This window comes from Pandoraea sputorum, assembly GCF_000814845.2.
Taxonomy (GTDB): Bacteria; Pseudomonadota; Gammaproteobacteria; order Burkholderiales; family Burkholderiaceae; genus Pandoraea; species Pandoraea sputorum.
Window position 1 is genome coordinate 5,518,329 of record NZ_CP010431.2, and the last position, 57,671, is coordinate 5,575,999.

The window sequence follows — 57,671 nt, forward strand, 5'->3', positions numbered from 1 at the left end:
CGGTACGGCGCAGCCACGCCGCCGACGTGATGTCGCGTGGGGTGCTCACCCGTGCGCTATGTTGCGCCTCTAGCATCTGACTCTCCTCTTTTTGTGGGTTGTCCGGCGCACCACGGGCAGACACGAATCGCCTTCCCGCGAGCGCCACCGCACAGCTTCCCGGCATCGCCGCTCAGGCGACGGTCGCCTCGTCGGTACGCGAGTCGCCCTTGTTGTCGGTCCACGTCACCGCGACCTTGTCGCCCTTCTTGCCGCCCTTGAACTTGAACGACATGAACGGATCCTTCGACACGGCCGGACCCCATTGGGCCGTCAGCACCGTCTTGCCGTTGCAGGTGACCGTGACCGTCTGGATGAAGTGTGCGGGGACGATGTTACCGGAAGCGTCCTTGCGCTGGCCGGTTTCCATGATGTGGCTCATCAGCGCCTTCACTTCGACGACACCGCCGGCCTCGGTTGCGCGAATGCGCATCGGATTACCCATGTTGTGCTCCTCTAGCCTTATACGATGCGTCGCTCAACCGCCGCAGCCACCCAGCGTGACCTTGATTTCCTTCTCGGCCACGAGGTACTTGTTGTCTGCCTTGACCAGCGCGTAGACCTTCGACGTCTGGCCCATCTTCACGCGCGTAGTGACCGACGGCTCGGTGCCGTCGGGAATATCGAACGACGCGGCGAGCGTGTTCGGATTCTTCTCGATCAGGATGGCGATCGATTGCGTATTCGGGGCCTTGCTCGTGACTGCCACCGGCACGACCGCGCCGTTTTCGGCGATGTCGGGAGCCGTCAGCACGACCAGGTCGCTGGGGCTTGCGCTCGTGCCGCCGAGCGCCTTGACCGTATCGGCCACGCTCTTGGTGGCAAACGCCGCCTTGTTCCATTCCACCTGTGCCGCGCGGGCCTCTTCGGGCTTGATCAGCCCGGCGGCCACCGCCAGTCCCATTACCGCGGAAAACCGCAGCATGTCGCGTCGCTGTTGGTTCATCTCTGTGTGTTTCCTCTTTGAAGGCCGCCGGCGCACGTCTGAACACTTCATGCGTGACGCCGGCCGCCGTTCGCTCGTCCGATGTCCCGGCGAGCCCCCTGCCCCTGCTTACTTCGCCGGGGCGCCAGCCAGAACCCAATCCACCAGGATCTTGGCGTCAGCATCCGACATGCTCGGGTGTGCCGGCATCGGGATCGGACCCCAGACACCCGAACCACCGCCCTTCACCTTCTTGACCAGCTTGGCCACGGCATCCTTGTCGCCCTTGTACTTGGCAGCGACGTCCTGATACGACGGGCCCACGAGCTTTTTGTCGACCGCGTGGCAACCCATACAGGCGTTGGCTTGCGCGAGCTTGGTCGCGGCGGCGACATCGACACCTGCATGAGCCAGCGTAGTACCGGCGAGCATGGCCGCAGCGATGAGCATCTTCTTCATTCTTACTCCTTCGGTTTGTGTTGGGGACGGGGTCCTGCGGCGGCCTGGAGAGTCGGCGCATCCGTCGGACACCCTGCCCGCTCAATGTGCACCACGAAGAATCCAGTCGACCATCGTACGGATATCGGCTTCTGCAACCTGTGATTGCGGCGGCATAGGCATGCTGCCCCAATTACCGGCACCTCCGGCACGTATCTTCGCCACCAGTACTTCAGTCGTATTCGACTGCCCATGGTACTTGGCGGCGACCTCCGAGAAGGCGGGCCCGATCTTCTTGTCGGTAACGCCGTGACAGGCCAGACAACCGTTCTTATCCGCAAGCGTTGCTGCCGGTGACGTCGCAGCGGCGGTTTGGGCCGGCGCGTCCGGACTCGCCATACCGAGCGTGGCGAGAGCCGCAGTCCTGCGCACCGACGCATTTTGCGCGGCGGTACCCGACAGCGGCGGCAGCTTCGTATCGACACCACGCACCGGGCCGATGACCCGGTTTTGCGCGGCCAGATCTCCATGTGCGTCGCGGGCGTACGCAGGGAGTGCGGACGTCACGATACCAGCCTCAGGGCAATCCTGCATACACGCCTTGTTATGGGTATCCGGTTTGTCGCCCACGCGCCACATGCCGTGCGCGCGCGTCATGCCGTTGCGATTGGGCATCAGTTTCTGCACGTCGCCGATGTTCTTGTCCGACAGTACGAAGTCCGCCGGCACGATCTCGCCGAGGTTCAGGATGTAGGCCGTCACCGCATACACCTCGTCGGGCGTGAGCGAGCGCGGCGCGTTCCACGGCATGGCGCGACGGATGTAGTCCCACATCGTGGAGACCGTGTCGACCTTCATGAGCGTAGTGCGTACCGGCTGATTGTTCGCGCGCAGCGAGGCGACATGGCCCGTCTTGATGTCGTCAGCCGTCGTGCCGCCCACCAGTGGATTGAAGACCTCGTTGCTCTCGCCGAACGTGCCGTGACACGACGCGCAGCGCGCGTCGAACAACTTCTGCCCGTCGGCCACCGATCCTTGCCCCTTGGGTAGACCCTTGAAATCGGGACGCACGTCGATGTCCCACGCGCCGAGTTCGGCGGGTGTGGCGTCACGGCCGATACCGCCCGGGGCTTTAGTGGGGGATGCAGGCGTAGCAGACGATACGGATCCAGCCTGCGACGCCTGCGTTGCCTTCGCTGCGTGTGCAGGCGTTGCAAACCACGTCACGACGGTCAATCCCGCGACGGCCAGCGCACCGGCCCAGAGCGCGGCAATCGCAGTGGATTGCGCGCGACGGCGCAGCGTTCTCATGGATACGCGCGTGGGCATACGCTCAGTCGACGTGAACATTGGTCACCTCCCCGTTCGCTGCCACTTGCCACGTCTGGATCGCGTTGTTGTGATAGATCGACTTCGTGCCGCGCACTTCGCGCAGTTGTCGGTAGCGCGGCTGCACAAAGCCGGTCTCGTCGACGGCACGGCTTTGCAGCAAAGCGGGCGAGCCGTCCCACTGCCAGTCGAAGTTAAAACGTGTGAGGCATTTCGGGAGCACAGGCGATTCGAGCCGCGCGGCGCGCCACGACTTGCCGCCGTCAGTGGAGACGTCCACGCGTTTGATTCGCCCTCTGCCCGACCAGGCAAGGCCCGTCACGTTGAAGTAGCCCCGGTCGAGCAGGGCCTGTCCGCCCGAGGGCGAAGTGATGACGGATTTGCACTCCTGAATCGACGTGTACTGACGGTGCTGGCCGTCCGGCATCAGATCGACGTAGTGACTCGTTTCATCCTTGGTATTCCACGGCGCATCGCCGACTTTGATGCGACGCAGCCATTTCACCCACGACACGCCCTGCACGCCTGGCACCACCAGACGCAGCGGATAGCCGTTCTCCGGACGCAGCATTTCACCGTTCATGCCCCAGGCGACGAGCACGTCCGAGAGCGCCGCCTCCATGGAGATGGTGCGCGTCATGCCGGAGCCGTCGCCCCCTTCTGCGAGCACGAACTGGCCCTTCTTCGTGTCTGCGCCCACGTCGTCGAGCAACACGGACAGCGGCACACCGGTGAACTCGCAGCACGACAGCATGCCGTGCGTGTACTGAACGGTCGGCACGGCGGCGTTGCCCCACTCCATGCCGGTGTTCGCACCGCATTCAATGAAGTGCATGCGCGAGACGGACGGCAGACGCATGATGTCGTCCATCGTGTACACCTTCGCCTCACGCACGAGGCCGTGCACCATCAGCCGGTGCTGCGTAGGATCGATCTCCTGCCAGCCCTGATGATGACGCTCGAAGTGCAGGCCACTGGGCGTGATGATGCCGAACAGGCCCTGAAGCGGCGTGAAGGCGACAGAGGCCTGTGCCGTCTGCGTAAGCCCCGGCGACTGACGCCGTTGCAGGTTCGCCTCGAACTTCGACGGCATGCCATAGGGACGTGCCGCGACCGCCTGGCCGAGTGTCGTGGCCCACGGGCGTGGTTCGAGAATCATCGGGTCACCGGCACCCGGCACGCCTTTGGGCGCGTCGGCGGCAAACGCCGCACCGCCCGCGAGTGCCGCGCCTGCGGCGAGGAAACTGCGTTGCAAAAAGCCACGTCGCGAGGGATTCAACCCGTCGCGCGTGACGTCGGCAGCGAACGTGCCGTCGATGAAATTCTCCGGAGCCCGGCGCAAACGGCCGGCTCGCGATGCACCATCGCTTGTCTTGCTCACCCCTGTCTCCTCGCGTTTTGTGGCGTCCGCCAGCGTCGCGAGGACAGTGGCGGATTACGGCTTATGTATTAGTTTGCGCGTGGCATGAAGCCATCGACGGCACGCTCTGGCAGCGCTTCCTCCTCGATTCGGCCAGCCACCTGCACGCACACGGCGCGACAGATCTCGACCACCCCGGTATCCGCAATCGTGTAGTACACCTGGTTCCCGTCGCGACGCCGCGAGAGCACCCCCGCCTGATACATTGCGCCGAGATGCCGGGACACGTTGGTCTGCGACGAACCCACTTCCGTCACCACCTCGTTCACCGAGCGCTCGCCCCCGCACAGCGCGTGCAGGATCTTCAGCCGCGTCGGCTCCGACAACAGGCTGAAGTAGTGCGACACCTTTTCGAATACGCGATCGAGTTCTTCCATGACGGTCAGTCTTCAAGTTCGTGCGAAGGCACACAGAATTTCGTATATGCCTACATACGCATATACGGATAATCAAAATAACGGGCGAAGGAAGCAAGCTGCACTGCAACATATCGGACACCGATCTATCGACTGCGCGATGATCGAGCGCCCCCGAAAATACGAAGTTTCCGTGTATACCACTGGATATAGCGCGCGACGCTGCAATCGACTGCGAGACGCACGTCGCCAGCGGCGTCGGGAGACGCGTCGGAACACACGAAGACAGAGAGAGCGTCGACATCAGGGAAAAACCTGATAAGAAAATGGATGAGGGACGACACAAACCACCGGGGCGACGCTCATGCAGCTATTGCACGAGCGTCGCCCCGCAGCATGCTACCGGACCTGACGGTCCACCGCTTATTCGAACTGATACGACCAGTTCGCGTTGAAGCGCAGCGGACGGTTCGGCGAGTTGGTCGGCGCGTCCGCCATCGGCTTGGCGACCGACAGGTCGAGCGTGTAGTACTTGCTGTCGGAGATGCGCACACCGAGGCCCACGGACGCCAGTTGGTTGTGGAACAGCTGACCGGCGTTCAGATAGACGCGGGCGGTGTCGAGCAGCAGATACGGCTGAATTGTCTTCAGATATCTGAAATCGGTGCGGAACATGCGGTTCAGCTCGATGGACGCCCCCCAGCCCTTGTCGGCCGCAATTTCACCCGCCGGATAGCCCAGACCGTAACGCTGTCCGCCGAACGTGGCCTGCTCGGACGTCGGCAGCGTGTTGCTGCTGTACTGCGCGCCCGCCGAGACGACCACGCCGAAGTCCCACGGCAACACCACCCCTTGCTTGGCGTCGAGGTTGAAGCGCCAGAAGGCGAGATCGTACGGCCCGAGAATCTGCTGGATGCCGGCGGGCTGCGTCGTGTACGACTGGCTCGCCCCCATCCCGTTAAAGCCCTTGAACACGCCCAGCGTGGCGCTGCGCGTTTGCTTCTCGGTCACCTCGTTGTACGCCAGTTGCACTTGCCCGGCGCGGACGTTCGTCTGTGAGTTGATGTTGTTCGGCGAGTTCGGCACTTCGTAGCGGTCGCGTGAGTTCACACCATACATGCCGCCGCTGACCGTCAGGCTGCGCTGGTTGTTGAGCAGGATCGGGTACGACAGACTCACCGCGACGCGCTTGGTGTCGAGATGACGCGTAAGGCCCGCGAGCGCCTGATCGTCCGGCTGGCCGCGATAGTGCGATGCGTCGACCCGCGCCTGAAGCCCGTTCGAGCCCAGCGGTTGCACGTACGATGCCGCGTAGAACTCTTCGTCGTTGTGTCCCTTCGGGGCGATGGCCGTCAACTGGATCTGTTCGCCCAGCGGCGTGAGCGCGTTGCTGGTGACGGTGAAAACACCGCGAATGCCCGGGTTGTTGTACGAGAGCGATGTGCCCAGCGCGACGGGCTGACGCTGAACGTCCAGCGACAGTTCGGTCGCGCCATCGGTCTGCGTGGGCGGCTGCACGTCGGCCTTGATCTTCATGCCGGGCACGAGCGTGAGCAGATTCAGATAGCGCTCGAACGTTGCGCGCTTGAGCGGGCGCTCCGCCTCGATGTGCGCTGCAATGTCGCGCAGCCGCTGCTCCGACGGCCCGGGCTTGCCGCTGATCTTCGTGCTGGAGATATACCCTTCGACGATGGTCACGCGCACGAAGCCATCGTTGAAATCCTGCGCAGGGACGAAGGCGAACGACAGCAGGTAGCCGGCGTCCTGATACATCTTCGTGACCTGATTGGCCTTCTCGACCAGATCGCCGATGGTGACTTCCCTGCCAGCCATCGGCGAGAACAGCGCCGCGATCTGTTCGAACGGCAGCGACTTCACGCCTTCGATACCGAAACGCTGCGGGGTGATCTTGCGCGCGAGCAACGACTTGAGCGCGTCTTCCTGCGTCGGCGGCTGAATGTGGATGGTGGCAGGTGCGGCCTTGGGCGCTTCGATCTTCGGCAGACTCTGCATCGGATCGCCGCGCACCGGACTGGCGTCGGCCCAGGCATATTGGGTGCCGAGCAGACTCAGGGAGCAAAGCGATATGGCGACGATCTCGGCAATGCGTACGGTACTTCGGCGTACGGAATGGCGATGTACAGAATAGAGATGTACGACATGACGATTGCTAACAGACTTGACCGAGTCCCCACGCGCGACGCGTGACGCAAGACGGGACTCTCCCTGGCGATACGCCATCCCAATGCCCCCCAATGCTTATTTTTTCGTGGAGCCAGTGTAACCGCGAGGGGTGAGGCCCCGTCAACGGGGGAAACCGGGGGATTGCAGCGCGCCGACAACACGTGCGTCGGGCGCGTCGCAAGGACGTAGGTTGCGCCGCTTAGAGACTATCCTCCAAACGCGATTCGACGGCGTCGAACGTCACCGAAATCCGCCCGAACACCGCATCAGGCCAGCATGTCGGCCCAGATACCCTGCGCCCATGCGAGTCCCAGCGCGAATTCTTCTCGCGTGGCCCGTGGCGACGCGCCGCCCGTGCCTTGCACCGGCATCATGGTGTGCTGCGCTGCGTCATAGCGATGCACGCTCGCGACGTGCATCGCTTCGGTGGACGAAACGAACGTATAGCAAGTGTTGCTGTAAAGCGGCTCGGGATTGACCGGACGGCCGGACAGCGTCGCGACGATGGCGGCCGCGCAGACCTTGCCGTGCTGATTGGCCATGTGACCCGATTTGGGCATCTGGGGCGCGATCTGGATAGCGTCGCCGAGGATATGGATGTCGGGCTGCGCAGCGGAGGCAAAGGTCAGGAAGTCGACGTCGCACCAGCGGCCGTTGGCCGTCGCCAGTCCGCTTTGCACGGCGATGTCGCCCGCGCGCATCGGCGGAATGACGTTCAGCACGTCGGCGCGGACTTCCTCGCCCAGTTCGAAGCGGGCCAGCGGCGTCGCGCCGTCGGCCACGACCTCTGTGCAGTTGAACTGCGGGTGGTACTCGAGCATGCCTGCGAATTGCGTTCGCCAGACGTCGTGGAACTGCTCCGCTTCGGCCAGCACCTCGTCATTGGCGTCGAAGATCAGCACTTTGGCGCGCGGATTGTGTTGTCGCAGCCATGCCGCCGCCTGACACGCGCGTTCGTAGGGCGCAGGCGGGCAGCGGAACGGCGCTTCGGGAATCGTGATCGCGAACACACCACCGTCGGGCATCGCCTTGAGCCGCGCGTGCAGCGTGGCGCTCTCGCGCGCGTCCGTCCAGCCGACGGGCAGCGCCTCGCGCATTGCGGCATCGTTCAGACCAGCGATGGCGTCGCGACGAAGCGAGACGCCGGGCGCGACGATCAGTTTGTCGTAGGCGAGGCTTGCGCCGTCTGCCAGCCTGACCTGCTTGCGTGCCGCGTCGATAGCCGTGGCACGTGTGCGTCTCCAGGCCACGCCATGCTGCGACACGAGCCGGTCGTACGACACCGTAAGGTCGCTCACGCGCAGGTTGCCGCCGACGACGAGATTCGATAACGGAGACGAAACGAAGGCGGGATTCGGTTCCACGAGCGTGACGTCGATCGTGTTGCCAGAGAGCACGCGCAGCGCCTTGGCCGCAGTCGCCCCGCCGAACCCGCCGCCGACGACAACCACGCGGGCACGGCCTTTGACAGGCGTCGGCCAGAGTGGCGCGGCGAGTGCGGCGCGAGGGCTGGACATGCCGACCGTTCCGGCGAGCACGGCCGTCGAACTCAGGCCGAGAAGGAATTGGCGGCGGTGCATGCGCGGGCGGCCTATCGGGACGAAGCAGAGGGTTTGGGCTGCGCGGCGAAGTACGCGGCGATGCGCTGCAATTCGTCCTCGCGATAGCCCTTGAGCAGTTGCGGCATCAGTGTCGCGGGACGCTTTGCGTCACGCATGGATCGGAGAGCGTCCATCAGCGCTGCCGCCGGACGTCCGTCCAGCACGGACAGCGTCGCCTTTCCCGCACTGACCGGGGCCGACGCGTTGTGGCAACTCATACAAGCCATCGCCCAATCGCGCGCCTGCCAGTCCGGTTCGGTGCGCGAAGACGGCGGCGCAGAAGGCGCGAGGTACGCCGATGACGCCGCGTGTACGCCCGAAGCGGGCGACACCTCGGAAGCCGAAGCCACATCCGTTACGGCAAACCCAAGGCTCGCCGTCAAAACGAACGCCGCCGCCATCGTCTGGCTCGCCTTGCGGCGAAAGGGACGATGACGGCGGCGTGTGTCCGGGTAATTCCCGGTGAGCATGCGCAAGGAGAAGCTCCGCAGCGCTGCGTCGATCAGTTGCCGGTCTTGTTCGACGGCCCCGGCTTAACCGGTCCTTCGCTGATCGGCGCGGGCGACGAGAGCGGCTTGGACGTCACCGTGTCGTTGCCGATCGGCGTAGTCGTGACCGTCGCCGCATTAGGGTCCTCCTGCACCGGCGCCGGGTTCTTCTCGGCCTCGGTCGACAGGCGCTGCGCTTCTTCCGGCTTCACGTATTCATACAGCTTGACGACCTTCTGCACGCCGTCGATGCGGCTCGCCACGTTCGCGCCGATGGTGCCTTCTTCCTGCGACACCAGACCCATCAGATAGACGTCGCCACGCTCCGTCACGACCTTGAAGACGTTGGCCGAGATTTCCTTCGTGTTGATCAGGTTGGCCTTGACCTTGCTGGTGATCCACGCGTCGTTCGAGCGCGAACCGAACGAACTCTTCGGACCGATGGCCAGTTCGTCGACGATGCCGCGCACGTTGCTGATCTGCTTGACGATGTTCACGGCGGCTTGCTTGGTCGCGTCGTTCGGCACTTCGCCGGTGAGCAACACGCGACGGTTGAAAACGGTCACGTTCACATGCACGGCGTCGTCGGTCAGCGTATTGGCGATGTTGGCCTCGGCCTTGACCTGAATCTCACGGTCTTCCGTCTGGGCGCCGACCGAGCGACGGTCGGTAGCAACGAGTGCGCCTGTCGCGGCGCCGCCGAGGATGATGGGGGCACAACCGGCGAGGGTTGCGGTGATCAGGGCTGCCGCGATCAGCGGCTTGATCAGACTTTGCACACGTTGAACGCTTTGGACGCGTCGGAAACTCATCGGGCTTTCTCCTTCCAGGATGTTTGGACGGGACGGCCCCCGCCGCGCCCGGTCGGCACCGCTCGCCCCCGCGACCCGGTGCCCGTCACATGATCTTGACGCCTTAAGATGACAATAGGTTCACTCGTCGCCAAGCAGCATCGAGTCGATCAGGTCGCACAGGCAGTGAATCGTGAGCAAGTGCACTTCCTGAATACGGGCCGTGCGCTGGGCCGGCACGCAGATGTGCACGTCCAGTTCGCCCAGCACGTCGTTGGTCTTGCCGCCCCCCTTGCCCGTGAGTGCGATCACGTGCATGCCGCGCTCGTGCGCTGCCTCGATCGCCTTGAGCACGTTGCCGGAGTTGCCCGACGTGGTGATGGCCAGCAGCACGTCGCCTTCCTGGCCGAGCGCGCGCACCTGCTTGGAGAAGATGACGTCGAAGTTGTAGTCGTTGCCGACGGCCGTCAGGATCGACGAGTCCGTGGTCAGGGCGATGGCCGGCAGTTCGGGGCGTTCGCGCTCGAAGCGGCCGACGAGTTCGGCGGCGAAGTGCTGGCAGTCGGCGGCCGAGCCACCGTTACCGCATGCGAGAATCTTGTTGCCGTTGGCGAGGGCCTCGACCATGACGTCCGCAGCGGCGGCGATATGGTGAGCGAGTTCGTCGCGCGCGGCCAGCTTGGTCTCGACGCTATCCGTGAAGTGTTGCTGAATTCGTTCGATCGACATGGTCGTTTGCCAGGGTGTCGCAAAAGCTGCCAGCCTTGCGTGGGCTGGCGTTCAGATGCCGCCAGTGTTGAAAAGCGGCAATTTCGCAAGTGTAACAGGGCCAGCGGGCAAGGGGCCGGGCACGGCTTCGCTCAGAGATCGTCAGTCCGAAAGGCGTCAGGCAGCCAGTGCACCACGGGCGGACGCCCGTCGAACGTCACCACATCGAAGCGGCATCGCGCGGCCGGACGCCGCAGCAAGTAGTGCCGGGCGGCCAGTGTGAGGCGTCGCCGTTTCGCGAGCGTAATGCTTTGCGCCGCGTCCCCGAAGTCGCTGCGCGCGCGGGCGCGCACCTCGATGAATACCAGCACGCCGGTTTGATCCCGCATAATGAGGTCGATTTCGCCGCCCCGGCACTGATAATTGCGGGCGACGAGCCGCCAGCCGCGCCGCTCCAATAGCGCCTGCGCGCGCCCCTCGAACGAAACTCCTAGCTGATTCGACATGGTTGTTCCGATGTTTTCCGTGACCGGCAAAGCCGGCACTGTCCGAATTCCGATGCACGTCATGCCCCACATGCCGGTGCCCGCACGTATGGGACGTATGGGGCATATGGGAGACCGATGCAATGGATGAGCGTCTGATGTCGCTGGCCGAGGGTCAGCACTACCCCGCAGGCACCCTGTATGTGGTGGCCACCCCGTTGGGCAACACTGCCGACATCACCGTGCGGGCCCTGCACATCCTTGGGATGGTCGACGCCATCGCCTGTGAAGATACGCGCAACAGCGCGTTGTTGTTGCAGCGTTACGGCATCGATAAGCCGCTGATTGCGGCCCATCAGCACAACGAAAACGAAGCCGCGACGCGACTCGTAGAGCGCCTGCGCGGCGGCGAGCGCATCGCCTACATTTCGGACGCTGGCACGCCGGGCATCTCGGACCCGGGGGCCCGACTGGTCGATGCGGTGCGTGCAGCAGGCCTCGGCGTGGTGCCGGTACCAGGCGCGAGCGCGGTGATCACGTTGCTGTCGGCGGCGGGCGCGTGGGTGGAGACGTTCACGTTCGTGGGCTTCCTGCCGTCGAAGTCACAGCAACGCGCTCAGGCGATTGCGGGCCTCTGCGGGTCGACGGCCGCGCAGGTGTTTTACGAAGCTCCACACCGGATCGTGGAGACGGTGGCGGCACTGGCCGAGGGGCTGGGCGGCGAACGCCGTCTGCTGATCGGACGCGAGTTGACCAAGCGCTTCGAAGACATTCACGAGTGCGCGTTGCGCGATGGCGTCGCGTGGCTGAAGGCGGACCCGAACCGTCAGCGCGGCGAATTCGTGCTGGCGGTCTCGGGTGCAGCAGCCAGCGAGAGCGACGATGGCGTGGATGCCGAGGCGCAGCGCGTCCTCGCATTGCTGGTCGCAGAGCTACCGACGAAGAGTGCCGCCAAGCTCGCAGCCGCCATTACGGGAGCACCGAAGAACGCGCTGTACGAGCGGGCGCTAGCGCTGAAAAACGGCTGATCGCGCGACGTTCAGCCACCGCATTCAAGCGCGAAAAAAATCGGATATTTCTGGTGGGATTCTCGGCCATCCCCCAAAAGCCCGACGTCGGCAAACGACCTGTGATCGGCTCGTTCCCCGGCGCTCGGCCAATGCACGCAAGCGGGTTGCGTCACCTCCCCGAGGCCTGAATTGCGTAGACGAAAAAAACCCCCGGCTCGACCGGGGGTTTTCTCTCGTCTCAGACGCCGCTCAACTCAGCAGCAGCGCATCGTCGTCGAGTTGTTCGCCGCGCGTGCGCTCGAACATCTGGAGCAGATCCGGCACGTCCAATCCCTTGCGTTCTTCGCCCGAGACATCGAGAACGACCTTGCCCTGATGCAGCATCACGGTCCGCTCGCCGTAGTCGAGGGCCTGACGCATGCTGTGCGTGACCATCATCGCCGTAAGCTTGCTCTCCTGCACGATGCGCGCCGTCAGTTCCAGCACGAACGCCGCCGTCTTCGGATCGAGTGCGGCCGTGTGCTCGTCGAGCAGCAGAATGCGCGACGGTTGCAACGACGCCATCAACAGACTCACCGCCTGACGCTGACCACCCGAGAGCAGCCCGATTCGGTCGGACAAGCGATTCTCCAGCCCGAGGTTCAGCAGGCTGAGCTTTTCGCGGAAGCGCTCGCGCAGATCCTTGTTCAGAGCGATACGAAAGCCGCGACGCTCGCCGCGCTTCACCGCCAGCGCCATGTTTTCCTCGATGGTCAACGCTTCGCACGTGCCCGCCATAGGATCCTGGAACACACGCGCCACCTGATTCGCGCGCTGATACGCCGTCTTCTTCGTGACGTCGCCGCCATCGATGGAAATCGTGCCCGAATCCACCGACAGGTCACCGCTGATCGCGTTCAGGAAAGTCGACTTGCCTGCACCGTTCGAGCCGATCACGGTGACGAACTGGCCCGTCGGAATATCGAGCGACATGCCGCGCAGTGCGCGATTTTCGATGGGCGTACCCGGGTTGAAAGTGATCTTGAGGTCTTTTGCGCTCAGCATGATCAGGCACCTCCGTTCTTGCGCGGGAACAGCTTGCGACGCGTCGCAGGCAGCACGAGTGCCACCGCCACGAGCAAGGCCGTCACCAGGTTGAGGTCCTGCGCCTTCAGACCGATGAAATCGCTATTCAGGGCCAGAGCGATGAAGAAGCGGTACAGCACGGCCCCGACGACCACAGCCAGCGTGGTGAGGATGAGGCGTCGTGCCGGCAGAATCGTCTCGCCGATGATCACGGCCGCCAGGCCGATCACGATGGTACCGATCCCCATCGAGATGTCAGCGCCGCCCTGCGACTGCGCGAACAACGCGCCCGCGAGTGCCACGAGAGAGTTCGACAGCGCCATGCCCGCCAGAATCTCGCGCCCGGTGTTCACACCCTGCGCACGCGCCATGCGCGGGTTCGCGCCGGTCGAACGCATCGCGAGACCTTGCTGCGACGAGAAGAAGTAATCCAGACCGAGCTTCACCACGGCCACGACCACCAGCAGCAGCAGCGGACGCAGCACATAGTCCGGCAGCCAGTCGGGGGCGTTCTCCGGCAGCAGCATCGTGAACACCGTCGGCGACGTGATCAGCGGCACGTTCGGCGCACCCATTACACGCAGGTTGACCGAGTACAGCGCGATCATCATCAGAATACTGGCGAGCAGATCCATGATTTTCAGGCGCACGTTCAGCCAGCCGGTGATGAAGCCCGCCACAGCGCCGGCCACCATGGCGACGAGCGTTGCGACAAACGGATTGGCCCCGCCCGCGATCAGAATGGCCGCCGTTGCGCCGCCAAGCGCAAAGCTACCGTCTACGGTCAGGTCGGGGAAATTGAGGATGCGGAAGGAGATCAGCACCCCGAGCGCCACGAGGCTGAAGATCAGACCGATCTCCAGAGCGCCCATCATCGAGAAAAAGGACATGTTCGTAATTCCACTGCGCAAGACGGCCCATGCCGGGTCTCGGCATCGGCGCCCGCACGGCCGAGTCGGCCAGTTCAGGTCATAGCCGGTCGTTGTGCGACCGCGTTTCGGGGGGAGCCATCTCGCCCGTTCGATAGGAAAAGAGCGGCGGGGACAGATCGTGTCCGGACGCCGCCCTGTCGCTCGCCGATGCTACGGGCGTCAGCCCGCAGCACCGGTGTCACGCATACACCACCACAGCGGGATAACCGTCGCGGTGCGCGTGAGTCGCGGGTGAGTCGCTTACTGCTTGATGACCGTCTTGGCTTCCTTCACCAGATCGTCCGACAGCTTCACGCCTTGCTTCTCGGCGGCCGCCGTGTTGACGAACAGTTCCAGATTCGAGCTGGTCTGCGAGGCAATCGCGCCCGGCTTTTCGCCCTTCAGGATACGGCCCACGACCTTGCCCGTCTGACGGCCGAGGTCATAGTAGTTGATGCCCAGTGCCGCAATGGCGCCACGCTTCACGCTGTCCGTGTCCGAAGCCACCAGCGGGATCTTGCGGTCGTTGGCCACCTTCACCAGCGACTCGTATGCCGACACGACGTTGTTATCCGTGTTGGTGTAGATCACGTCGACCTTGCCGACCAGGCTGTTCGCGGCCGAGCTGATGTCCACGGTACGCGGGGCAGCCGCTTCGACCAGCGTCAAGCCGGCAGCCGGCAGCAGCTTCTTCAGCTCGTTGACGACCACGACCGAGTTGGCTTCGCCCGGGTTGTACACCATGCCGACCTTCTTCGCGTTCGGCACGACACGCTTGATCAGCGCGACCTGCTTGTCCAGCGGCAACTTGTCCGACACGCCGGTCACGTTGGTGCCCGAAGCATCCCAGCTCTTGACCAGCTGTGCGGCGACCGGATCGGTCACGCCCGAGTAGACGAGCGGCACCGACTTGGTGGCAGCGGCCACGGCCTGAGCCGTCGGCGTTGCAATGCCGATGATCGCATCCGGCTTGTCGCCCACGAACTTGCGGGCGATCTGTGCTGCCGTACCCGTGTTGCCTTGTGCGCTCTGGTATTCCCACTTGAGGTTCTTGCCAACCTCGTAACCTTCGGCCTTGAGTTCGTCGCGCGCGCCATCACGGATGGCGTCGAGTGCCGGGTGTTCCACGATCGCCACGACGGCCACCGACTTCGTCTCCGCCGCGAATGCCGCGCCGGTCGTCCCCAACAACGTTGCGGCCACCGCGCACAGCACGGTGCGCTTGGCGTATTTGCCCATCGTCGACATCAAAACTCCTCCAGGAATGCTTCTTGATAGGTGCGCCGTGCCCGGGTCTCGGCGGGCCTCTTTCGGATGCACACAAAGCGTGCACCTGCGCGTGGGGCACAGTCTACCCACATCCCCGGCAGCGAACAACGGTTGCCAACGCAACTTCCCGGGACGCCCGTGGAACATCGGATTGCGCCCAAACACTGGCATTTTTATGCGGCAATCGGAAAAAAATTAGCCGATTCGGTCGTGCACAATTCGATGCGCGCACGTTCGTGCGAGGCGTTCAGCCAATGGGATGCAATGAAAATAGAAAGAATGCGGCGCATTTCACCCGCAATGTGCGTCGTTCGCACAACAAACGCCGGGCAGACGTCCCGCTTTTTAAGACACATCCGAAGGGAATTCGGAATGACGTTCGGGATTGGTGACGATGGAGACGATGCGCATGCTGCCGATCGATGTGTCGGCCAAAGGAATTACTGCGTGTTGCTCGGGGTGTTGTTCTGCGCGCTGCTGGCGTCGTCGAGGCCGAGTGCGGCGACTTCGCTGCGCGAGAGGCGGCGAATTTCGACCTTGGCGTGTCCCGCGCGAATGAAGTCGAGTTGGTTCGCCGCGCCGAATGACAGATCGATGATGCGATTGCGGGTGTACGGCCCCCGGTCGTTGATCTTCACGACCACCGTCTTGTTATTGGCGATGTTGCGCACCAGCGCGAAGCTGCCCAGCGGCAATGTCGGATGCGCGGCGGTCGGTTCGTTCATGTCGAACGCTTCGCCGGTTGCGGTGCGGCGGCCGTGAAACTTCTTGCCGTACCACGATGCCATGCCCGTCTGGAAAAAGGTGCCTGCGTCGGCACGCAGACGCGCTTCGCCATCACGCTCGGGGGCATCGGGATCGCCGGGGTTGAGACCCTCGTTGCGATACGACCGGCCCGGCCATTGCAAATCGAAACTGGACCCGACGGGTGCATTGGCTTCGCGCGCACGGGCGCGCGCGCCTGTCGCCGAAGTGGCGGCAGCCGTCTGGCTGGGGGGTTCGAGCGGCGTTGTGCAGGCTGTCAACGTCAGGGCGAGGGCGCAGCAGACCGCGAACCGTGTGAGCATGTCGCGTGTTCGCATAGCCCGCAAGTCTAACACGTCACATAATTCAACCTAACAGCGAGCGTTCACTTACGCGTTGAGACTTGTTTACAAAGCGTTACCTCGAATTGGGCGTTCACGTCCGATGCGCCTATTCCGAAGCCTTTCCAGCAAGACGCTGCGGCCCCGCGCACCGGCCCGTCACGCGTATTGCGTGACGTACAGAGCGACATATGGCGCAGCTCACGGGACAGCGCTGCGGGCGACGGCACGCGTGGCCGAATACAATAGACAAAAATTGCGTCCCCCGAATTGCGTCCCCGATAACCCAATGAACGTCACCCTGATACCCGTCACGCCCTTCCAGCAAAACTGCACCCTGCTCGTCTGCGACGCCACGAAGCGCGCTGCCGTGGTCGATCCCGGCGGCGACATCGACCGGATCGTGGGTGAGATCGAACGTCAGGGTGTGACGCTCGAAAAGATTTTCCTGACGCACGGCCATCTCGATCACTGTGGTGGCACCGGCGCACTGGCTGCCAAATACAACGTGCCCATCGAAGGTCCGCATCCGGACGACGCCTTCTGGATCGACCAGCTTGAGGCGCAAAGCGCGCGTTTCGGTTTTCCGGAGCCGGAGCCGTTCACGCCCGATCGCTGGCTGGGCGACGGCGACACCGTCACGTTCGGTGAGGTCACGCTCGACGTTTTCCATTGCCCGGGCCACACGCCGGGTCACGTGGTTTTCTTCTCGAAGGACGAACGGCTGGCCAGCGTGGGCGACGTGCTGTTTGCCGGGTCCATCGGGCGCACCGACTTTCCGCGCGGCAACCACGCCGACCTGATCGCGTCGATTCGCGACAAGCTCTGGCCGCTGGGCGACGACGTCACGTTCATTCCGGGTCATGGGCCGGTGTCGACGTTCGGTCAGGAGCGTCAGACGAACCCATATGTCGCGGATGCCGTGCTCGCCCGGAGCGCTTCATGAGCGAGGCGATGTCCCGTACCCCATCGCGCATCATTCCTGTGGACGAGGAGATTTTCGTCAGTACCGACGTCGAGGCCGATGGCCCGATCCCGGGTCCGCATTCGATGCTCAGCTTTGCGTCGGCTGCGTACACGGCCGATAAGGAACTGATCGGCACGTTCAGCGCCAACCTGGAATGTCTGCCCGACGCCAACGGGCACCCGCTCACGATGAAGTGGTGGAAGACCGAGCCGGAAGCGTGGGCGGCCTGTCGCGTGGATCCGGAAGACCCGGCCAAGGCGCTCAAGGCGTACGTGAAGTGGGTGGAGAAGTTGCCCGGCAAGCCGGTATTCGTGGCCTATCCTGCGGGCTTCGATTTCACGTTCATGTTCTGGTACATGATGCGATTCGTCGGCCGTTGCCCGTTCTCGTGGTCGGCGCTGGATATCAAGACGCTCGCATTTGCGATGACGGGCATGCCGTACCGCAAGTGCATCAAGCCGCGTCTGCCGCAGGTCTGGCTCGACCCGCTGCCGCACACGCACGTGGCGCTGGACGACGCGCTGGAGCAAGGCGCGCTCTTCTGCAACATGCTCGCGGAGTTGCGCGAACAGCAAAAGACGCTCGCGGAGTTACCCGGCTGGCGTGGCGCGGGCCTGACGGCCAATGCCGATGCACCGGTGTTCGGTTCGGCCGCGGCGAAAGCGGCGGCGCAAGCCGAAGGCGCCGAGTCAGCGGAATCCGCCGCGGACGACGCCGAATCCCCGGCCACCGGCCCCGGCAAGGACAGCACGGCGCATCGCTAATCCCACGCGCAGGGCGGGCATCAAGTCCCTGCCCTACCGCCCCTGCCGTTCCTCCACTCGTTTACAGCACGCGGCTGACCAGCTCCGGCGGCCGTGCGATCACCGCCTTGTTGCCGTTCACGACGATGGGGCGCTGCAACAGCTTCGGATGCTTAGCCACCGCAGCCAGCAGTGCGTCGTCGCTCAGCGCCGTATCGGCGAGTCCCAGCTCCGCGAATTCCGTCTCGTTGCTGCGAATCATCTCGCGCACGGGCACGCCCAGCAATTGATGCAGACGCTTGAGATCGGCAAGCGTCGGCGGCGTCTTCAGATACTCGACGATTTGCAGGTCGTGGCCCGCCGGGGAGCCTTCAACGAGAGCCAGCGCTTCGCGCGACTTCGAGCAGCGCGGGTTGTGGTAGACGGTAATCATGGTCACTCCAATGCGTTCGAAAAGCGTCCGGCACGACGCTGCAACGGGCAGTAAACCGCAGCAGGTCACGCCTGGAACGTGCGCTCCGAGTATGCATGGTATCGTCGGAAGCCGCTACTCACGGACACCTGAGCGCGCAGCGCCGGTCCCGAAGCTAGCCCGATTTCATTGCCTGACTCCCCACAGCATTCCCATGACTTACAGGAGAAGACGACATGGCAGGACGTTTCATCAGCATCAAGTCACGCGACGGCAAGACCTTTCAGGCCTATCTGGCAACGCCCGACAACAAGGGGGCTAGCGCAGGCAAAGGTCCAGGACTGGTGTTGTGTCAGGAAATCTTCGGGGTGAACGCCTACATCCGCGAACTCGCCGATCGTTACGCCGAAGAGGGTTATGTCGTGCTGGCCCCCGATCTGTTCTGGCGCATCGAGCCGGGCATCGAGCTTGGGTATTCGTCCAGTGACTGGCAGCGCGCGTTCGCGTTGTTCCAGAGCTTCGACGTCGATCTCGGGATGGAGGACGTGGGTGCCACCGTCGACACGCTGCGGGCACTGCCCGAATGCGTCGGCGGCGTGGGCGTGGTCGGGTACTGTCTGGGGGGCAAGCTCGCCGCACTGTCCGTGACGCGAACGAGTGCGGATGTCGCGGTCGGGTACTACGGCGTGGGGCTGGAGCAGCATGTCGAAGAGCTCGCGGGCGAGCATCCGCCCCTCGTATTGCACATCGCCGAACTCGACAAATACGCGCCCGCAGAAGTGCGCGACGCGCTGACCGAACGTCTCGGCAAGCATCCCAACGTCACCCTTTACAGCTATCCGGACGCCGATCACGCGTTCGCGCGTCCCGGCGACCACTTCAACCGTCCGGCCACGCAACTTGCGCACCAACGCACCATCGCCGCGATCCGCAACGTCGTTGGACCGCACTTCGACTTCGCGGCGCTCTGGGAAACGCATTGCGCGTATGAGTTCGCCATTCGCGAGATCGACCCGCTCATGAAGACGATGGTGGCGGAGCCTTACGTCAATCACATTCCGACGATGACCGGCGGCGTGGGTCACCAGCAACTGGCGCACTTCTACCGGAATCACTTCGTCAACAGCAATCCGCCAGATACCAGATTGATTCCGATCTCACGGACCATCGGCGCGACGCAACTGGTCGACGAACTGCTGTTTTGCTTCACGCATACGACGCCGGTTGACTGGATGCTGCCGGGGGTCGAGCCGACGGGACGCCGTGTCGAGATTCCGTTGGTCGCCATAGTGAGATTCCGGGGCGACAAACTGGAGCACGAACACATATATTGGGATCAGGCGAGCGTGCTGGTGCAGATCGGTCTGCTCGACCCGAAGGGGTTGCCCGTCGCGGGCGTGGAGACTGCACGCAAATTGCAGGACGAGAATCTGGCGTCCAACGCCCTGATGCCGAACTGGTCGTTCGGCACACGCGCCGGGTAAGCTCGGTAATTCTGGACGGTGTCTCGCCCGCGCCATGCGCCGGGCGCAGATACCGTTCGTGCAACACCGGTAGCCAAAACAAGAAATAGTGTCGCGATCGTTGCGGGAGACAAGTCATGAATACGCAACTTTCCCGGTGCGGGCATTTGCCGCGTACCGCTTGCATTACTCGCATCGCTCGCATCCCTTGCACCGCCGTTCTCGTCGGGTCCGTCGCCGTTGCCTGCACGCTTCTGGTGACCGGCTGCGCCAATCCGGACTTCGAGCCCAAGAAGCCGCTCATCCTGAACTTTCCGACGGGTCAGGCCCCGCTCACGGGTCTCGATCAATACAAGATCGCCGCGGCCCGACGCATCGCCGAAGTCAACGCGCGCGAAATCACGCCCGGCAACCCACAGCCGATGTTGCGCTCCGTGGTGTCACTCGAATATTGGGTGGATCGCAATGGCAACGTGACCGGCGTGGCGCTCTATCGCAGCAACGACGATCACGAGGCCGAGCGCATCGCCATCGCGAGCCTGCGACGAGCGAGTCCGCTCCCGGCACCGAGCCGGGCGCTGGTCGACAGCAGTGGACGTGTCCGTGCTGTCGAGACGTGGCTGTTCAATAACGACGGACGGTTCCAGTTGCGCAGCGTGGCAGCGCCCCAGATCGACGGGCAGTGATATCGTGAGGGGCATCCGCCCACCTTGCCCCGCCCGTAGTCGGCGACGGAGACTGCCATGCCGCGATTTGCTGCGAACCTCACCCTGCTCTATCAGGAAGTGCCGTTTCTCGACCGTTTTCGCGAAGCGGCGAGCGATGGCTTCCGGGGCGTCGAATTTCTGTTTCCGTACGAGCATCCGGCGCAGGAAATCCGGAACCGTCTGAACGACACCGACCTTACGCAGGTGTTGTTCAATGCACCGGCGGGCGACTGGGCCAGTGGTGAGCGCGGCCTCGCTGCGCTGCCCGGACGCGAGGCGCAGTTTCGCGACGGCATCGAACTCGCCCTCGACTATGCCGACGCCCTCGGCTGCCGTCAGTTGCACGTCATGGCAGGCTGCCCCGATGCCACCGAGTCACCCGAGCGTTGCCGGGCCACGTTTGTCGAGAACCTCGCGTATGCGACGGGGCAGGCGGCGGCGCACGGCGTTACTGTCATGATTGAACCGATCAATCCGCGCGACTTTCCGCGCTATTTCCTGACGCGTCAGGATCAGGCGCATGCCATCCGCTCGGAAGTCGGCGCTGGCAATCTCAAAGTCCAGTTCGACGCTTACCACTGTCAGATCGTCGAAGGCGATCTGGCGATGAAGCTGCGTCAGTACATCGGCCACATCGGGCATGTGCAGGTCGCCGGGGTGCCTGCACGGCACGAACCCGACACAGGCGAAGTGAACTACCCGTTCCTGTTCCGGTTGCTGGACGAGTTGGGATATGCGGGATGGGTGGGGTGCGAGTACCGTCCGCAGGGCGAGACCCGTGCAGGACTGGGCTGGCTCAAGCCATGGCTCAGAGCGACGGCGTCGCGCTGATGCGACTACGCGACGACGTTTTACGCAGGCGTGAATCGATTTCCGAAAAATAAATCGGACGTCGAAACAATCGTCGGGGGAACGTCTGGAAACGTCGGAGAAAGTCTTAGGAAAGATGTAGGACGAAGCAGGCAAAAAAAATGGCGGGACACACGGGCCCGCCAAAACCACACGCTACGGGGTTAGCGCGAGGAGACCAGATTCGGAGCACTGCATCGAACCACTTGCAATTCGCGCCGGGGGACGCCTCTTGCCGATACAGTCGCGCTGCTGTGTTACCGGGGGATAAGCACTTCAGCGTTGAGATGCATTGTGGTGGAAAGGTTTGGCCGGAGGGGTAACAAAGTGTTTCAGGTTGTAACACCTTGAGCGTTCCATCGTCGCAACGGCACGCCTGAGAGCCTTGTCCAACAAGGACTTCGGAAGAGACACAAACTACCCATATTTGTTGGTCATCCTAAATAACTCACCGGATAAAGCATCTCGTCGTCACCTTGTCGACATCTCGGAATTCATCTGCGGTCAAGCCCGACAACCATCCGCTATTCCCCTGCCCGGGCTTACCTCCGTGAGGTTTCGCGACTTGCACGTCGTCGGTTGCAATGTGCTACTTTCGGTCTTTGTGCGTGGCAACAAATTGACCAATGGAAACCATTGAACGACTGGGGCAGATTCTGGCGCGGGATCGGGTGATCGCTGTCGTGGGATTGTCGCCGCGGCCGGACCGGCCGAGTTTCACCACATCGCGCTATATGCAGCAGCACGGCTACCGGATCGTGCCGGTCAATCCGCAGGCGGCGGATTCGGGCGAAACGATACTGGGCGAAACCGTTTACGCGAGCTTGAGCGAGGCCGCGGACGCCTTGCGGGCCGAAGGTGTGCGCATCCAGATGGTCGACTGTTTTCGACGCAGTGCGGACATTCCGCCCATCGCGCAGGAAGCCGTGGACATCGGCGCGACAAGTCTGTGGATGCAGTTGGGCATCGAGAACGACGAAGCCGCTGCTGTAGCGCTGGCGGCGGGTCTGGATGTCGTGATGGACCGCTGCGTGAAGATCGAACATCAACGTTGGCTGATGCAGGGCGGTGGTTAGCCGAGTCAGCCAAAGCAGGTCGGTGACCGACAAACCGTCGCATCGCCACGTCCCGAAAAACAAGAAATTCCGACGTCTTTCGCTCCACCTAAAACGCCAACCTTTTGCTGCCATGACCATCGATGCCGATTTGCTCGCGTACTACGACCTGATGGCGCGTAAGTACCCCACCCCTGAAAACGCGCCCGCACCGACGCCGCAGGAAGTCCGGGCCAAATTCGCGACCGTCGCGGTCGAGGCCTTGCGTCCGTTACCGGCGGGTTTGCGCAGCGAGACGTTCGACATTCCTTTGCCGGGCCGTAACCTGCGGGCGCGCCTGTATCGCCCCGTGGGTCGCAGCGTCCCGCTGGTCGTGTACTTCCATGGGGGTGGCTGGGTGGTCGGCGACGTCGACACGCATGGCACCGTGGCGGCCCTGCTCGCACAGGATGCGGACGTGGCGGTCTTGAGCGTCGACTACCGTCTGGCGCCGGAGCACCCGTTCCCGACGCCGGTTGACGATGCGCGGGAAGCGCTTGCCTGGGCGGCGGAGCAGCGCGCGCGGCTGGGCGTGAGTCTTGACCGTCTGGCGGTCGCAGGCGACAGTGCGGGCGGTCATCTGGCGGCGCAGGCGGCGGCGTGGTTCAACGACAAGCATCCTGGAATGGTGGGTGCTCAGTTGCTCATTTACCCGGTGGTGCAGTATCGGTTCGACACGCCGAGTTATGAGCGCCTGGCGGACGGAGTGGGATTAACGCGTGACGAGATGCGTTGGTACTGGAAGGAATTTCTGGGTGACGTAGAACCGGCGCAGGACGATGTCCGGGTGAATTTGATGGCGCAAGCGCCGCGTCATCCGTTGCCGAACAGTTTGGTGATTGCGGCGGAGTATGACCCGTTGCATGACGAGGCGGTGGAATATGCGCAGTTCGTCGCACGGACGGGCGCAAGGGCGGAGATCATCGAAGCGGCGGGCCTCACACACAGTTTTGCGAGATTGCAGCCGTTTGTACCGCAGGCGAGGATGGTGATGCACGACGCGGCCCAGCGCCTGAGAGAGTGGTTGGGATAAAGGAAAAAAGAAAAAAGAGCGACAGGCCCAGAAGACCGAGGGGGTTTCTGGCCCTGGGCAAGGCAGGCCGAAGCAAGGGGGGCGCTCACCGCAGTGACTTAAAGGTAGTGGAACGGAGGTGAGCGCCCCCCTTGCTTCGGTGTCGCTGTGATGTGGGGAGGGAGAGGCGTTGGCCTTACCGACTCACTTCAGCCATTTATCGACAACAGCCTGATACTCACCGGTTTTCTGAGCGAGGTTGAGCCACTGATCGACGTAGTGTTTAAAGACGTCATCGCCACGCGGCAGCAGGTAGGCTTTCTCGCCAAACTGAAGCGGCTTATCGGGATTGACAGGGCACAGAGCGGGATTGAGCTTGTGCTGGAGCAGCGTCTCGGAGGAGTCCGTGACCATGACATCGGCTTTCCCGTCGGCGATCTGTTGGAAGATCGTGACGTTATCCGGGTAGATGGTGAGGGTGGCGTTGGGGAGGTACTGACGAGCGAAGCGTTCGTTGGTGCCGCCGGGGTTGGCGATGGCCCGCGTGCTGGGTTTATTCAGATCGGCGAGCGTCTGGTACTTCGCCACGTCGGCACAGCGAACGATGGGTGATTTCCCGTCGATCATGACCACCTTGCTGTAATAGGCGCGTGCGGCGCGGTCGAGCGTCACCGAAATCCCGCCGACGGCGATATCGCACTTTCCGGCGGTGAAATCGTCCATCAGCGCCTTCCAGGTCGTGGGAACGATCACCGGCTTCACGCCGAGCGACTTCGCCAGCGAGGCGACCAGATCCACGTCGATGCCTTCGAACTGACCGTCCGGACGGCGAAACGAATAGGGCTTGTAGTCGCCCGTCGCGCACGCACGCAGGGTGCCCGACTTCACGATGTCGTCGAGCCGGGAGTGGACGGCGGAAGGCTGGAGTGTTGCGGACTGTGCCTGAGCGAGGGTGGCTGTCGTGATACCGGCGGCGAGAGTGACGGCGAGCGCCGTCCCCGCCATGAAGGCCGCGCGGGCGGCCGTCTTCATGACTGTCATGCTTGTCTCCGTATTGTTTTACTGGCGTTGTGACGCACAAGTTTCCCGCGCCGTCTGCGGCGGCGCGTGGGCCTCCCATACTACGGGTTCGGGCGCGACGCCGCCAACCCGCGCAAAAAAATCGACGCCAGAGCGCACGTCACTCCCAGGCGCTTATCTGCGGCATAACAGCCCGGCCCGCGACCAGCCCCCGGATACCCGAGTAAAATGGCCGCTTGCCCAAAACCAACCGACCCTCCCTGCGACGTGTCCCAAGCTCTGCAAAACGATACTTTCCTGCGCGCCCTGCTGCGCCAGCCGACCGAGTACACGCCGATCTGGCTGATGCGTCAGGCGGGCCGGTACCTGCCCGAATACAACGCGACCCGCGCCAAGGCCGGCAGCTTCCTGGCGCTAGCCAAGAACCCTGCTTACGCCACCGAAGTCACGCTTCAGCCGCTTGAGCGATTCCCGCTCGATGCTGCGATCCTGTTCTCGGACATTCTCACGATCCCCGACGCCATGGGCCTCGGCCTGTCGTTCGAAGCGGGCGAAGGCCCGCGCTTCGCGCATCCGCTGCGCACCGAAGACGACGTGCGCCGCCTTCAGGCCCCGGATCTGGACAGTCTGCGCTACGTGTTCGACGCGGTCAGCGAAATCCGCCGCGCGCTGAACGGCCGCGTGCCGCTCATCGGCTTCTCGGGCAGCCCGTGGACCCTCGCGTGCTACATGGTCGAAGGGCAAGGCTCCGCTGACTTCCGCACCGTCAAGACGATGATGTACGAGCGTCCCGATCTGATGACGCACATCCTCGAGACCAACGCACGCGCCGTCGCCGCCTACCTCAACGCCCAGATCGAAGCGGGCGCGCAAGCCATCATGGTGTTCGACACCTGGGGCGGCGCACTGGCCGACGGCCTGTATCAACGCTTCTCGCTCGCCTATATGAAGAAGGCGCTCGAAGGCGTGCACCGCGAATGGAACGGCGCGCGCATTCCGCACATCGTCTTCACCAAGGGCGGTGGTCAGTGGCTCGAAGCCATCGCCGACACCGGCCCGGATGCCATCGGTCTGGACTGGACCGTCGATCTGGCGGCGGCCCGTCGTCGCGTGGGCGAGCGTTGTGCACTGCAAGGCAATTTCGACCCCACCGCCCTGTTTGCCGCACCCGACGCCATCCGCACCGAGGTGCGCCGACTGCTCGACGCGTACGGCAATGCGCCAGGCCATGTCTTCAACCTCGGACACGGCATCTCGCAATTCACCAACCCCGAGCACGTGGCAGCGCTCGTGGACGAGGTACACAGCTATAGCCGAAAGGTGCGTCAGACCGCGTGATCAAAAATCCGCGCAAGCGAGGACGCGGGTTCGCGGGGTATTTCGCCCTGCAAACCCAACCGCCGTTTCAAGTGGGGAATGTCAAGGGATAAGCAGTCGAAGAACCCCTCCAATTTGCGGAGTTGTCCCGAAGACTTATGCACAAATTCTCGCTGCGCCGCGGCAAGTGAGAGACCTCGACAAGGCACCGTCGACGCCGTTCATAAGCTATTGATCAAAAAGCGATTTTGATTCAAGCAAAGTCGGGGGTCCAAGCGACGCGAGGGCCGTGCAGCGAGGCTGGCGAGCCATAATCCCCACAGTTCTCAACATAGTTATCCACAAGCGTTTCGAAGCTGCCGGAAAGCCGACTCAAATCCGGGGTTTACCGAGACTTCTCAGGATTCACTTTAAGTTTGACCCGCGCCGACGACCTCTCCGAACCGAGCGACGCATCGCACGACGATGCACTTGCTCCGGCGGCCCCGCCCCGTGCGGGTACGCCTGCCATCGCTCGCGTTGCGCTCGATACGCCGCTGATCACGCTGTTCGATTACCGTCTGGATCAGGCCGCGAGCCCCGGTCAGCTGGTGCAGGTTCCGTTCGGACGACGACAGGTTGTGGGCGTTGTCTGGGAATTGACGCAGCGCAGCGAAGTTGCGCCCGCGAAGCTGCGCGAAGTGACATCTGTCTGGCACGAATTGCCGCCGCTCGGTGACGATTGGCGCGACCTGATGCAGTTCGCGTCGCGTTACTACCAGCGCGGTGTTGGGGAAGTCGCACTGCCCGCGATCCCCGGCCACCTGCGCACGCCGATGCGCTGGCCGCGTCTGCTTGCGCAGCGCGGCGTGCAACGGTTTCGCATCGCCGACGGTGCGCTGTCCACACTGATGGAAAACGTCCCGGCGCGACTGCGTGCACAACGACGACTCGCCGAAGGGCTTGCGCAGGCGGGCACGCTCGATGCCGACGAAGCAAAGGCATTGTGTTCGAAGGCAGCGGACGTGCTCAAACAATGGGCCGCCGCCGGATGGGTCGTCGTCGAGACCGTGCCGTTGCATGAAACGGTGCGCGATGTCGGGGACGCAAGCGAGGTAGAGGATACAGAGCACGCAGAGGGCGCAGAGGGCGACGAAGCTACCGACGTCGGCGACGCGTCGTGCGCCGCTCTCGCCGAAGTGCTGGACGACGACACCGGCAGCGCCAGCCCGCTCGGCACGAAGACGCTTACCGTCGGACAGGCGGACGCCGTAGGTGCCATTCACGACGCCCTGATCGCCGCTGGCGCGCAGCGTCTGGATCAGACGACGAACGCCGACGACGCCCCCGCGTGCCCGCCCTTTCTGCTCTACGGCGTCACCGGCAGCGGCAAGACCGAAGTCTATTTGCGCGCGGTCGCCGAAGCGTTGCATACGCGGGACGTGCGCGATGCTCAGGTGCTCGTTCTCGTCCCGGAAATCAACCTGACGCCGCAGCTCGAAGGCGTGTTCCGCGCGCGCTTCCCCGACGAGACGCTCGTCACCCTGCACAGCGGACTGGCCGAGGGCGAGCGCGCCCGGCACTGGCTCGCCGCCCATCGTGGCGAAGCGCGCATCGTGCTCGGCACACGTCTGGCGGTGATGGCCTCGCTGCCCCACCTGCGGCTGATCGTCGTCGACGAAGAACACGATCCGTCCTACAAACAGCAGGAAGGCCTTCGGTACTCCGCGCGCGACCTCGCCATCTGGCGAGCTAACCGCCTGCGTATCCCTGTGGTGCTCGGCTCGGCCACACCATCGCTCGACAGCTGGAACCGTGCAGAGCAAGGTCGTTACGTGCGTCTGGCCATGCCCGAGCGCGCCACCCCCGACGCTGTGCTGCCGCGCGTGTCGCTCATCGACATGGAGATCGAGCGCAAGCGTCAGCGCGTCGTCCACGAAGGGCTGTCGCAGCCGCTCCTCGCGGCCATCCGTGCGCGACTGGAAGCGGGCGAGCAAAGCCTGCTGTTCCTCAATCGTCGCGGTTACGCGCCCGTGCTCAACTGCGATGCCTGCGGATGGATCAGCGACTGCCGCCGATGCAGCGCGCACATGGTCCTGCACAAACCTGAGCGTCGCCTGCGTTGCCACCATTGCGGAGCCGAATCGCGTATTCCTCATGCGTGCCCCGACTGCGGCAATCTCGATCTGGCGCCGCTCGGACGGGGCACGCAACGGATCGAAGAAGCGCTCGCCGAACACTTCCCCGACGCGCGGCTCGCGCGAATCGACGCCGACAGCACGCGTCGCAAAGGCAGCGCACAGGCCCTGTTCGCGCAGGTGCATGCGGGCGAGGTCGACATCCTGATCGGCACCCAGATGGTGGCCAAAGGGCACGATTTCCGTAACGTCACGCTGGTGGGGGTGGTCAACGCCGACAGCGCCCTCTTTTCCCATGACTTCCGGGCGGCCGAGCGGCTCTTCGCGCAACTGATGCAGGTGTCGGGCCGCGCCGGACGCGCCGCGCGGGCCGACGGCCCCGGCGACGTGCTGATTCAGACGCGCTATGCGTCGCATCCGCTCTTCGCGTCGCTCATGCGCCACGACTACGCGGGCTTTGCCGCGCAGCAACTCGAAGAGCGCCGCGTCGCACTCTTGCCGCCGTACACCCATCAGGCCCTCCTGCGCGCCGAAGCCCGCAAGCTCGACGACGCCATGGCGTTCCTGAAGCAAGCCCGCGAAATCGCCGCCACCCCGGCGCTGAACGACCCGCGCATCTCTTTGTGGGACCCCGTCCCCATGACGATGGTCCGCATCGCAGGCACCGACCGGGCGCAGCTGGTGGTCGAGAGCCCCCACCGGGGCGCGCTCCAGCGCTTCCTCACCCACTGGATGAGCGAGTTACGCGCGTTGAAAGCGCCCGTTCGCTGGCATCTCGAAGTCGACCCTCTCGAAATATAAATCGGTATACAGCGTTCCGGAAATTTGACAACATTGAAAGAATCTCCGACGATGCGGCCATAAGAACGCTGCACGTCGAACGGTTCACGTCATCTGCACTGCATTTGAACGACAAGAAGTCCCTACAGGAGACATCCGATGAAGTCGCACGACCGGAGCGCCGCCCCCACGGCGCCGCAAGCCGCATCCTCTCTCGTTCCTCCCGAATACGCCTTCTCCGAGTCACCGGCCGAGTCCGTTGTGGCCGAGGTGTCGCGCCGTCGATTTCTGCGACGTGCCGGTGCGCTCGGTGTCGGGGCGAGCCTCGCGGGCCGCGCACTCGATGTACTCGCCGCCACGACTGCGCCGCAGACGGTGACGCTGCCGTTCGCGAACGGCGAGCGCGAACTTGTCGCGTATCCGCAGAAGCGTCCGCTGATCCGGCTGACCGCACGTCCACCGCAACTGGAAACGCCGTTCGAAGTGTTCAACGACGGTCTGATCACGCCGAACGACGCCTTCTTCGTGCGCTATCACCTGGCCGGCATTCCGACCGACATCGATCCGGCGAAGCATCGGATTCGCGTCGGCGGCAGCGTCGCGAAGCCGCTCGACATCTCACTGGCATCGCTCAAGAAGGACTTCGGCGCGCCGGTCGAACTCGTCGCCGTGCATCAGTGCTCGGGCAACAGCCGGGGATTCTTCGAGCCTCGCGTGGGTGGCGGCCAGATCGCCAACGGTGCGATGGGCAACGCACGCTGGCGCGGCATTCCGCTCAAGCGCATTCTTGAGCGCGCGGGTGTTTCCGCCAGCGCGAAACAAGTGACGTTCGAAGGCCTCGACCGCCCGATCGTCCCGGCGACGCCCGAATTCGTGAAAGCGCTCGACCTCGATCACGCGATGGACGGCGAAGTCATGGTCGCATTCGCGATGAACGGCAAAGACCTGCCGATGCTTAACGGCTTTCCGGTGCGACTCGTCGTGCCGGGCTACTACGGCACGTACTGGGTCAAGCATCTGGCGGACATCAACGTCGTGGACAAGGTGTTCGACGGCTTCTGGATGGCCACCGCGTACCGCATTCCCGACAACGACTGCAACTGTGTCGAACCGGGCAAAGCACCGGAGAAGACCAAACCGATCGGACGTTTCACCGTGCGCTCCTTCGTCACCAGTCACAGCGACGGCCAGCAAGTGGCGGCGGGCAAGCCGATGCGGGTGCGCGGCATTGCGTTCGACGGCGGCGAAGGCATTCGCGACGTACAGTTCTCTACCGACGGCGGCCAGACATGGCAGGCCGCAAAGCTCGGCAACGAGCTGTCGAAGTACTCCTTTCGCGAATGGACGGCGTCGTTCACCCCGCCGCAAGCCGGTGAGTATGTTCTGAAAGTTCGGGCGACGAATCGCGCAGGGGTCACGCAACCGCTGCAGTCGTTGTGGAATCCGGCTGGCTATCTGCGCAACGGGGTGGAAACCGTGCGCGTGGTCGCGGCTTAAGGCGGGGGACAATCATGAACTTCTCGAAATTGACGCGCAGCACCGCCCTCCTGTCCGGCCTTTGCGGCCTGCTCGGTGTTGTCGGCCTGACGGCCACAGTCCCCGCCCATGCGCTCGACATCAAGCTGCCGCAGGAAACGTCGCAACTCAAGGCGTCGACGCTGGCAGGTCATCAAGCCGCCAGCGCATGGTGCGTGATGTGCCACTCCATCGACTACATCAACTCGCAGCCGCCCATGCCGTCCGCGTTCTGGCACGCCGAAGTGACCAAGATGGTGAAAGTCTACGGCGCACCGATTCCCGAAGATCAGGTCAAGCTGATCTCCGAGTATCTGGGCACGACATACGGCACTGACCATAAGTAACGCGCCGTTGGTTAACCTGTGAGCAGTACTGGGGTGCAACCCTAATTTTGACTCTGGTTGCACCTCTTTCGAAACCCGGTTACGATGCCGCCATTCACCCGCTATGGGTGTCACGCATTTTTGCGTTTTCGCGTCATCAGGGTCCCTTCTCATGGCTAATACCACTCTCGGCGTCAAGGTCGACGATATCCTGCGCACTCGTCTCAAGACGGCCGCCCAGCAAATCGAGCGCACCCCTCACTGGCTCATCAAACAGGCGATCTTCGCTTATCTGGAGCGCATCGAAAGCGGCGCGCTGCCGCCCGAGCTAAGCGGTGCAACCCAGTCGGGCACCGAGGTGATCGACGGCCATGCCGGCGACGACACCGTGCCGCATCCGTTCCTGGAGTTCGCGCAGAACGTGCAACCGCAATCGGTGCTGCGTGCGGCCATCACGGCCGCGTACCGTCGCCCGGAACCTGAGTGCGTGCCTGTGCTCGTCGGTCAGGCCAAGCTTGCACCGGCCACGGCCACGCTGGCGTCCGATCTCGCCCGCAAGCTCGTCGTCGCCCTGCGCGGCAAGAGCACCGGCGGGGGCGTCGAAGGCCTGATCCACGAATTCTCGCTGTCGAGCCAGGAAGGCGTGGCGCTGATGTGTCTGGCAGAAGCGCTGCTGCGCATTCCCGACAAGGCCACGCGCGACGCGCTGATTCGCGACAAGATCAGCAAGGGTGACTGGCACGCCCACATGGGCAATTCGCCGTCGATGTTCGTCAACGCCGCAACCTGGGGCCTGATGATCACGGGCAAGCTCGTCACCACGACAAGCGAGGCGGGTCTGACCAAGGCCCTCACGCGCCTGATCGGCCGTGGCGGCGAACCACTCATCCGCAAGGGCGTCGACATCGCCATGCGTCTGATGGGCGAGCAGTTCGTCACTGGCGAGACCATCTCCGAAGCCCTCGCGAACAGCCGTAAGTACGAAGCCCAAGGTTTCCGCTATTCGTACGACATGCTCGGCGAAGCCGCGACGACGGAAGAAGACGCACAGCGTTACTACGCCAGCTACGAGCAGGCGATTCACGCCATCGGCAAGGCGTCGGCCGGACGCGGAATCTACGAAGGCCCGGGAATCTCGATCAAGCTTTCGGCACTGCATCCGCGCTACTCGCGCAGCCAGCACGAGCGCACGGTCACCGAGCTGCTGCCGCGCGTGCAGGCGTTGGCCAAGCTGGCCCGCTCTTACGACATCGGCCTGAACATCGACGCCGAAGAAGCCGACCGCCTCGAAATCTCGCTCGATCTGCTCGAAGCGCTGTGCTTCGATCCGGAATTGGCGGGCTGGAACGGCATCGGCTTCGTGGTGCAGGCGTATCAGAAGCGCTGCCCGTTCGTGATCGACTTCATCATCGATCTGGCACGCCGCAGCCGTCACCGCATCATGGTGCGTCTGGTCAAGGGTGCTTACTGGGACACCGAAATCAAGCGCGCGCAGGTCGACGGCCTCGAAGGCTACCCGGTCTACACCCGCAAGATCTATACGGACGTGTCGTACCTCGCCTGCGCGAAGAAGCTGCTCGCGGTGCCGGATGCCATCTATCCGCAATTCGCCACGCACAACGCTTACACGCTGTCGGCGATCTATCACCTTGCGGGCAACAACTACTACCCCGGCCAGTACGAGTTCCAGTGCCTGCACGGCATGGGTGAGCCGCTGTACGAGGAAGTCGTCGGCGCCATCGCCGCAGGCAAACTGGCGCGACCGTGCCGCGTGTATGCCCCTGTCGGCACGCACGAAACGCTGCTCGCTTACCTCGTGCGCCGTCTGCTGGAAAACGGTGCGAACACGTCGTTCGTCAACCGAATTGCGGACGAAACCGTCAGCGTCGACGAACTGATCGCCGACCCGATCACCGAAGCCGAGAAGGTGCAACCGCTTGGCGCACCGCATGCCAAGATTCCGCTGCCGCGCGATCTGTACGGCACGTCGCGCGCCAACTCGTCGGGCTTCGATCTTTCGAACGAACACCGTCTGGCCTCGTTGTCGTCGGCCCTGCTCGCCAGTGCTGGCACCCCGTGGCGCGCCGCGCCGATGCTGGGCGACGGCGAGCGCACGGCAGGCACGCCGCGCGCTGTACGTAACCCGGCAGACCTGCGCGACATCGTGGGTCAGGTGATCGAAGCGACGTCCGCCGATGTGGAAGCGGCGCTGACGCACGCCGTCGCGGCGGCGCCGATCTGGCAAGCCACGCCGGTCGAAGAACGCGCCGACTGCCTGATGCGCTCGGCCGACCTGCTCGAAGCCCACATGCCCACGCTCATGGGCTTGTGCGTGCGTGAAGCGGGCAAGTCGCTTCCGAACGCCGTGGCCGAAGTCCGCGAGGCCGTCGACTTCCTGCGTTACTACGCCGCACAGATCCGCCAGGGTTTCTCGAACGACACGCACCGTCCGCTGGGTCCGGTCCTGTGTATCAGCCCGTGGAACTTCCCGCTCGCCATCTTCGTCGGTCAGGTCGCTGCGGCGCTCGCGGCCGGTAACCCGGTCATCGCCAAACCGGCCGAGCAAACGCCGCTCATCGCCGCCGAAGCCGTGCGCCTCATGCAAGCCGCTGGCGTGCCTTCCGGTGCACTGCAACTGCTGCCGGGTACGGGCGAGACCGTCGGTGCTGCGCTCGTTGCCGACGCTCGCACCAAGGCTGTGATGTTCACCGGCTCGACCGAAGTCGCCCGCATCATCGCGCGCACGCTGGCCGATCGTCTGGACGCCAATGGCCGTCCGATCCCGCTGATCGCCGAGACCGGCGGTCAGAACGCCATGATCGTCGACTCGTCGGCACTGCCCGAACAGGTCGTGTACGACGTGCTCGCCTCGGCCTTCGACTCGGCCGGTCAGCGCTGCTCGGCCCTGCGCGTGCTGTGCTTGCAGGACGACATCGCCGACAAGACGCTGCATATGCTCAAGGGCGCGATGCAGGAGCTTGCCATCGGCAACCCGGATCGTCTGTCCATCGACGTCGGCCCGGTGATCGACGCCGAAGCGCAGAACGGCATCACCCGTCACATCGAACAGATGCGCGGCAAGGGCTTCCCGGTCGAACAACTGACGCTGCCGGACGCCGCTCGTCACGGCACCTTCGTGCCGCCGACGCTCATCGAGCTGACCGACCTGAAGGCGCTGCAACGCGAAGTCTTCGGCCCGGTGCTGCACGTGATTCGCTTCAAGCGCGCGCAACTCGACAAGCTGCTCGACCAGATCAACGGCACGGGTTACGGCCTGACGTTCGGTGTGCATACGCGGATCGACGAGACCATCGCTTACGTGACGGAGCGTGCGCACGTCGGCAACGTCTATGTGAACCGTAACGTGATCGGCGCTGTGGTCGGTGTGCAGCCGTTCGGCGGCGAAGGTTTGTCTGGGACGGGTCCGAAAGCGGGCGGTCCGATGTATCTGCCGCGACTGTTGGCGACGCGTCCTGCCGCCCTCGCACCGGAGCTGAACCGCAACGAAGCCGCGCTCTCGCCGCTGGTGAACTACCGCGACTGGCTGCGTCAGCAAGCGGACAGCGCCCCCGCCATCGATCGCGTCGACCGTTATCTGGCGACGTCCGCACTCGACGCCACTGCCGTGCTGCCGGGTCCGACCGGCGAGCGCAATACGTACGGCCTGGAACCGCGCGGCCCGGTGCTGTGCGTGGCGGCGACGACACTCGGTGCACGCACGCAACTCGCGGCCGTGCTGGCGACGGGTAACAACGCAGTCTTCACCGACAGCGCCGCCGCCCGTGAACTCGTGGGTGCGCTGCCTGCGACGCTCAAGGGGCGTGCATCGGTGTTGGCCGCTGGCGCGGACGCCGCGAGCGAAGCGGCGCTGGCTGCGGTGCTGTTCGAGGGTGACAGCGACGAGTTGCGCACCCTGAACCGCCGCATCGCCACACGCAACGGTCCGATTCTGTCGATGCAGGGCCTCGCCCCCGAGGCACTGGCGGCTGGCGACGACTACGCGCTGGAACGTCTGTTGTGCGAACGCTCGGTGTCGGTCAACACGGCCGCCGCTGGCGGTAACGCCAACCTCATGACCATCGGCTGATCTTTCGATTCATCGATGTCATCCCGCCGGATTTAGCGACGTCTCCTCCCGGATTCGTCCTAAATCTGGCGGTGCCGTTTCCCGCCCTCACTCCGTCGTTTCCCCGCTAACGCACCGATTTCATCCCGAGTCCGGGACACGTCGTCACATCAACACCCGCCTCAAACGTCTCACACGAGACCGCTCCCAGCGCTCGCCGCAGCCTCCGCGATACCGCCTGTAATTCCTGCGCACTACGGTTACCTCATTTGCGTCGTCGTCTTGCCGCTAGCTGCGTACATGCGCAATTTGAGCGAATTCGGGGTATCGTCGCGCCCGCCCCCGACATATAACGCGTCTCACCGCCTTCGAGCGGTTAACCCGTGCCGACGACACGTATCGTCGGCCATTGCGGTCATCAGCACGCGTTTGCCCCTTTCGTCATGCCGGAAGACAGGCACGGCGCGCTCCTGAGCCGTACAAGGAGGCAACATGTCCCTTTGGAATCCCACGGCGGTCTCGTTCACCGTCTATTTACTATTGATGCTGGTGATCGGCTGGCTCGGTTACCGATCGACCAACAACCTCTCGGACTACATTTTGGGCGGACGCCGCCTCGGTAGCTTCGTCACGGCGCTGTCCGCAGGCGCTTCCGACATGAGCGGCTGGCTGCTGCTCGGCTTGCCCGGCGCGATCTACGTGGGTGGCCTGTCCGGAGTCTGGATTGCCATCGGTCTGGCCATCGGCGCGTGGGCCAACTGGCGTCTCGTGGCGGCACGACTGCGGGTACACACGGAAGTCTGTGGCAATGCGCTCACGCTGCCCGAGTACCTGACGCAACGCTTCGGCGACCGTAGTCACGTGTTGCGCATCGTCACGGCGCTCGTGATTCTCACGTTCTTCACGATCTATTGCGCCTCGGGCGTGGTGGCAGGCGCACGTCTGTTCGAGACAATGTTCGGACTCGACTATCACACTGCCTTGTGGATCGGCGCGGTCGCGACGATCGCTTACGTCTTCATCGGCGGCTTCCTTGCCGTGAGCTGGACGGACACGGTGCAGGCCTCGCTGATGTTCGCAGCACTCGTCGTCACGCCGATTGCCGTCATCACCATCGACGGTGGACCGGTGGCGGCGGTCTCGGCGGTCACCGCCGTGCATCCCGCACACACCGACTGGTTCGGCGATCTCGCGCCTATCGGCGTGATCTCGATGCTCGCCTGGGGCCTGGGCTATTTCGGCCAGCCGCACATTCTGGTGCGCTTCATGGCCGCGCGCTCGGCGGCAGCGATTCCGCAAGCGCGTCGCATCTGCATGACGTGGATGGTGCTGTGTCTGGCGGGCGCGGTGGCCGTGGGCTTCTTCGGGCTGGCGTTCTATAGCGCGCGCCCCGAACTGGGCGCGGGCGTGCAGACGAACGCCGAAACCATCTTCATGGCGCTCACGACGCAACTCTTCACGCCGTGGCTTGCGGGTGTGCTGCTGGCCGCGATTCTCGCAGCCGTCATGAGCACGCTGTCGTGCCAGTTGCTGGTGTGCTCCAGCGCGCTCACGGAAGACCTCTACAAGACCTTTGCGCGCGGGCCGGTGAGCCAGAAGCGTCTCGTGTGGATCGGCCGCGCGATGGTGCTGGCCGTGGCCGTCGTGGCCGTGCTGCTCGCGATGGATCCGGAGAGCCGCGTTCTGGGCATGGTCAGCTATGCCTGGGCAGGTTTCGGGGCGGCCTTCGGTCCGCTGGTGCTGGCTACCCTGCTGTGGCCGCGTGTCACCCGTAACGGGGCATTGGCGGGCATCGTGGTCGGGGCGGCCACGGTCCTGATCTGGAAGCAGTTCGGCTGGTTCGACCTGTATGAGATCGTGCCGGGCTTCGCACTAGGCGGTCTGGCACTGTATGTCGTCAGCCGACTGGATCGTGCGCCGAGCGCCGAGGTACTGGCCCGTTACGCCGCCGCCGAAACGATTCTGAAGGACATCCGCGAAGGCAAATCGACCGGCGAAGTCATCGGCGGTGGCACCGATGCGCCGGTGGCGCAACCTTCGCCATAAGGCGGTAGCACCTTCTATCGGAATTTCTCCCTCTTGACCGGCGCGAGCAGCCATCCAATACTGCCGCGTCGGACGCATTTTGCGTTTGATTGCGATTGATGCCGCGTCGGGTCAACCGGCCCGATGTTGACGGCGTTTCAAGAAAGGCGTGCCGCGGCGATCCCGCAGACACGCCACTCAACGACAAACACATGCAAGGAGAGGGTTGATGCAATCGAAGCTTACGGCTAGCGCCGTCGCAGTCGCGGGGCTGCTCGCGTTTGGCGCGGCTAACGCGCAACAGGCGCAGGAAGTGAAGCTGGGTTTTGCCGCACCGCTCACGGGCGCACAGGCCCACTACGGCAAGGACATGCAGAACGGCATTCAACTGGCCGTTGACGAGTACAACGCCACCAAGCCGACCATCGAAGGCAAGCCGGTGAAGTTCGTGCTGCAATCCGAAGACGATGCGGCCGACCCGCGTCAAGGCGCGCTCGTTGCACAGAAGCTGGTCGACAACGGCATCAAGGGCATGCTGGGCCACTTCAACTCCGGCACGACCATTCCCGCGTCGCGCATCTACGCGCAGGCCGGTATTCCTGAAATCGCCATGGCGACGGCCCCGGAATACACCAAGCAGGGCTTCAAGACGACGTTCCGCATGATGACGTCGGACATCCAGCAGGGTTCGGTCGTCGGTACGTTTGCCGTCAAGAAGCTGGGCTTCAAGAACATCGCCATCGTCGACGACCGCACCGCTTACGGTCAGGGTCTGGCTGATGAGTTCGAAAAGGCCGCCAAAGCTGCCGGTGGCAAGATCGTGCGCCGTGAGTTCGCGAACGATAAGGCCGTGGACTTCCGCGCCATTCTGACGAACCTCAAGCGCTCCAACCCGGATGTGGTGTTCTACGGCGGTGCCGATGCACAGGCAGGCCCGCTCGCCAAGCAAATGCGCGAACTCGGCATCAAGGCCACGCTGATGGCGGGCGAAATGGTCAAGTCGGACGCCTTCCTGAAGATCGCAGGCGACTCCGCCAACGGCTCGGTGGTCTCGCTCGCCGGTCTGCCGCTCGACAAGATGCCCGGTGGCGCCGCTTACGAGTCGCGTTACAAGGCCAAGTTCGGTGCAGGCCCGGAAACGTACTCGCCCTACGCTTACGACGGCGCAATGGCCATGATGTCGGCCATGAAAAAGGCCAACTCGACGGACCCGGCCAAGTACCTCCCGGCACTGGCCAAGACGAGCATGCCCGGCGTGACCACGCGTGAGCTGGCCTACGACAACGTTGGCGACCTGAAGTACGGCTCGATCACGCTGTACAAGGTCGTGGACGGCAAGTGGACCGTGCTGGAAACCGTCGGCGGCAAGTAAGCCATCGACGTGCCTGAGCGCGCCGACACTTAGCGCGCAGGGCGCCATAGTAAAACGACAGGGGCCGGTGAGGATGACTCACCGGCCCCTGTGCTTTTTGACGCGTCAGGAACGATAGTGCGCTTCGGACGGCGCCGTGTGATCAGACCGCGTTCGGCGTTATTGCGTCTTCTGCATTTTCGGCATCTTCGCCGCGCCGACCGGCCACCCGAGCGCCAGCGGTCTTCGACTCGCGCGTCGCGGGCCAGACATCCGCGTGCAATTTCGCGCGCAACTCGGGCGGCAACGCATCGCGTGCGAAGACGGGGTCGGCAACTCCGGCCTTGCGCTGCGTCTGATAGTCACACCACGCCGCCTGTGCGTAACGTATCAACAGGCCAATCGCGACAAGGTTGATAAACGCCATCAACGCCGTGCCGACATCGGCAAAGCTCCACACCAGCGGCAAGCTCGCGACGGAACCCAGCATGACCGCGAGCAAGACGAACGCACGGAAGATGTTGAGGAGCCACACGCGTTGTGTCAGAAAGTCCATATTCACTTCGGCAAACGCGTAGTTGCCGAGCACGCTGGAATATGCGAGGAAAAATACGGTGATACCGGTGAAGATCACCGCCCAGTCGCCGAAGTGCACGCCCAGCGCACGTTGCGTCAGCACGGCGCCTTCCGGTCCCGAGCCTGGGATGAACTGCCCCGACAGCAAAATCATGAACGCCGTGGCCGAGCACACGACGATGGTGTCGAAGAACACACCGAGCATCTGCATCAGCCCCTGCTGCACGGGATGTTTCGTCGTGGCTACCGCCGCCGCGTTGGGTGCACTGCCCATGCCGGCCTCGTTGGAAAAGAGGCCGCGCTTCACACCCATCAGAATCGCCTGACCGACGGCGTATCCCACAATACCGCCCGCAGCAGGCTCCAGCCCAAACGCATGACGCCAGATCATGGCGATCATCCCGGGGATCTGATCGATGTTCACGATGCAAACATAGGCCGCCAGCCCGAGATACGAAATGGCCATAACCGGCACGATCCATTGCGCGAATCGAGCCACCCGACGCACCCCGCCATAGATGATCGGTGCTGTCAGCAGAACCAGCGAGATGCCGATCCACTGCCGCTCCCAGCCGAACGCGGCTTCAAGTGCGTTCGCGATGGAATTGGACTGCACGGAGTTCAGCGCAAAGCCAAACGTGTAGAGCAACACGACGGCGAAGACGACGGCGAACTTGCGCGAACCGAGTCCGAGCCGGATGTAATATGCCGGCCCGCCGCGAAACGTGCTGTCACGGTGAGGGACCTTGAAGATCTGGGCGAGTGTCGACTCGACAAATGCCGACGCCATGCCCACGAACGCCGTCATCCACATCCAGAAAATGGCGCCCGGCCCGCCAATGGTCAACGCGACCGCGACCCCCGCGATGTTGCCAGTGCCGACGCGGCTGGCGAGCCCGGTCGCAAAGGCCTGAAACGGGGAAATGCCCGACGTACCGCCAGAAGTGCGCAGCAGGCTGACGCTATGCGCAAACGCACGGATCTGAATGCCGCCGAACCGCAAGGTGAAATACAAGCCCGCGCCAAGCAGGGCAATGACCAGCGGGTAGCCGGATAGCGCCCCGCCAATCGCGTCGACCGCCGAATTGAGCCAACTTTCCATCGATTGCGTCTCCTTTCGTAACTGCCTGTCGTCCCCCGGGAAAGTCAGGGGGTGAGGCGGGAGAATCGCAACAATTCACTCAGTTCGGGACTTTGTCGCCGAACTTTACGTCTATTCCTAATGACCGACGCCGTTGAAGCCACCGTCCACGGTGCACGGCCAATAAAAAAGCCGCTCGGCATTCGCCGGGCGGCTCAAAGACAAGGCAAGGAGACATCGGTGAGTAGATTAAACGGGGAATGTGGCATTCATGTGACGGACATATGGGCGTTAGCACCGCAGTGGTGATCACCATTTGGATGCACAGTTATTGCCGTCGTAACGGCACACTTCGAAGCCCGCAGCGATCACGTCTGCCTTCGTTGGAAAAGCGCAGGTCACTTCGCCATACGTATTGCCGAAGTCGACGATGGGTGTGCCGTCGGTATCGATTTCCACAGATGCTCTTCTGGAACCGCCGGACGTCGCGTAGCACCATGACCGCTCCATCACTGTGCATGCCAGCGCACCGTTCATTCGGCCCCGATAGCTGCCGCTGCAATCGGCCCACGGGTAGTTCCAGATGCCCATCACGATGTGCTCTTGTTGGCGGCGCGTAAAAATGGCGATGGCCTTGTCCTGGAACTCGAAAGAATCGCTTGGGTACTGTTCATGCGGCACAACTGTGAGATAAGTCAGGGAATTGGGGCCCATGATCGAATACACATGCCCTTTTACCCGTGACGATCGCGATAAACATGCAACGGCGACCCCAAGTCCGCTCCTGTAAAACGATATCGAGCCGTCAGACGTCAACTTAATCTCAGGGCTGCCCACATCCGTGCTGGCCGTGAGGAATAGCTGAGACGTCAGGTCACCTCGCGACATGTCGACATGCGCACAGGCCAGCGCGCCTTCGACGAGGCTCATCCCCTGATTCTGGGCAGGCTTGAAAACGGAGAGCCACAGTGCCTCATTTTCTCGGATGACCTGAATGATGGGATCAGGCACTTCCGTCACGGTTTTCGGCGTACTCGCCAATTGCCAGGAACCGCTTTGACATGAGAGCACGCGCCCACGCGCATCGAGCGCAATCCCGTTGGACACAGATCGGTCAATGCCACCCACGCCACTGCACTCGCCGCCAACGCGGTACTCCTTTTCCAGCACGACCACACCGGATCCCGACTTCAGGGCCTTCTTCGAAGTCATCGTTTCCGCAACTGCCTTGCCTGCCAGCAAATCACCATTGACCTTCAGATCCTTTGAGACCTGTACGCTGCTCGCGTTCAGCGGACCATGGACCTCCGCGCTAGCGACGTCGAGACTCTTCATCGTCAGCGTTCCGTCTCCCTTGATGTCTCCTGCCCCAACGATATCGCTTCGCTTCTGGGTCTTCGGATCAGTCAAATTCAGATCCCCCTTTATCGTGGCAGCGCTTATATCCAGCGTGCCGGTCACCGTCGCACTCGTGACCCCGAGTTTTTGCCCTTCGATCTTTCCGGCACCCACGATGTCGTGTTTGCCCATCTGCAGATCGCCGGTCATTGCGCGCGAACCATCGCGACGAAGATAAACGTCCGCCGCACTGGACGAATAACCGCCGCGCATGACAACGAGGCCTCCGGTCGTCGCGAATTTCTCAACAGTCCCGCTGCGTCCATTAGCCTCAAGAAATCGAAACGCGTGCCCCCCGTCGACCTGTGAAACGCCACCCAACATGCCGATCTTGCGCGCAGCAATCACCGCTGCATCCATATCCGGATCGGACGAATAGGGTTTTGGAATCGGTTTCTCGATGTACGTCAGCGTTTCGACGTTGCAGTTCGTATTCTTGTTGTCGCATCCGAGATAAACCCGAATGACGTAATCCCCGACATTCCCCGGCGGACGCTCACCGATGCCCGTCGCGTGCGTTGCCTCGATCAGCGTGGCGGCTGTGAGATTGCCTACGTAAGCGCCTTTCGAATCCGTCGCGCGATGGAATTCCACGTCCCCCACGTCAAACTTTTTTTTCTGGTCGCGCAAAAGCGCATCGATCTCATGATGATGTTCGACGACGAAGCTTTGCACTCTGTCGCCGACGATCTTGAGCGCCTCGCCGATGCGTTCGGCTCGCTCGATCCGCATCTGACGCGCGTAATTCACGCCCCAAAACGAAATCAATACGCCAAGGATGGCGACCGCAATCGCGGCCGAAATCAGGAATGCGCCTGTTTGCTTCTTTCGCATTGTCCGTGCCCTCTCTCTCAGTCACGTCACTGCCGCGCAACGCGATATCGTGCGTGGCAGTAAAGACGTCAAGCCCGCTATTCTCTAGGCAAGCGTCCGAAAGAGGTCTGGGAAATGCCCGAACTTCGCGAACGGCGTTCGCGAAACCGACAATGTTGGCGTCAATAAGAAAAAAGCCGCACGGCAAAAACCGTGCGGCTTTGATATGTCTACGCAGCGCGCGTCAGCACTCGACGATATTCACCGCCAGTCCACCGCGTGCCGTTTCCTTGTACTTCGTCTTCATGTCGGCACCGGTTTCACGCATCGTCTTGATAACGGAGTCGAGCGACACATAGTGCGCACCGTCGCCGCGCAAGGCCATGCGTGCGGCGTTGACCGCCTTGACCGACGCCATTGCGTTGCGCTCGATGCACGGAATCTGCACGAGGCCACCGACCGGGTCGCATGTCAGCCCCAGGTTGTGCTCCATACCGATCTCGGCCGCGTTCTCGACTTGCTCGACCGTCCCGCCCAGCACTGCCGCCAGCGCACCTGCTGCCATCGAACACGCCACGCCGACTTCGCCCTGACAGCCCACTTCAGCGCCGGAAATCGATGCGTTGAGTTTATACAGAATGCCGATCGCCCCGGCCGTGAGCAGGAAGTCGATCACGCCCTGTTCGTTCGCGCCGTGCACGAAGCGGTCGTAGTAGTGCAGCACCGACGGGATGATGCCCGCAGCACCGTTGGTCGGCGCCGTGACAACACGGCCGCCCGCCGCGTTCTCTTCGTTGACGGCAATCGCGTAGAGATTCACCCAGTCCATCACCGACAGCGGGTCGGACAGCGTGCGCTCCGCACGTTGCGTCAACTGACGATACAGCTCCGGTGCGCGGCGTCGCACATGCAGCGGCCCCGGCAACTCGCCGTCGGCCTCGTCGTTACCGATGCCGCATCCGCGCGTCACGCACGACTGCATCACGCTCCAGATGTTGAGCAAGCCGCGACGAATGTCCTCTTCTGCATTCTCGCCGTGATGCCAGACCTTCTCGTTCTCCCACATCAGCTGGGCGATGGACTTGCCGCTCGCGCGACACATCTCCAGCAATTCCTTGCCTGTACGGAACGGATACGGCAACTGGTTGTGCGCAGAGAGCACCTGCGCATTCGACGCACCGGCCGTCACCACGAAACCGCCACCGACCGACAGATAACGCCCTTCGCGCAGCTTGTTGCCCGAGCCGTCGAACGCGTGGAATTTCATGCCGTTCGGATGTTCCGCCATCGCCTCGCGACGGTAGAACACCATGTGCTCCTTCTCGACGAACGGCACTTCATGCCTGCCGAGAATCGATAGCACCTTTTCCTTGCGCATCACGGCAAGACGCGCGGCAATCGTCGACGGATCGACCGTATCGGGCGCTTCGCCCATGAAGCCCAGCAACACGCCCTTGTCAGTGCCGTGACCCTTGCCCGTCGCACCGAGCGAGCCGTACAGCTCGGCACGCACCGATGCCACTTGCGGCAGCAGGCCGTCGCGCTCCAATCCCTGCACGAACATCAGCGCCGCGCGCATTGGCCCGACGGTATGCGAACTCGACGGTCCGATACCGATCTTGAACAAATCGAAAACTGAAACGGCCATGGGGCTTTCCTGAAGTTCTGAAACGTGTATGTGACTCGACGGATACCGCCAGTCTGGCGCATCCGCGTTACATCTATAGAGACAAAAAGGGGCCAGCAATGTTTCTGCCGGCCCCCGTTTGTCGAATTATCGCGACGTTTTACTCGTAGTCGCTCATCGGCACACAGGCGCAGAACAGGTTCCGGTCGCCGTAGACGTTATCGGCACGTCCGACCGGCGGCCAGTACTTGCGCTCGCGCAGGGCCTTTACCGGGTAGGCCGCCTGACTACGCGCGTAGGCGTGCGTCCATTCGTCGGCGGTCACAACGTCGGCCGTATGCGGTGCATGCTTGAGCGGGTTGTCTTCGCGATCGGCACGGCCTTCCTCCACCGCGCGAATTTCCTCGCGAATCGTCACCATCGCTTCGATGAAGCGGTCCAGTTCGTGCTTCGATTCCGACTCCGTCGGCTCGACCATCAGCGTGCCCGGCACCGGGAAGCTCATCGTCGGAGCGTGGAAGCCGAAGTCCATCAGGCGCTTGGCCACGTCGTCGACGCTAATGCCGCTGGTGTCCTTGAGCGGACGCAGATCCAAAATACACTCATGCGCCACCAGACCGCCCGGGCCCGTGTACAGCACCGGATAGTGCGGCGCGAGCTTCTTGGCGAGGTAGTTGGCGTTGAGGATGGCCGTCTCGGTCGCGGCCGTCAGGCCTTGCGCGCCCATCATGGCAACGTACATCCACGAGATCGGCAGAATCGATGCCGAGCCGTAGGGAGCCGCCGACACCGCGCCGATGCCGTCGGCATCGCGCGAGTAGCCCGTCGAGCGCTGATTCGGCAGGAACTGCGCCAGATGCGCGCCCACCGCCACCGGACCGACGCCCGGGCCGCCACCGCCGTGCGGAATGCAGAACGTCTTGTGCAGGTTCAGGTGCGACACGTCGCCGCCGAACTCGCCCGGCGCACACAGGCCGACCATGGCGTTCATGTTCGCGCCGTCGACATACACCTGGCCGCCGTTGGCGTGCACGATTTCGCAAATCTGACGCGCGCCCGCTTCGAACACACCGTGCGTGGACGGGTACGTCATCATGATCGCAGCCAGACGGTCGCGATGCTGCTCGGCCTTCGCCTGCAGATCGGCCAGATCGACGTTGCCGTTCGCATCGCATGCGACGACTACGACCTGCATACCGGCCATCTGCGCCGACGCGGGGTTCGTGCCGTGGGCCGATGCCGGAATCAGGCAGATGTCGCGATGCGCTTCACCGCGCGACGCGTGATAGGCCTGAATGATCAGCAGGCCGGCGTATTCGCCTTGCGAACCGGCGTTCGGTTGCAGCGAGACGGCGGCGTAGCCGGTTGCGGCGACGAGCATCTGCTCCAGCTGGTCGATCATCGTGCGGTAGCCGACGGTCTGCTCGGTCGGTGCGAACGGGTGAATCTGACCGAACTCCGGCCACGTCACCGGCAACATTTCCGACGTCGCGTTGAGCTTCATCGTGCACGAGCCCAGCGGGATCATGGTGCGATCGAGCGCGAGATCCTTGTCCGACAGACTGCGCAGGTAACGCAGCATTTCGTGCTCGGAGTGATAGCGGTTGAACACCGGGTGCGTGAGGTACGCGCTCTGACGCGAGAGCGACGCCGGGAATCCGTTGGCGACGGTAGCCTCGATGGCGTCGAAATCCAGCGACACCGCGCTCTTGCCCAGACCTTCCGCGACGACTTCCCACAGCGCGATCACATCGGCGCGCGTGCTGGTCTCGTCGAGCGAGATGCCCACGGTGTCGGCGTCTTCGCGACGCAGGTTGAAGCGGCGGGCCGCAGCCACGGTGTGAACGGTGTCCGCACGACCGGCGACGGGCACCGTCAGCGTGTCGAAGAACGTCGCGTTACGCGGGGCCGCGCCCAGCGTTGCGAGACCGGCGGCCAGCGTGGCCGTCAGACGGTGCACGCGCTCGGCGATCACACGCAAGCCCTGCGGGCCGTGATACGCGGCGTACATGCTGGCCATGATGGCGAGCAGCGCCTGTGCGGTACAGATGTTCGACGTCGCCTTCTCGCGACGGATGTGCTGCTCGCGCGTTTGCAGCGCCAGACGCAGTGCCGGCTTGCCCTGCGAATCGACCGACACCCCGACCAGACGGCCCGGCATCGAGCGCTTGAGTTCGTCGCGCGTGGCCAGATAGGCGGCGTGCGGGCCACCGAAGCCCATCGGCACGCCGAAACGCTGGCTGTTACCGACGGCGACGTCGGCGCCCCACTCGCCCGGCGGCGTAAGCAGCGTGAGCGAGAGCAGGTCGGCCGCTGCGATCAGCATGCCGCCCTTGGCGTGGATCGCGTCGGCCAGCGCACGGTAGTCGCGCACGTCGCCGCCCACCCCCGGGTATTGCACCAGCACGCCGAACGCATCGATTTGCGTGGCGGCGGCCACCGGGCCGACCTGCACTTCGATGCCCAGCGGCTTGGCGCGCGTCTGCACGACTTCGATGGTTTGCGGCAGCACGTCGTCGGCCACGAAGAACGTGTTCGACTTCGACTTGCCCGTGCGCTTGACCAGCGTCATCGCCTCGGCGGCAGCGGTCGCCTCGTCGAGCATCGACGCGTTGGCAATCGCCAGACCCGTCATGTCGATGATCATCTGCTGGTAGTTGAGCAGCGCTTCGAGACGACCCTGCGAAATTTCCGGCTGGTACGGCGTATAGGCCGTGTACCAGGCGGGGTTCTCGAGCACGTTGCGCAGAATCACGCCCGGCGTGAGCGTATTGAAGTAGCCCTGACCGATGAACGACTTGAAGACCTGATTCTGATCGGCCAGCGCGCGCAGTTGCGCCAGCGCCTGCGCTTCGGTCTTCGGTGCGGCGAACTGGCCGAGCGACGTGGCAAAGCGCGCGCTGTCGCGGCGGATCGAGTCGGGCACGACGGCGTCGATCAGGGCGGCGCGCGAAGCGTAGCCAAGCTCGGAGAGCATGGCTTGTTGTTCGGGAGTATCCGGGCCAATGTGGCGCGCGGAGAAGTTGTCGCGCTGCTCAAGCTCGGCAAGCGAGCGGCGCGCGGCCTGCAGGTCGGTCAAAGCATTCATGGGTCAAATCTCTCGTTCGATCACGGCAAGTGACGGCGTAGGAGGTATTGCTTGATTCAGTTCGACGAAGTCAGTTCGACTAAGTCAGTTCGACGAAGCCATGTCGTGTGGACAGCACCGCGCGAGCCGAAGCCGCGCAGCACCGTCCACCGACCGGACTCAGTCGTCAGACCGGCCGCAAATTACGCGCCGATCTTCTTGGCGTAAGCGCCGGCGTCGAGCAGCTTGTCCAGCTCGGCCACGTTCGACGGCTTCACGCGGAACAGCCAGTTGCCGTAGGCGTCGCCGTTGATCAGGTCGGGCGAACCCGGCACTTCTTCGTTCACTTCGAGGATCTCACCGCTGACCGGCGAGTGGACGTCCGCAGCCGCCTTGACCGATTCGATCACGGTCGACGCTTCGTCAGCGGCCACCGTGCGGCCGACGTCCGGCAGTTCGACGAACACGATGTCGCCCAGGGATTCCTGTGCGAAGTCGGTAATGCCGACCGTCACGGTGCCGTCGGCTTCGAGACGCGCCCATTCGTCGGATTCGGTGTACTTCAGGTTATCGGGGATGTTCGCCATGTTGACGCTCCGGGATTCAGTGTTTGGGGTATTCGGTTTTCGGTACTTCGTGTCGCCGTGCCGTAATGGAGTCTTGCTCAGGCCACCACGGCCTTGCCGTGACGCACGAACGGTAATTTGACCACACGTGCGGGCAATTGCTTGTCACGAATTTGCACATGGACGGTGGCGCCGTCCGGCACGCCCTTCGGCAGGCGGGCAAAAGCGATCGATTGCTGAAGGCTGGGACTGAACGTGCCGCTGGTGATTTCACCGTCGCCCGCGTCCGTCACCACGACCTGATGGGCGCGCAGCACACCGCCTTTGCCGTCGAGCACGAGACCGGCGAAGCGCCACGTCTGGCCGCGCGAGATCAGCGAATCCTTGCCGACGAACGTGCGGTCGCTTTCCTTTTCGACGGTCCAGCCCAGACCGGCGTCGAGCGGCGACACATCGTCGTCCATGTCCTGACCGTAGAGGTTCATGCCCGCTTCGAGACGCAGCGTGTCGCGCGCGCCAAGACCGGCCGGACGCACGCCGACGGCGACCAGCGCCTTCCACAGCGCCGCCACGTGATCCGAGCTCACAACGACTTCGAAGCCGTCTTCACCCGTGTAGCCGGTGCGCGCGATCATCAGTTCACCGAAAGCGGTGTCTTTGGCGAACGCGGCGTTGAACGGCTTGAGGGTTTCGCTGACCGCCTGGCTGCCCGGCACGGCCTGCCACACCTTGGCGCGGGCGTTCGGCCCCTGCACGGCCACGATCGACAGATCGCGACGCGGGGTGATCGTCAGGCTGTAATCGCCGTGGGCGTTGAGCTGACCGATCCACGCGAGGTCCTTGTCGGCGGTACCGGCATTCACGACGATGCGGAACCAGTCTTCAGCGATGAAATAAATGATGAGGTCGTCGATCACCCCGCCGCTCGGGTTGAGCATGCAGGTGTAGAGCGCCTTGCCCGGGGATTGGAGCTTGTCGACGTTGTTGGCGACGGCGAAGCGCAGGAATTCGCGGCAGCTCGGGCCGTGCAGGTCGACCACGCACATATGCGAGACGTCGAACATGCCTGCGTCGGTACGCACGGCGTTGTGCTCTTCGATTTGGGAGCCGTAGTTCACCGGCATGTCCCAGCCGCCGAAATCGACCATGCGGGCACCGGCTGCGCGGTGCGTCTCGTTGAGCGGAGTACGTTTGAGTTCGGTCATCGGGGCGTCTGTCCGTAAGGCTCCAAGGTTCATGAATTCCGGACGACGTCTGGCGCGTGTGTCATTCGCCGATTTCGCCGTCCGAAAATGCAAAAAGGGGTCATCTCGACGACCGGCACTTGTCGCGCGGGGCGCGTGCCTGTGCACTAGCCCGGCGCAATGCCAGTTGGCGAGATGACCCCTCTGTCCTTGGTACCTGAGAGATTGCCCGGTTCAAGATACGTCTGATGACCGGCCCCTTCGGTGGGTTGCCCGCGTGCCGTGCACGCCGCAACCGCTCTCCAGAGATCGAAGGCGATGCCTTCGGCGCGGCCGGTCCTTGATGCCTGAGAGTTTATGGGTATTACCCCTTCGGCGGCGCCGGCATGTGCTTCCCGGTGCGCTCTCCCGACCACGCTCGCGCACTTTACGGGGAAAGCCGGGGGCTGTCAATTTGGGCCAAAAACGGCGTGCAGCGTCGCGCGCTCCCAGCGCAATTCCGGCCCAATTTCAATGTCGAGTCAATGTCGATTTAGCGCGATTCGCCCGGATTCGTGCCCGCCGGACACCCATCCCGGCCCCATCGTCCATTACATACCGCCCAGATGCAGCGCTGCTTCGGAATCACTTCGAACCAGCGATAGCGGTCGCATTGCGCGAGCGCTGCGGCAATCGTCGCCGCTGCCGTCTGTGCCGTCGGTGCAGACGCGACCGCAGCGGAGGCCACCTCGGACTGCCCTTGCGCCTGCTGCGCGGCGGCAATCGCGCCGATCTCGTCGTTGTCGTAATGGGCTGGCAGATCGGTGTTGGCCGCCGTCCGGGGCGGGGCGCTGGTCCCTGCCGCGGCTTCGCTCCGGCGGAGCAATTGCATCATCGGGTCCGGGGCATTGTTCGGGGACACCGTCGATGGCGCCGTCGCAGCCGCCGTCAGCGCCGCCGTGGCCGCCGATGCGGTCAATGGCGCGACGCCGCCCGCCGTGCTCGCGGCGATCTCGGCCGCCGCACCGGACGCCACCGCATCCACCGCAGCCAGCGCCTGCGCACGCGCCAGGGCGGCCGACGCTTCGCTCGCCGCGCCAGCCACCGGGCTCGACGCCAGCGGCACGTCGTTACCGGAATTGAAAGGGGTGACGGCGATTCCGCCGGGCGGTTTCGGCACCGGATCGACAAACGGCGCACGCAGGTTCCACCAGATGCCAAGCAGTGCGATGGCAGCGAACACTGCCGTGCCGATCACGAGCGCGCTGGTGAGCCAGCCAGGCTCCTCGCCACGCGCACGACGTTCACGACGCGAGGGCTTTCGAGAGGGAGGAATGTCGGACGCAGTGGCGTCGTGTTCCGCAGACACCGCAGTCGGGCGCGTCTCGGGCATCGCACCAACGGCGGCCACGCCCAGCCCGCCATCCGCGAGGAATCCGGGTTCGGCATCCGCGAGTGTTGCGCCGCACTTCACACAGTGCAGTGCACGCGTCGCATTGTTCGTCCCACAGGTTGGACATTGCACGGCGACCTCACCACGATGGCAACGTTTTTCATTATAGGCACCCGGTCGGCGTCGACGCCAGCACGACGCCGTCTGCCTGCGGCCGCGCGTCGCGCCAGCCCCACAGTCGGCATCGCGCGCCGGGTGTCGCACCCTCTGTCATTGGGGGCGACCCTCGGGTGTCACGGCGGTGTGCATGCTGCGTGATAGACTTGCCCACCACCCGGCGCATGCCCGTTTCGACCGAATCGCGAAACCGCTATCAGGCATGCCGCACGCGGCCAGCGCTTTCAATCTTCGTCCCCATCGCTTCACACCATGTCGTCCTTTCCGCTCAATCCTGCCCAGAACGAAGCCACGCATTATTTCGATGGCCCATGCCTCGTGCTGGCCGGCGCGGGCAGCGGCAAGACGCGCGTCATCACGCAGAAGATTGCGTGGCTCATCGAAGCCAAGGGATTCGAGCCGAAGCACATCGCCGCCGTGACCTTCACGAACAAGGCCGCCGCGGAAATGCGCGAGCGGGTGGCGAAGCAACTCGAAGGCAAGACGCTTACCACGCCGGGCAAGGTCGGGCGAAAGGTGCCCGTCAATCAACTCACCATCTGTACGTTTCACTCGCTGGGCGTGCAGATCCTGCGACGCGAAGCGGAAAATGTCGGCCTCAAACCGCAGTTCTCGATTCTCGACGCCGACGACTGTTTCGGCCTGATTCAGGAACAGCTCGGCACGACCGATAAGGCAATGATTCGCGGCGTGCAAACCGCCATCTCCCTGTGGAAGAACGGCCTCGTCACACCGGAAGTGGCGCTCGCCGCCGCCGAGACGGCCGACGAACATCAGGCGGCTGTCGTCTATCGCAATTACATGGCGACGTTGCAGGCCTATCAGGCGGTCGACTTCGACGATCTGATCCGCCTGCCCGCCGAACTCTTCGAGCGCGACGAGGAAGTACGCGAGCGCTGGCAGAACAAGCTGCGCTATCTGCTCATCGACGAGTATCAGGACACCAACACCTGTCAGTACCTGCTGCTCAAGCTGCTTGCCGGGCCGCGCGCGGCGTTCACCGCCGTGGGCGACGACGATCAGGCGATCTACGGCTGGCGCGGTGCGACGCTGGAGAACCTCAAGCAGTTGCAAGTCGACTTCCCGACGCTCAAGGTCATCAAGCTCGAACAGAATTACCGCTCGACGTCGCGCATCCTGACGGCGGCGAACAATGTCATCGCGAAAAATCCGAAAATCTTCGAGAAGAAGCTCTGGAGTGAACACGGTCTGGGCGATCCCATCACCGTCACCGCGATGAACGACGAGGAGCACGAAGCCGAGTCGGTCGTCTTCCGTCTGTCCGCACACAAGTTCGAGCGCCGCGCGGAATTTCGCGACTACGCCATCCTTTATCGCGGCAACCATCAGGCGCGCATCTTCGAACAGGTGCTGCGCCGTGAGCGCATTCCGTACGTACTCTCGGGTGGTCAGTCGTTTTTCGATAAGGCGGAAATCAAGGATCTCTGCGCGTATCTGCGACTGCTCGCGAATCCCGACGACGATCCCGCATTCATCCGTGCCGTAACGACGCCGCGCCGGGGCGTGGGCAGCACCACGCTCGAAGTGCTGGGCAGCTTTGCGGGTCAGGCGAAGGTGTCGCTGTTCGAAGCGGTCTATATGGGCGCGGTCGAAGCGCGCCTGCAACCGCGTCAGCTCGACCCGCTGCGCGCGTTCTGCGATTTCATTCAGCGCATCGCAGCGCGGGCCGCCCGCGATCCGGCCAACGAGGTCATCGACGACCTCATGGAAGGCATTCACTACGAGGCTTATCTCTACGACACGTTCGACGAGCGTCAGGCGCAATCGCGCTGGACCACCGTGCTCGAATTTCTCGAATGGATGAAGCGCAAGGGCACGCGCAGCGAGACGTCGGCAACCGCCGAAGGTCTCGATTCGCTGGAAGACCACGACGACGACGCCAAGAGCCTCATGGAACTCACGCAGACCATCGCGCTGATGTCGATGCTCGAAGGCCGCGATGGCGACGATCCGGACGCCGTGCGTCTGTCGACGCTGCACGCGTCGAAGGGCCTGGAGTATCCGCACGTGTTTCTCGTCGGCGTAGAAGAAGGCATCCTGCCGCACATTCGCGAAGACGAGGAAGTGACCGCCGAGAAGATCGAAGAGGAGCGCCGCTTGATGTACGTCGGCATCACGCGCGCGCAGCGCACGTTGCAACTGTCGTGGTGCAAGAAGCGCAAGCGCGCCCGCGAGACGTACACCTGCGAAGTCTCGCGATTTGTGCCCGAAATGCAACTGGACGAAGCGCCGCCCCCGCCGCCCGAAGACGCGCCCATGTCGCCCAAGGACCGGCTCGCCAGCCTCAAGGCGATGCTCGCCGGTGGCGCGAACAAGACGCCGTCGGCGTCGGGCGCTTAACGCGCGAGCGTCGCGCAGTCACTCACGCGCCGCCCTTCCTCCACAAACGAATAGCCCCCGCGAGCGGGGGCTGGACTATAGGACACGGCCAAACTGCGGGCCGGATGGCGACTTACGGCGACATACGACGACGTCCTTACCGAGGCTGTCGGCGGCGGCAGGCACGCCGGGAACGCGATGTTTACCGCTACTACTTGCCACTACCCGAAGACGTTTGGTCACATGCGGCAGCCGGGCTCGTTGCCACGACCACACCCGCCAGACCGGTCAAACAAAGCAGGACTGCAACCATCAGTTTTCGCATAGGCGCGCCTCCTCTCGTCAGGTGAAGTTTCACTATAGGAGCGCATCCTTTCGAAGACAAAGACATCTTGACCATCGACGCAGGCCGGGTGATAGTCGGTAAAAAACGGACGAAACGGTGCGCAAGTTGCGTCGATTTCGATCCAATGCCCACACCCTCCGCAACTTCGTCAGGCGCTTTGTCAGGCGTGTATTACGTTTGACGGGCGTCGCGGGCACGCGTGTGCGGTGCCGATCCCCAGTTTTCGTGGAGCGTGGTGCGTGAGACTGCATATTCTGTCCGACCTGCATTTGTCCGTGGCGCCGTTGGCCATCCCCGACGTCGAGGCCGACGTCACGATCCTCGCCGGTGACATCAGCCGCCCGGCGCAAGCCATCGAATGGGCGACGCAATTGCCGCGCCCCGTCATCTACGTTCCCGGTAATCACGAGTTCTACGGCGCGACGCTCGCTGGCACGCTGGCCGAATTGCGACGTCTGACGGTCGGCACCAACGTGCATCTGCTCGAACGCGGTGCGGTCGTCATCGGCGGCGTGCGCTTCGTCGGCACAACGTTATGGACGGACTTTGCGCTTTACGACGCCGAGGGCAAACACGACGCTGCCGTCGAAGAGTCGCGGAAGTTCGTGCGCGACTTCACGCGTATTCGCGTCGGCGATCCCGCCGCACCGTGGTCCGATCTGCCGTTCTTTTCGCCGGACGACTGTGCGGCGCTGTGTCGCGAGAACGTGGCCTGGCTCGCACGCACCTTTGCCGCACCCCACGATGGCCCGACGGTGGCCATCACGCATCACGCGCCGACACCGCAGAGCATTCACCCGCGCTTTGCGGGCTCCCTCGTCAATCCGGCATTCATTTCGGATCTGACCGCGCTCATCGAACAATCCGACGCCGCGCTGTGGATCCACGGCCATACGCACGATTCGTTCGACTATCGCGTCGGGCACACGCGGGTGATGTGCAATCCGCGCGGTTACTGCTTCGAGGGACGCGTCGAAAATCCGGCCTTCGATCCGCACATGATTGTGCGCGTGTAACACGACGGACGACGGGCGATGGGTCTGAAACGCCGGTCTCGCGCGAACGCAGAAACAAAAATCCCCGCCGAAGCGGGGATTTTTCGTTGCGACGCGCGCGGGCGCGAGGCGATTACTTCGCCGCGCTCACCATATAGTCGACGGCCGCCTTGACGTCGTCGTCCGACGCGTTGGCTGCCCCGCCCTTCGGCGGCATGGCGTTCAGGCCTTTGAGTGCGGCGTTGTGCAGCGTCTCGATGCCGGTCGCGATACGCGGGGCCCACGCGGCCTTGTCGCCGAACTTCGGCGCACCTGCCACGCCGGCCGCGTGGCAAGCCATACACACGGTGTCGTAGAGCTTCTTGCCGGCGTCGACGGTGCCCCCTGCGCTGGCGGCGGCCGGGGCGGCCGTCTTGAGCGACGCCATCGCTGCCGCAGCCGCTGCGGCCGAGCCTGCGTCGGCGCCCGAAGCGGCAGCCGGTGCCGCAGCACCCGATGCTGCGGCGGCACCCGAGGCCGGTGCCGTCGGCGCGGCAGGCTCCTGCAACTTGCCGCCCGACGCGTTCGCCATATAGACGATGGCGCGGCCGATTTCGTAGTCCGTCACGTCGTCGGGGTTGGTACCCCCGCGCGCGGGCATGCCACCTTTGCCCGCCAACGCGATCTTGAGCATGTCGTCGTAACCGGGCTTGATGCGCGGGGCCCAGTCTTCGGAGGAGCCGACTTTCGGCGCGCCTGCCACACCGGACGCGTGGCAAGCCGCGCAGACGGCCTTATAGAGTTGTTCGCCAGTTTGATAGACGCGCGGTGCGTTGGCGTCTTTGACCTCGACGTGCGCCACGGGCGCAATGCGCTCGGCAATGGCTTTTTCCGTCATGGCGGAACTACCGGCGCCGGTCAGGGCGTTGTTGCCCACGTAATTGACCAGCAAAACGATGATGACGATCGGGACGAGAAAACCGGCGATGACTGCGGCGATGAGCTGCTTGGGTGTTTTAATCAGGGACTCGTGCTCGTTATGTGCTTCACTCATGCGGGATCTCTCAATAGTTTTTGTGGAAACCGAGTGCATCACACCGGATAGTTCGCATCGGCCGCGGGCACCATCCAGTCAAAATAACGAACCATTGTAGCAACAAACCCTCGGCCGATGACGTGCCAAGGCAGTGCGCAGACGCCGCAAAAGTCCCGTATTTTCCCTAACTTACGCGAAAGCAAAAGCGGTGTTCCGCGTAGTTCGTGCGCAAAGTGCGGGCACCTTGCATACACGTCAAATCCGCGCGGGATGGGCGTCCGACAGTGAATCGCCGCATTGTTAGGCGAGAGTATGCACGGGGCATGGACGTCACGCGGCAAAACCGCTATGCTTCTACCTCTTTGCCTGCCGGTACGCGCGTTCGCGCCTTCTCCCCCGGTGGTCAGCACAGCGCCCGTAGCTCAGGGGATAGAGTATCGGCCTCCGAAGCCGAGGGTCACTGGTTCGATTCCAGTCGGGCGCACCAAACGATTCGACGATCCGCATCGCCGCGATCGACGCCTCGTCAGCGCACCTTCGTTTTGCACCCCATATGTCATCCTGCCACTGTGTCGAAGCGGCCCGGTGTGCGTGTACTTCGAGCACGGTGGCGAAGTTCCTTTCGTTGTATTACATTCGGTGTCCAATGCGCCCACAGATGGCGCAACACTCCAGCGCTCACCTATCGACAGCCTCCCCGAGCCCTGGCGTCCCTATAATTGCCGTTCTGCAGGGGAAAGGCCGTATCGTCTCAGTCACCGGTCGCCTGCGCGGCGCGACACGAGAGGATATTCGTGGTCCGACACACCTCCGGGCGAATCGCTCAAGGCGCGCCCCGCGCCACGCCGACGTTTTCGACGCATCAGGCAACGTCGTCGCCAGATCTCATTCCGGATCTCATTCCGGATTTCATCCCGGCATTCATCCCGCTCCCCACCCAACGCCCGACTCGCGGCCGCTCGCGCGCAAAATTCATTCGCACCGCCGGCAGTGCGGCCGTCGCGTTGGCGCTGGCGAGTACGGCGGCCCCAGTCTGGGCAGCCTGCACCGTCACCGACATCACGGGCTGCGGCGCAGCGGGCGGCGCGGGTTTCCCCGGACGCAGCGGCGCGGGCGGTGCCGGTAACGGTCAGGGCGGGGGTTCCAGCCATCTGGACGCCAGCACCGTAACCGTTCAGGACCCGGGCCACTGGGGCACCAACGGCACCGGTGGCGGCGGCGCGGTGGGCGACTTCACCGGCGCGACGCCCAACGGGCCTGCAACGACAGTCACAAGCTCTAACTTTGTCGTCAACGGATCGATCACGGGCGATTCCGGCAACACCGGACCGGGCGGCACCAACTTCGCCAGCGGCGGCAACGGTGGCAACACGGGGTTGTATTACCCCGGTAGCGACATCACGGTCACCGGTCCGGGATCGATCACCGGCGGAGCCGGGGGCAGCGGCGGCAATGCCGTCAACGGGGTGACGGGAAACGCCGGCGGGGGCGGCGGCGGGGGAAGCGGGATGACGTCGGCCGGGTCGATTGCCGTCATTACTAACAACGGGATGATTACCGGTGGCGCAGGGGGCAATGGGGGTAATGGCGGCTTCGGCGGCGGTGGCGGCGCGGGCGGTGACGGCCTGCTCTCCCTTGGCGGCAGCGCCACCATCACCAACGTCGGTACCGGCGCGATCACCGGAGGTTCGGGCGGCTTGGCCGGCTCCGGCGCTTCCGGTAACGGCGCCAATGGTGCCGGAGGTATCGGTGTCAATCTCGCAGGAACACGCAACGTTCTCCTTAATGCCGGGACGATCTCGGGTGGCTCCGGCACCGGGGGCGGTGTCGGCGTCGTGACGCGCGGCCTGGATTCGATCTGGAACTCGGGCCTCATCATCGGTGCGATAACCGGCCCCAGCGGCGCGCGCGCGGCAGCGATCGAGTTCGGCGGTACGAGCAATGCGCTCTACCTGATGAGCGGCTCGTCCATCCTTGGGAATTTGCTGTTCGACGCCGGGGCAAGCGCCACTATTGCCGCGCAGAACGCCGGATTGACACTGAACAACGACATCGTGCTAAGCGACGCCGCGTCGGTCGCCACCTTCTCCACCGCGACAAACGACCTGTCCGCCTCGGGTGTCATTTCGGGCGCAGGTTCACTGAACGTCGTCGGCGTCAACAGATTGACGATGTCGGGGGCCAATACCTTTACCGGTGCGACGACGATCACCGGCGGCACGCTCGCCTTGTCGGGCAACGGCAGCCTCGCCGCGTCGTCCGGTGTCGTCGTGAACTCGACACTCGACATCTCTGCCGTCACGGCGGGGACATCCCTCAAGGCGCTCTCCGGCGCGGGCACCGTGTGGCTCGGTGCGCAATCGCTGTCGCTCACCAATGCCGCGGGCACGTTCGCAGGTGTTATCAATGGCACGGGCGGGGTGCGTCTGGCCGCCGGTACGCAGACGCTCACGGGCATCAATGCCTATACCGGCGCGACCACGATTGACAACGGCGCGACGCTCAAACTCAGCGGCAGCGGTAGTGTCGCCGCATCCGGCGGGGTAACCAACAACGGGACGCTCGATCTATCGGCGACAACGAACGGTGCGTCGCTCACAGCCCTCACCGGCAGCGGCGTAGTGGCGCTCGGCGCACGCACGCTCACGCTCACGAACGCCTCGGGCGTCTTCTCCGGCGTCATCGACGGAACCGGCGGACTCACGCTCAATGGGGGCACGCAGACGCTCTCCGGCGCAAACACGTACAGCGGCGCGACCACCCTGAACGGCGGCACACTCGCCCTGATCGGCGCAGGCAAACTTGCCCCGACCGCAGCGCTCTCGCTTATCGGCAACGCCACGTTCGACGTTTCGTCCGCTACCGGCGCGCAGACCTTTGCCGGGCTGTCCGGCGCGAGCGGCACGCAAGTGCTTATCGGCGCCAACACGCTGACGCTCGACTCAACGACCGACAGCACGTACGCGGGCCAACTCGTGGGGAGTGGCGTCTTCGTCAAACAAGGTACCGGCATGCTGGTGCTCAACGGCGTAAGCCCCACATTTTCCGGCACGACCACCATCGGCGCGGGCACGCTGGAAGTTGGCGACGCCAGCCATGACAGCGCATCGCTCGGCGGCGACGTGAACGTCGGCGTGCAAGGGACGTTGCGCGGACACGGCACGATTCTTGGCAACCTCTTGAGCAGTGGGATCGTCGCGCCCGGCGGATCCATCGGCACACTGCGTGTCGCCGGGAACTACTCGC

At 63.7% G+C, this 57,671-nt stretch carries 45 protein-coding genes, 1 tRNA gene and 2 riboswitches (2 of these 48 cut by a window edge); of the genes, 19 read left to right on the forward strand and 27 right to left on the reverse strand.

Features of this window, described 5'->3' with window-relative positions:
* From soxA to NA29_RS24530, 13 genes are all read right to left on the reverse strand, one after another.
* A protein-coding gene (gene soxA, locus NA29_RS24470) for a sulfur oxidation c-type cytochrome SoxA (RefSeq protein WP_224786921.1) crosses the window boundary here: on the reverse strand, positions 1 to 76 show its 5' portion. Its footprint begins 806 nt before the window's first position; only the first 76 of its 882 coding nucleotides appear in the window; its start codon is at positions 74 to 76; the stop codon falls past the left edge of the window.
* A gap of 96 nt (positions 77 to 172) precedes the next feature.
* On the reverse strand, positions 173 to 484 hold the full coding sequence (gene soxZ / locus NA29_RS24475; protein WP_039393896.1) for a thiosulfate oxidation carrier complex protein SoxZ: 312 nt from the start codon (positions 482 to 484) through the stop codon (positions 173 to 175).
* A 33-nt stretch (positions 485 to 517) separates the two neighbouring features.
* Positions 518 to 985: a thiosulfate oxidation carrier protein SoxY gene (gene soxY / locus NA29_RS24480; protein WP_039393898.1), complete on the reverse strand. Its 468-nt coding sequence runs from the start codon at positions 983 to 985 to the stop codon at positions 518 to 520.
* A gap of 108 nt (positions 986 to 1,093) precedes the next feature.
* The gene (locus tag NA29_RS24485) at positions 1,094 to 1,423 is read right to left on the reverse strand and encodes a c-type cytochrome (RefSeq protein ID WP_039393900.1); all 330 of its coding nucleotides are present in this window, start codon (positions 1,421 to 1,423) and stop codon (positions 1,094 to 1,096) included.
* An 81-nt stretch (positions 1,424 to 1,504) separates the two neighbouring features.
* On the reverse strand, positions 1,505 to 2,752 hold the full coding sequence (locus NA29_RS24490) for a c-type cytochrome (protein WP_224786920.1): 1,248 nt from the start codon (positions 2,750 to 2,752) through the stop codon (positions 1,505 to 1,507).
* Positions 2,736 to 4,112 (reverse strand): sulfite dehydrogenase, encoded by a 1,377-nt coding sequence (gene soxC, locus NA29_RS24495; RefSeq protein ID WP_039393902.1) that lies wholly within the window; start codon positions 4,110 to 4,112, stop codon positions 2,736 to 2,738. The genes NA29_RS24490 and soxC overlap by 17 nt, the downstream gene beginning before the upstream one ends.
* Before the next feature lie 68 nt (positions 4,113 to 4,180).
* Positions 4,181 to 4,528, reverse strand: coding sequence for an ArsR/SmtB family transcription factor (locus tag NA29_RS24500; RefSeq protein WP_046290130.1), 348 nt, complete (start codon positions 4,526 to 4,528; stop codon positions 4,181 to 4,183).
* Positions 4,529 to 4,930: 402 nt separating this feature from the next.
* Positions 4,931 to 6,520, reverse strand: a complete 1,590-nt coding sequence (locus tag NA29_RS24505; protein WP_224786919.1) for a ShlB/FhaC/HecB family hemolysin secretion/activation protein — start codon at positions 6,518 to 6,520, stop codon at positions 4,931 to 4,933.
* A 437-nt stretch (positions 6,521 to 6,957) separates the two neighbouring features.
* Positions 6,958 to 8,271 (reverse strand): NAD(P)/FAD-dependent oxidoreductase, encoded by a 1,314-nt coding sequence (locus tag NA29_RS24510; RefSeq protein ID WP_039393906.1) that lies wholly within the window; start codon positions 8,269 to 8,271, stop codon positions 6,958 to 6,960.
* 11 nt (positions 8,272 to 8,282) lie between these two features.
* Positions 8,283 to 8,768: a c-type cytochrome gene (locus NA29_RS24515; protein WP_052252367.1), complete on the reverse strand. Its 486-nt coding sequence runs from the start codon at positions 8,766 to 8,768 to the stop codon at positions 8,283 to 8,285.
* A gap of 26 nt (positions 8,769 to 8,794) precedes the next feature.
* The gene (locus NA29_RS24520; RefSeq protein WP_039393909.1) at positions 8,795 to 9,592 is read right to left on the reverse strand and encodes a BON domain-containing protein; all 798 of its coding nucleotides are present in this window, start codon (positions 9,590 to 9,592) and stop codon (positions 8,795 to 8,797) included.
* A 120-nt stretch (positions 9,593 to 9,712) separates the two neighbouring features.
* A complete protein-coding gene (locus NA29_RS24525; RefSeq protein WP_039393910.1) occupies positions 9,713 to 10,300 on the reverse strand; it encodes a phosphoheptose isomerase in 588 nt (195 codons plus the stop codon).
* 131 nt (positions 10,301 to 10,431) lie between these two features.
* Entirely contained in the window at positions 10,432 to 10,857 is a 426-nt protein-coding gene (locus NA29_RS24530) for a YraN family protein (protein WP_257125713.1), read from the reverse strand.
* A gap of 50 nt (positions 10,858 to 10,907) precedes the next feature.
* Here NA29_RS24530 and rsmI point away from each other — a divergent pair, with 50 nt between their 5' ends.
* Positions 10,908 to 11,792: a 16S rRNA (cytidine(1402)-2'-O)-methyltransferase gene (gene rsmI, locus NA29_RS24535; protein ID WP_039393911.1), complete on the forward strand. Its 885-nt coding sequence runs from the start codon at positions 10,908 to 10,910 to the stop codon at positions 11,790 to 11,792.
* Positions 11,793 to 12,023: 231 nt separating this feature from the next.
* Here the strand turns inward: rsmI and NA29_RS24540 are convergent, their stop codons facing one another.
* The 4 genes from NA29_RS24540 to NA29_RS24555 all read right to left on the reverse strand — a co-directional run bounded on the left by NA29_RS24540 (position 12,024) and on the right by NA29_RS24555 (position 16,086).
* Positions 12,024 to 12,818 (reverse strand): ABC transporter ATP-binding protein, encoded by a 795-nt coding sequence (locus NA29_RS24540; RefSeq protein ID WP_039393912.1) that lies wholly within the window; start codon positions 12,816 to 12,818, stop codon positions 12,024 to 12,026.
* A 2-nt stretch (positions 12,819 to 12,820) separates the two neighbouring features.
* The gene (locus tag NA29_RS24545; RefSeq protein WP_039393913.1) at positions 12,821 to 13,729 is read right to left on the reverse strand and encodes an ABC transporter permease; all 909 of its coding nucleotides are present in this window, start codon (positions 13,727 to 13,729) and stop codon (positions 12,821 to 12,823) included.
* Between the two features lie 282 nt (positions 13,730 to 14,011).
* Complete coding sequence (locus NA29_RS24550) at positions 14,012 to 14,998, reverse strand: ABC transporter substrate-binding protein (RefSeq protein WP_039393914.1); 987 nt, start codon at positions 14,996 to 14,998, stop codon at positions 14,012 to 14,014.
* A 461-nt stretch (positions 14,999 to 15,459) separates the two neighbouring features.
* A complete protein-coding gene (locus tag NA29_RS24555) occupies positions 15,460 to 16,086 on the reverse strand; it encodes a septal ring lytic transglycosylase RlpA family protein (protein WP_095178582.1) in 627 nt (208 codons plus the stop codon).
* Between the two features lie 307 nt (positions 16,087 to 16,393).
* Here NA29_RS24555 and NA29_RS24560 point away from each other — a divergent pair, with 307 nt between their 5' ends.
* Both NA29_RS24560 and NA29_RS24565 read left to right on the forward strand, forming a co-directional pair.
* Positions 16,394 to 17,050, forward strand: a complete 657-nt coding sequence (locus NA29_RS24560; RefSeq protein ID WP_039393915.1) for an MBL fold metallo-hydrolase — start codon at positions 16,394 to 16,396, stop codon at positions 17,048 to 17,050.
* A gap of 8 nt (positions 17,051 to 17,058) precedes the next feature.
* The gene (locus tag NA29_RS24565) at positions 17,059 to 17,835 is read left to right on the forward strand and encodes a 3'-5' exonuclease family protein (protein WP_084104327.1); all 777 of its coding nucleotides are present in this window, start codon (positions 17,059 to 17,061) and stop codon (positions 17,833 to 17,835) included.
* A gap of 61 nt (positions 17,836 to 17,896) precedes the next feature.
* Here the strand turns inward: NA29_RS24565 and arsC are convergent, their stop codons facing one another.
* On the reverse strand, positions 17,897 to 18,247 hold the full coding sequence (gene arsC / locus NA29_RS24570) for an arsenate reductase (glutaredoxin) (RefSeq protein WP_039393916.1): 351 nt from the start codon (positions 18,245 to 18,247) through the stop codon (positions 17,897 to 17,899).
* 215 nt (positions 18,248 to 18,462) lie between these two features.
* On the opposite strand from arsC, the gene NA29_RS24575 reads away from it, so the two are divergent.
* The 5 genes from NA29_RS24575 (at position 18,463) to NA29_RS24595 (ending at position 23,372) form a co-directional block, all read left to right on the forward strand.
* Entirely contained in the window at positions 18,463 to 19,710 is a 1,248-nt protein-coding gene (locus NA29_RS24575; protein ID WP_039393922.1) for a dienelactone hydrolase family protein, read from the forward strand.
* Positions 19,711 to 19,826: 116 nt separating this feature from the next.
* Entirely contained in the window at positions 19,827 to 20,375 is a 549-nt protein-coding gene (locus tag NA29_RS24580) for an energy transducer TonB family protein (RefSeq protein WP_052252370.1), read from the forward strand.
* Between the two features lie 57 nt (positions 20,376 to 20,432).
* Complete coding sequence (gene otnI / locus NA29_RS24585; RefSeq protein ID WP_039393923.1) at positions 20,433 to 21,227, forward strand: 2-oxo-tetronate isomerase; 795 nt, start codon at positions 20,433 to 20,435, stop codon at positions 21,225 to 21,227.
* Positions 21,228 to 21,871: 644 nt separating this feature from the next.
* Positions 21,872 to 22,321, forward strand: coding sequence for a CoA-binding protein (locus tag NA29_RS24590; protein WP_039393924.1), 450 nt, complete (start codon positions 21,872 to 21,874; stop codon positions 22,319 to 22,321).
* A gap of 112 nt (positions 22,322 to 22,433) precedes the next feature.
* A complete protein-coding gene (locus NA29_RS24595; protein WP_039393927.1) occupies positions 22,434 to 23,372 on the forward strand; it encodes an alpha/beta hydrolase in 939 nt (312 codons plus the stop codon).
* Positions 23,373 to 23,555: 183 nt separating this feature from the next.
* Here the strand turns inward: NA29_RS24595 and NA29_RS24600 are convergent, their stop codons facing one another.
* Entirely contained in the window at positions 23,556 to 24,383 is an 828-nt protein-coding gene (locus tag NA29_RS24600; protein ID WP_039401692.1) for a transporter substrate-binding domain-containing protein, read from the reverse strand.
* Positions 24,384 to 24,638: 255 nt separating this feature from the next.
* On the opposite strand from NA29_RS24600, the gene hemE reads away from it, so the two are divergent.
* From hemE to NA29_RS24635, 7 genes are all read left to right on the forward strand, one after another.
* On the forward strand, positions 24,639 to 25,709 hold the full coding sequence (hemE, locus tag NA29_RS24605) for a uroporphyrinogen decarboxylase (RefSeq protein WP_039393931.1): 1,071 nt from the start codon (positions 24,639 to 24,641) through the stop codon (positions 25,707 to 25,709).
* Between the two features lie 395 nt (positions 25,710 to 26,104).
* The gene (locus NA29_RS24610) at positions 26,105 to 28,606 is read left to right on the forward strand and encodes a primosomal protein N' (protein WP_072633381.1); all 2,502 of its coding nucleotides are present in this window, start codon (positions 26,105 to 26,107) and stop codon (positions 28,604 to 28,606) included.
* Positions 28,607 to 28,744: 138 nt separating this feature from the next.
* Positions 28,745 to 30,082: a SorA family sulfite dehydrogenase catalytic subunit gene (sorA, locus tag NA29_RS24615; RefSeq protein ID WP_231965112.1), complete on the forward strand. Its 1,338-nt coding sequence runs from the start codon at positions 28,745 to 28,747 to the stop codon at positions 30,080 to 30,082.
* Positions 30,083 to 30,096: 14 nt separating this feature from the next.
* On the forward strand, positions 30,097 to 30,447 hold the full coding sequence (sorB, locus tag NA29_RS24620; RefSeq protein ID WP_039393933.1) for a SorB family sulfite dehydrogenase c-type cytochrome subunit: 351 nt from the start codon (positions 30,097 to 30,099) through the stop codon (positions 30,445 to 30,447).
* A 151-nt stretch (positions 30,448 to 30,598) separates the two neighbouring features.
* Positions 30,599 to 34,513 carry a trifunctional transcriptional regulator/proline dehydrogenase/L-glutamate gamma-semialdehyde dehydrogenase gene (gene putA / locus NA29_RS24625; protein ID WP_039393935.1) on the forward strand — a complete coding sequence of 1,305 codons (3,915 nt, stop codon included), beginning with the start codon at positions 30,599 to 30,601 and terminating at the stop codon, positions 34,511 to 34,513.
* Positions 34,514 to 34,984: 471 nt separating this feature from the next.
* A complete protein-coding gene (gene putP, locus NA29_RS24630; protein WP_039393939.1) occupies positions 34,985 to 36,538 on the forward strand; it encodes a sodium/proline symporter PutP in 1,554 nt (517 codons plus the stop codon).
* 208 nt (positions 36,539 to 36,746) lie between these two features.
* A complete protein-coding gene (locus tag NA29_RS24635) occupies positions 36,747 to 37,889 on the forward strand; it encodes a branched-chain amino acid ABC transporter substrate-binding protein (protein WP_039393941.1) in 1,143 nt (380 codons plus the stop codon).
* A 142-nt stretch (positions 37,890 to 38,031) separates the two neighbouring features.
* Here the strand turns inward: NA29_RS24635 and NA29_RS24640 are convergent, their stop codons facing one another.
* The 7 genes from NA29_RS24640 to NA29_RS24670 all read right to left on the reverse strand — a co-directional run bounded on the left by NA29_RS24640 (position 38,032) and on the right by NA29_RS24670 (position 49,684).
* The gene (locus tag NA29_RS24640; protein WP_052252372.1) at positions 38,032 to 39,546 is read right to left on the reverse strand and encodes an alanine/glycine:cation symporter family protein; all 1,515 of its coding nucleotides are present in this window, start codon (positions 39,544 to 39,546) and stop codon (positions 38,032 to 38,034) included.
* A 288-nt stretch (positions 39,547 to 39,834) separates the two neighbouring features.
* Positions 39,835 to 41,757: a hypothetical protein gene (locus NA29_RS24645; protein WP_039393942.1), complete on the reverse strand. Its 1,923-nt coding sequence runs from the start codon at positions 41,755 to 41,757 to the stop codon at positions 39,835 to 39,837.
* A 223-nt stretch (positions 41,758 to 41,980) separates the two neighbouring features.
* On the reverse strand, positions 41,981 to 43,384 hold the full coding sequence (locus NA29_RS24650) for an L-serine ammonia-lyase (RefSeq protein ID WP_039393943.1): 1,404 nt from the start codon (positions 43,382 to 43,384) through the stop codon (positions 41,981 to 41,983).
* A gap of 139 nt (positions 43,385 to 43,523) precedes the next feature.
* A complete protein-coding gene (gcvP, locus tag NA29_RS24655) occupies positions 43,524 to 46,451 on the reverse strand; it encodes an aminomethyl-transferring glycine dehydrogenase (RefSeq protein ID WP_052252373.1) in 2,928 nt (975 codons plus the stop codon).
* A 182-nt stretch (positions 46,452 to 46,633) separates the two neighbouring features.
* The gene (gene gcvH / locus NA29_RS24660; RefSeq protein ID WP_039393944.1) at positions 46,634 to 47,017 is read right to left on the reverse strand and encodes a glycine cleavage system protein GcvH; all 384 of its coding nucleotides are present in this window, start codon (positions 47,015 to 47,017) and stop codon (positions 46,634 to 46,636) included.
* 77 nt (positions 47,018 to 47,094) lie between these two features.
* Complete coding sequence (gene gcvT / locus NA29_RS24665) at positions 47,095 to 48,201, reverse strand: glycine cleavage system aminomethyltransferase GcvT (protein WP_039393945.1); 1,107 nt, start codon at positions 48,199 to 48,201, stop codon at positions 47,095 to 47,097.
* A gap of 173 nt (positions 48,202 to 48,374) precedes the next feature.
* A riboswitch (glycine riboswitch) is annotated at positions 48,375 to 48,496 on the reverse strand.
* An 8-nt stretch (positions 48,497 to 48,504) separates the two neighbouring features.
* Positions 48,505 to 48,601: riboswitch (glycine riboswitch) on the reverse strand.
* A gap of 111 nt (positions 48,602 to 48,712) precedes the next feature.
* Positions 48,713 to 49,684 carry a zinc finger Ran-binding domain-containing protein gene (locus NA29_RS24670; protein ID WP_150777616.1) on the reverse strand — a complete coding sequence of 324 codons (972 nt, stop codon included), beginning with the start codon at positions 49,682 to 49,684 and terminating at the stop codon, positions 48,713 to 48,715.
* Positions 49,685 to 49,981: 297 nt separating this feature from the next.
* Here NA29_RS24670 and NA29_RS24675 point away from each other — a divergent pair, with 297 nt between their 5' ends.
* Both NA29_RS24675 and NA29_RS24680 read left to right on the forward strand, forming a co-directional pair.
* A complete protein-coding gene (locus NA29_RS24675) occupies positions 49,982 to 52,090 on the forward strand; it encodes a UvrD-helicase domain-containing protein (RefSeq protein WP_039393949.1) in 2,109 nt (702 codons plus the stop codon).
* A 564-nt stretch (positions 52,091 to 52,654) separates the two neighbouring features.
* The gene (locus tag NA29_RS24680) at positions 52,655 to 53,431 is read left to right on the forward strand and encodes a metallophosphoesterase (RefSeq protein ID WP_039393950.1); all 777 of its coding nucleotides are present in this window, start codon (positions 52,655 to 52,657) and stop codon (positions 53,429 to 53,431) included.
* A 112-nt stretch (positions 53,432 to 53,543) separates the two neighbouring features.
* Here the strand turns inward: NA29_RS24680 and NA29_RS24685 are convergent, their stop codons facing one another.
* Positions 53,544 to 54,443 (reverse strand): c-type cytochrome, encoded by a 900-nt coding sequence (locus NA29_RS24685; protein ID WP_039393953.1) that lies wholly within the window; start codon positions 54,441 to 54,443, stop codon positions 53,544 to 53,546.
* Positions 54,444 to 54,836: 393 nt separating this feature from the next.
* Between NA29_RS24685 and NA29_RS24690 the strand changes: the two genes are divergently transcribed.
* Positions 54,837 to 54,912, forward strand: a tRNA-Arg gene (locus NA29_RS24690).
* A 307-nt stretch (positions 54,913 to 55,219) separates the two neighbouring features.
* Positions 55,220 to 57,671: the 5' portion of an autotransporter outer membrane beta-barrel domain-containing protein gene (locus tag NA29_RS24695; protein ID WP_052252374.1), read on the forward strand. The gene runs 1,304 nt beyond the window's last position; only the first 2,452 of its 3,756 coding nucleotides appear in the window; it begins with the start codon at positions 55,220 to 55,222; its stop codon lies beyond the right edge, outside the window.

Coding starts and splice junctions, on each gene's coding strand:
- NA29_RS24560 (WP_039393915.1), top strand. CDS start 16,394: ATGAACGTCACCCTGATACCCGTCACGCCCTTCCAGCAAAACTGCACC.
- NA29_RS24485 (WP_039393900.1), bottom strand. CDS start 1,423: ATGAAGAAGATGCTCATCGCTGCGGCCATGCTCGCCGGTACTACGCTG.
- putP (WP_039393939.1), top strand. CDS start 34,985: ATGTCCCTTTGGAATCCCACGGCGGTCTCGTTCACCGTCTATTTACTA.
- NA29_RS24595 (WP_039393927.1), top strand. CDS start 22,434: ATGACCATCGATGCCGATTTGCTCGCGTACTACGACCTGATGGCGCGT.
- NA29_RS24510 (WP_039393906.1), bottom strand. CDS start 8,271: ATGCACCGCCGCCAATTCCTTCTCGGCCTGAGTTCGACGGCCGTGCTC.
- NA29_RS24650 (WP_039393943.1), bottom strand. CDS start 43,384: ATGGCCGTTTCAGTTTTCGATTTGTTCAAGATCGGTATCGGACCGTCG.
- NA29_RS24580 (WP_052252370.1), top strand. CDS start 19,827: ATGAATACGCAACTTTCCCGGTGCGGGCATTTGCCGCGTACCGCTTGC.
- NA29_RS24575 (WP_039393922.1), top strand. CDS start 18,463: ATGGCAGGACGTTTCATCAGCATCAAGTCACGCGACGGCAAGACCTTT.
- NA29_RS24590 (WP_039393924.1), top strand. CDS start 21,872: ATGGAAACCATTGAACGACTGGGGCAGATTCTGGCGCGGGATCGGGTG.
- rsmI (WP_039393911.1), top strand. CDS start 10,908: ATGGATGAGCGTCTGATGTCGCTGGCCGAGGGTCAGCACTACCCCGCA.
- NA29_RS24545 (WP_039393913.1), bottom strand. CDS start 13,729: ATGTCCTTTTTCTCGATGATGGGCGCTCTGGAGATCGGTCTGATCTTC.
- NA29_RS24600 (WP_039401692.1), bottom strand. CDS start 24,383: ATGAAGACGGCCGCCCGCGCGGCCTTCATGGCGGGGACGGCGCTCGCC.
- putA (WP_039393935.1), top strand. CDS start 30,599: ATGGCTAATACCACTCTCGGCGTCAAGGTCGACGATATCCTGCGCACT.
- otnI (WP_039393923.1), top strand. CDS start 20,433: ATGCCGCGATTTGCTGCGAACCTCACCCTGCTCTATCAGGAAGTGCCG.
- NA29_RS24490 (WP_224786920.1), bottom strand. CDS start 2,752: ATGTTCACGTCGACTGAGCGTATGCCCACGCGCGTATCCATGAGAACG.
- NA29_RS24520 (WP_039393909.1), bottom strand. CDS start 9,592: ATGAGTTTCCGACGCGTCCAAAGCGTTCAACGTGTGCAAAGTCTGATC.
- gcvP (WP_052252373.1), bottom strand. CDS start 46,451: ATGAATGCTTTGACCGACCTGCAGGCCGCGCGCCGCTCGCTTGCCGAG.
- NA29_RS24550 (WP_039393914.1), bottom strand. CDS start 14,998: ATGTCGACGATGGGCAAATACGCCAAGCGCACCGTGCTGTGCGCGGTG.
- soxZ (WP_039393896.1), bottom strand. CDS start 484: ATGGGTAATCCGATGCGCATTCGCGCAACCGAGGCCGGCGGTGTCGTC.
- arsC (WP_039393916.1), bottom strand. CDS start 18,247: ATGATTACCGTCTACCACAACCCGCGCTGCTCGAAGTCGCGCGAAGCG.
- NA29_RS24525 (WP_039393910.1), bottom strand. CDS start 10,300: ATGTCGATCGAACGAATTCAGCAACACTTCACGGATAGCGTCGAGACC.
- NA29_RS24645 (WP_039393942.1), bottom strand. CDS start 41,757: ATGCGAAAGAAGCAAACAGGCGCATTCCTGATTTCGGCCGCGATTGCG.
- NA29_RS24640 (WP_052252372.1), bottom strand. CDS start 39,546: ATGGAAAGTTGGCTCAATTCGGCGGTCGACGCGATTGGCGGGGCGCTA.
- sorB (WP_039393933.1), top strand. CDS start 30,097: ATGAACTTCTCGAAATTGACGCGCAGCACCGCCCTCCTGTCCGGCCTT.
- NA29_RS24540 (WP_039393912.1), bottom strand. CDS start 12,818: ATGCTGAGCGCAAAAGACCTCAAGATCACTTTCAACCCGGGTACGCCC.
- NA29_RS24565 (WP_084104327.1), top strand. CDS start 17,059: ATGTCCCGTACCCCATCGCGCATCATTCCTGTGGACGAGGAGATTTTC.
- sorA (WP_231965112.1), top strand. CDS start 28,745: ATGAAGTCGCACGACCGGAGCGCCGCCCCCACGGCGCCGCAAGCCGCA.
- gcvH (WP_039393944.1), bottom strand. CDS start 47,017: ATGGCGAACATCCCCGATAACCTGAAGTACACCGAATCCGACGAATGG.
- NA29_RS24685 (WP_039393953.1), bottom strand. CDS start 54,443: ATGAGTGAAGCACATAACGAGCACGAGTCCCTGATTAAAACACCCAAG.
- soxY (WP_039393898.1), bottom strand. CDS start 985: ATGAACCAACAGCGACGCGACATGCTGCGGTTTTCCGCGGTAATGGGA.
- gcvT (WP_039393945.1), bottom strand. CDS start 48,201: ATGACCGAACTCAAACGTACTCCGCTCAACGAGACGCACCGCGCAGCC.
- NA29_RS24530 (WP_257125713.1), bottom strand. CDS start 10,857: ATGTGGGGCATGACGTGCATCGGAATTCGGACAGTGCCGGCTTTGCCG.
- NA29_RS24500 (WP_046290130.1), bottom strand. CDS start 4,528: ATGGAAGAACTCGATCGCGTATTCGAAAAGGTGTCGCACTACTTCAGC.
- NA29_RS24675 (WP_039393949.1), top strand. CDS start 49,982: ATGTCGTCCTTTCCGCTCAATCCTGCCCAGAACGAAGCCACGCATTAT.
- NA29_RS24635 (WP_039393941.1), top strand. CDS start 36,747: ATGCAATCGAAGCTTACGGCTAGCGCCGTCGCAGTCGCGGGGCTGCTC.
- NA29_RS24505 (WP_224786919.1), bottom strand. CDS start 6,520: ATGCAGAGTCTGCCGAAGATCGAAGCGCCCAAGGCCGCACCTGCCACC.
- NA29_RS24555 (WP_095178582.1), bottom strand. CDS start 16,086: ATGCTCACACGGTTCGCGGTCTGCTGCGCCCTCGCCCTGACGTTGACA.